The organism is Acinetobacter sp. (assembly GCF_041911495.1).
Classification (GTDB): domain Bacteria; phylum Pseudomonadota; class Gammaproteobacteria; order Pseudomonadales; family Moraxellaceae; genus Acinetobacter.
Genome location: NZ_JAYROT010000058.1, coordinates 1 through 55,663 on the forward strand (window position 1 = coordinate 1; position 55,663 = coordinate 55,663).

At 42.7% G+C, this 55,663-nt stretch carries 65 protein-coding genes and 6 pseudogenes (1 of these 71 cut by a window edge); 45 read left to right on the top strand and 26 right to left on the bottom strand.

Features of this window, described 5'->3' with window-relative positions; all coding sequences use genetic code 11:
• On the bottom strand, positions 1–1,107 hold a 1,107-nt coding region (locus ACE3PQ_RS07115), incomplete at its 3' end, for an FAD-binding oxidoreductase (protein ID WP_374296473.1).
• Positions 1,108–1,207: 100 nt separating this feature from the next.
• Between ACE3PQ_RS07115 and serA the strand changes: the two genes are divergently transcribed.
• Positions 1,208–2,437 carry a phosphoglycerate dehydrogenase gene (gene serA, locus ACE3PQ_RS07120; protein ID WP_374296475.1) on the top strand — a complete coding sequence of 410 codons (1,230 nt, stop codon included), beginning with the start codon at positions 1,208–1,210 and terminating at the stop codon, positions 2,435–2,437.
• A gap of 82 nt (positions 2,438–2,519) precedes the next feature.
• On the opposite strand, the gene ACE3PQ_RS07125 is transcribed toward serA, so the two are convergent.
• Positions 2,520–2,942, bottom strand: coding sequence for a hypothetical protein (locus ACE3PQ_RS07125; RefSeq protein WP_374296477.1), 423 nt, complete (start codon positions 2,940–2,942; stop codon positions 2,520–2,522).
• Positions 2,943–2,979: 37 nt separating this feature from the next.
• On the bottom strand, positions 2,980–3,240 hold the full coding sequence (locus ACE3PQ_RS07130) for a succinate dehydrogenase assembly factor 2 (protein ID WP_374296479.1): 261 nt from the start codon (positions 3,238–3,240) through the stop codon (positions 2,980–2,982).
• Between the two features lie 275 nt (positions 3,241–3,515).
• On the opposite strand from ACE3PQ_RS07130, the gene ACE3PQ_RS07135 reads away from it, so the two are divergent.
• The 4 genes and pseudogenes from ACE3PQ_RS07135 (at position 3,516) to ACE3PQ_RS07150 (ending at position 8,760) form a co-directional block, all read left to right on the top strand.
• Complete coding sequence (locus tag ACE3PQ_RS07135; protein ID WP_374296481.1) at positions 3,516–4,688, top strand: acyl-CoA dehydrogenase family protein; 1,173 nt, start codon at positions 3,516–3,518, stop codon at positions 4,686–4,688.
• A 621-nt stretch (positions 4,689–5,309) separates the two neighbouring features.
• The gene (locus ACE3PQ_RS07140) at positions 5,310–5,702 is read left to right on the top strand and encodes a hypothetical protein (RefSeq protein WP_374296482.1); all 393 of its coding nucleotides are present in this window, start codon (positions 5,310–5,312) and stop codon (positions 5,700–5,702) included.
• Positions 5,703–5,753: 51 nt separating this feature from the next.
• Positions 5,754–6,344 carry a rhombosortase gene (gene rrtA / locus ACE3PQ_RS07145; protein ID WP_374296484.1) on the top strand — a complete coding sequence of 197 codons (591 nt, stop codon included), beginning with the start codon at positions 5,754–5,756 and terminating at the stop codon, positions 6,342–6,344.
• A gap of 233 nt (positions 6,345–6,577) precedes the next feature.
• Positions 6,578–8,760 (top strand): annotated as a pseudogene (locus ACE3PQ_RS07150) (TRAP transporter large permease subunit).
• A 141-nt stretch (positions 8,761–8,901) separates the two neighbouring features.
• Here ACE3PQ_RS07150 and ACE3PQ_RS07155 read toward each other — a convergent pair.
• From ACE3PQ_RS07155 to ACE3PQ_RS07170, 4 genes are all read right to left on the bottom strand, one after another.
• Positions 8,902–9,780, bottom strand: a complete 879-nt coding sequence (locus tag ACE3PQ_RS07155) for a DMT family transporter (protein WP_374296486.1) — start codon at positions 9,778–9,780, stop codon at positions 8,902–8,904.
• A gap of 190 nt (positions 9,781–9,970) precedes the next feature.
• Positions 9,971–10,447 carry a hypothetical protein gene (locus tag ACE3PQ_RS07160; RefSeq protein WP_374296488.1) on the bottom strand — a complete coding sequence of 159 codons (477 nt, stop codon included), beginning with the start codon at positions 10,445–10,447 and terminating at the stop codon, positions 9,971–9,973.
• Between the two features lie 27 nt (positions 10,448–10,474).
• A complete protein-coding gene (locus ACE3PQ_RS07165; protein WP_374296490.1) occupies positions 10,475–10,681 on the bottom strand; it encodes a YheV family putative zinc ribbon protein in 207 nt (68 codons plus the stop codon).
• A 184-nt stretch (positions 10,682–10,865) separates the two neighbouring features.
• Entirely contained in the window at positions 10,866–12,890 is a 2,025-nt protein-coding gene (locus ACE3PQ_RS07170) for a M3 family metallopeptidase (RefSeq protein WP_374296492.1), read from the bottom strand.
• Between the two features lie 291 nt (positions 12,891–13,181).
• Here ACE3PQ_RS07170 and mscL point away from each other — a divergent pair, with 291 nt between their 5' ends.
• A complete protein-coding gene (mscL, locus tag ACE3PQ_RS07175; RefSeq protein ID WP_374296493.1) occupies positions 13,182–13,613 on the top strand; it encodes a large conductance mechanosensitive channel protein MscL in 432 nt (143 codons plus the stop codon).
• A 152-nt stretch (positions 13,614–13,765) separates the two neighbouring features.
• Complete coding sequence (locus tag ACE3PQ_RS07180; protein ID WP_374296495.1) at positions 13,766–14,101, top strand: gamma-glutamylcyclotransferase family protein; 336 nt, start codon at positions 13,766–13,768, stop codon at positions 14,099–14,101.
• A gap of 52 nt (positions 14,102–14,153) precedes the next feature.
• Here ACE3PQ_RS07180 and ACE3PQ_RS07185 read toward each other — a convergent pair whose 3' ends face one another.
• The 3 genes from ACE3PQ_RS07185 to ACE3PQ_RS07195 form a co-directional block, all read right to left on the bottom strand.
• Positions 14,154–14,444: a peptidylprolyl isomerase gene (locus tag ACE3PQ_RS07185; protein ID WP_374296497.1), complete on the bottom strand. Its 291-nt coding sequence runs from the start codon at positions 14,442–14,444 to the stop codon at positions 14,154–14,156.
• A complete protein-coding gene (gene mutM / locus ACE3PQ_RS07190; RefSeq protein ID WP_374296498.1) occupies positions 14,445–15,335 on the bottom strand; it encodes a bifunctional DNA-formamidopyrimidine glycosylase/DNA-(apurinic or apyrimidinic site) lyase in 891 nt (296 codons plus the stop codon). It abuts the gene before it with no gap.
• A 203-nt stretch (positions 15,336–15,538) separates the two neighbouring features.
• Positions 15,539–16,258: a DsbC family protein gene (locus tag ACE3PQ_RS07195; protein ID WP_374296500.1), complete on the bottom strand. Its 720-nt coding sequence runs from the start codon at positions 16,256–16,258 to the stop codon at positions 15,539–15,541.
• Positions 16,259–16,467: 209 nt separating this feature from the next.
• On the opposite strand from ACE3PQ_RS07195, the gene ACE3PQ_RS07200 reads away from it, so the two are divergent.
• Positions 16,468–17,358: a pirin family protein gene (locus ACE3PQ_RS07200; RefSeq protein ID WP_374296502.1), complete on the top strand. Its 891-nt coding sequence runs from the start codon at positions 16,468–16,470 to the stop codon at positions 17,356–17,358.
• 104 nt (positions 17,359–17,462) lie between these two features.
• Here the strand turns inward: ACE3PQ_RS07200 and ACE3PQ_RS07205 are convergent, their stop codons facing one another.
• Positions 17,463–17,792, bottom strand: a complete 330-nt coding sequence (locus ACE3PQ_RS07205; RefSeq protein WP_374296504.1) for a hypothetical protein — start codon at positions 17,790–17,792, stop codon at positions 17,463–17,465.
• A 301-nt stretch (positions 17,793–18,093) separates the two neighbouring features.
• Here ACE3PQ_RS07205 and ACE3PQ_RS07210 point away from each other — a divergent pair.
• Positions 18,094–18,627: pseudogene (locus ACE3PQ_RS07210) on the top strand (lipocalin family protein).
• A gap of 83 nt (positions 18,628–18,710) precedes the next feature.
• On the opposite strand, the gene ACE3PQ_RS07215 reads toward ACE3PQ_RS07210, so the two are convergent.
• On the bottom strand, positions 18,711–19,571 hold the full coding sequence (locus ACE3PQ_RS07215) for an MFS transporter (RefSeq protein WP_374296506.1): 861 nt from the start codon (positions 19,569–19,571) through the stop codon (positions 18,711–18,713).
• A gap of 128 nt (positions 19,572–19,699) precedes the next feature.
• Here ACE3PQ_RS07215 and ACE3PQ_RS07220 point away from each other — a divergent pair.
• Positions 19,700–20,005, top strand: a pseudogene (locus ACE3PQ_RS07220) (LysR substrate-binding domain-containing protein); the annotation flags it as partial.
• 36 nt (positions 20,006–20,041) lie between these two features.
• Here the strand turns inward: ACE3PQ_RS07220 and ACE3PQ_RS07225 are convergent.
• Positions 20,042–21,058 (bottom strand): CorA family divalent cation transporter, encoded by a 1,017-nt coding sequence (locus ACE3PQ_RS07225; protein ID WP_241570131.1) that lies wholly within the window; start codon positions 21,056–21,058, stop codon positions 20,042–20,044.
• Between the two features lie 184 nt (positions 21,059–21,242).
• On the opposite strand from ACE3PQ_RS07225, the gene ACE3PQ_RS07230 reads away from it, so the two are divergent.
• Together ACE3PQ_RS07230 and ACE3PQ_RS07235 are read left to right on the top strand one after the other, a co-directional pair.
• Positions 21,243–21,824: a TIGR00730 family Rossman fold protein gene (locus tag ACE3PQ_RS07230; protein WP_374296508.1), complete on the top strand. Its 582-nt coding sequence runs from the start codon at positions 21,243–21,245 to the stop codon at positions 21,822–21,824.
• Positions 21,825–21,913: 89 nt separating this feature from the next.
• Positions 21,914–22,501, top strand: a pseudogene (locus ACE3PQ_RS07235) (DUF6338 family protein).
• A gap of 167 nt (positions 22,502–22,668) precedes the next feature.
• On the opposite strand, the gene ACE3PQ_RS07240 reads toward ACE3PQ_RS07235, so the two are convergent.
• The 4 genes from ACE3PQ_RS07240 to recG all read right to left on the bottom strand — a co-directional run bounded on the left by ACE3PQ_RS07240 (position 22,669) and on the right by recG (position 26,022).
• Positions 22,669–22,962 carry a type II toxin-antitoxin system RelE/ParE family toxin gene (locus tag ACE3PQ_RS07240; protein ID WP_374296510.1) on the bottom strand — a complete coding sequence of 98 codons (294 nt, stop codon included), beginning with the start codon at positions 22,960–22,962 and terminating at the stop codon, positions 22,669–22,671.
• The gene (locus ACE3PQ_RS07245) at positions 22,952–23,197 is read right to left on the bottom strand and encodes a type II toxin-antitoxin system RelB/DinJ family antitoxin (protein WP_374296512.1); all 246 of its coding nucleotides are present in this window, start codon (positions 23,195–23,197) and stop codon (positions 22,952–22,954) included. Before ACE3PQ_RS07245 ends, ACE3PQ_RS07240 begins: the two co-directional genes overlap by 11 nt.
• A 94-nt stretch (positions 23,198–23,291) precedes the next feature.
• Positions 23,292–23,957, bottom strand: a complete 666-nt coding sequence (locus ACE3PQ_RS07250; protein ID WP_374296514.1) for a ComF family protein — start codon at positions 23,955–23,957, stop codon at positions 23,292–23,294.
• Entirely contained in the window at positions 23,944–26,022 is a 2,079-nt protein-coding gene (gene recG / locus ACE3PQ_RS07255; RefSeq protein WP_374296580.1) for an ATP-dependent DNA helicase RecG, read from the bottom strand. The genes ACE3PQ_RS07250 and recG overlap by 14 nt, the downstream gene beginning before the upstream one ends.
• A gap of 358 nt (positions 26,023–26,380) precedes the next feature.
• Here recG and ACE3PQ_RS07260 point away from each other — a divergent pair, with 358 nt between their 5' ends.
• The gene (locus tag ACE3PQ_RS07260; protein ID WP_374296516.1) at positions 26,381–27,328 is read left to right on the top strand and encodes a putative solute-binding protein; all 948 of its coding nucleotides are present in this window, start codon (positions 26,381–26,383) and stop codon (positions 27,326–27,328) included.
• 76 nt (positions 27,329–27,404) lie between these two features.
• Here the strand turns inward: ACE3PQ_RS07260 and plsB are convergent, their stop codons facing one another.
• Entirely contained in the window at positions 27,405–29,987 is a 2,583-nt protein-coding gene (plsB, locus tag ACE3PQ_RS07265) for a glycerol-3-phosphate 1-O-acyltransferase PlsB (protein ID WP_374296518.1), read from the bottom strand.
• A 443-nt stretch (positions 29,988–30,430) separates the two neighbouring features.
• Between plsB and ACE3PQ_RS07270 the strand changes: the two genes are divergently transcribed.
• Complete coding sequence (locus ACE3PQ_RS07270) at positions 30,431–31,312, top strand: acyl-CoA thioesterase (protein WP_374296520.1); 882 nt, start codon at positions 30,431–30,433, stop codon at positions 31,310–31,312.
• 159 nt (positions 31,313–31,471) lie between these two features.
• Positions 31,472–32,746, top strand: coding sequence for a dicarboxylate/amino acid:cation symporter (locus tag ACE3PQ_RS07275; protein ID WP_374296522.1), 1,275 nt, complete (start codon positions 31,472–31,474; stop codon positions 32,744–32,746).
• 57 nt (positions 32,747–32,803) lie between these two features.
• On the opposite strand, the gene ACE3PQ_RS07280 is transcribed toward ACE3PQ_RS07275, so the two are convergent.
• Together ACE3PQ_RS07280 and yihA are read right to left on the bottom strand one after the other, a co-directional pair.
• Positions 32,804–33,724: a metal-dependent hydrolase gene (locus ACE3PQ_RS07280; protein ID WP_374296582.1), complete on the bottom strand. Its 921-nt coding sequence runs from the start codon at positions 33,722–33,724 to the stop codon at positions 32,804–32,806.
• Between the two features lie 168 nt (positions 33,725–33,892).
• Complete coding sequence (yihA, locus tag ACE3PQ_RS07285) at positions 33,893–34,744, bottom strand: ribosome biogenesis GTP-binding protein YihA/YsxC (protein ID WP_374296524.1); 852 nt, start codon at positions 34,742–34,744, stop codon at positions 33,893–33,895.
• Positions 34,745–34,829: 85 nt separating this feature from the next.
• On the opposite strand from yihA, the pseudogene ACE3PQ_RS07290 reads away from it, so the two are divergent.
• Positions 34,830–34,976 (top strand): annotated as a pseudogene (locus ACE3PQ_RS07290) (L-asparaginase); the annotation flags it as partial.
• 173 nt (positions 34,977–35,149) lie between these two features.
• A complete protein-coding gene (locus ACE3PQ_RS07295; protein ID WP_374296526.1) occupies positions 35,150–35,716 on the top strand; it encodes a DUF4334 domain-containing protein in 567 nt (188 codons plus the stop codon).
• A gap of 19 nt (positions 35,717–35,735) precedes the next feature.
• Here the strand turns inward: ACE3PQ_RS07295 and ACE3PQ_RS07300 are convergent, their stop codons facing one another.
• From ACE3PQ_RS07300 to ACE3PQ_RS07325, 6 genes are all read right to left on the bottom strand, one after another.
• Complete coding sequence (locus ACE3PQ_RS07300; RefSeq protein WP_374296528.1) at positions 35,736–36,206, bottom strand: Rrf2 family transcriptional regulator; 471 nt, start codon at positions 36,204–36,206, stop codon at positions 35,736–35,738.
• Between the two features lie 83 nt (positions 36,207–36,289).
• Positions 36,290–37,504 carry an NO-inducible flavohemoprotein gene (gene hmpA, locus ACE3PQ_RS07305; protein WP_374296583.1) on the bottom strand — a complete coding sequence of 405 codons (1,215 nt, stop codon included), beginning with the start codon at positions 37,502–37,504 and terminating at the stop codon, positions 36,290–36,292.
• 202 nt (positions 37,505–37,706) lie between these two features.
• The gene (locus ACE3PQ_RS07310) at positions 37,707–39,290 is read right to left on the bottom strand and encodes a helicase HerA-like domain-containing protein (RefSeq protein ID WP_374296530.1); all 1,584 of its coding nucleotides are present in this window, start codon (positions 39,288–39,290) and stop codon (positions 37,707–37,709) included.
• 138 nt (positions 39,291–39,428) lie between these two features.
• Entirely contained in the window at positions 39,429–39,875 is a 447-nt protein-coding gene (locus tag ACE3PQ_RS07315) for an MOSC domain-containing protein (RefSeq protein WP_374296532.1), read from the bottom strand.
• An 83-nt stretch (positions 39,876–39,958) separates the two neighbouring features.
• On the bottom strand, positions 39,959–40,429 hold the full coding sequence (locus tag ACE3PQ_RS07320) for an AAC(3)-I family aminoglycoside N-acetyltransferase (RefSeq protein WP_374296533.1): 471 nt from the start codon (positions 40,427–40,429) through the stop codon (positions 39,959–39,961).
• A 38-nt stretch (positions 40,430–40,467) separates the two neighbouring features.
• Positions 40,468–41,712: a PLP-dependent transferase gene (locus ACE3PQ_RS07325; RefSeq protein WP_374296535.1), complete on the bottom strand. Its 1,245-nt coding sequence runs from the start codon at positions 41,710–41,712 to the stop codon at positions 40,468–40,470.
• Positions 41,713–41,824: 112 nt separating this feature from the next.
• Here ACE3PQ_RS07325 and ACE3PQ_RS07330 point away from each other — a divergent pair.
• The 28 genes and pseudogenes from ACE3PQ_RS07330 to ACE3PQ_RS07465 all read left to right on the top strand — a co-directional run.
• Positions 41,825–42,559, top strand: a pseudogene (locus tag ACE3PQ_RS07330) (type 1 glutamine amidotransferase); the annotation flags it as partial.
• Positions 42,560–42,985: 426 nt separating this feature from the next.
• Entirely contained in the window at positions 42,986–43,297 is a 312-nt protein-coding gene (gene rpsJ, locus ACE3PQ_RS07335) for a 30S ribosomal protein S10 (RefSeq protein WP_374296537.1), read from the top strand.
• Between the two features lie 67 nt (positions 43,298–43,364).
• Positions 43,365–44,003: a 50S ribosomal protein L3 gene (gene rplC, locus ACE3PQ_RS07340; protein WP_092616701.1), complete on the top strand. Its 639-nt coding sequence runs from the start codon at positions 43,365–43,367 to the stop codon at positions 44,001–44,003.
• 11 nt (positions 44,004–44,014) lie between these two features.
• On the top strand, positions 44,015–44,617 hold the full coding sequence (gene rplD, locus ACE3PQ_RS07345; protein ID WP_092616704.1) for a 50S ribosomal protein L4: 603 nt from the start codon (positions 44,015–44,017) through the stop codon (positions 44,615–44,617).
• Complete coding sequence (gene rplW, locus ACE3PQ_RS07350) at positions 44,614–44,946, top strand: 50S ribosomal protein L23 (protein WP_374296540.1); 333 nt, start codon at positions 44,614–44,616, stop codon at positions 44,944–44,946. Before rplD ends, rplW begins: the two co-directional genes overlap by 4 nt.
• A gap of 11 nt (positions 44,947–44,957) precedes the next feature.
• Positions 44,958–45,782: a 50S ribosomal protein L2 gene (gene rplB, locus ACE3PQ_RS07355; RefSeq protein ID WP_241570194.1), complete on the top strand. Its 825-nt coding sequence runs from the start codon at positions 44,958–44,960 to the stop codon at positions 45,780–45,782.
• A gap of 12 nt (positions 45,783–45,794) precedes the next feature.
• Positions 45,795–46,070 (top strand): 30S ribosomal protein S19, encoded by a 276-nt coding sequence (gene rpsS, locus ACE3PQ_RS07360; protein ID WP_004985338.1) that lies wholly within the window; start codon positions 45,795–45,797, stop codon positions 46,068–46,070.
• Between the two features lie 11 nt (positions 46,071–46,081).
• Positions 46,082–46,411: a 50S ribosomal protein L22 gene (rplV, locus tag ACE3PQ_RS07365; RefSeq protein ID WP_092616713.1), complete on the top strand. Its 330-nt coding sequence runs from the start codon at positions 46,082–46,084 to the stop codon at positions 46,409–46,411.
• 1 nt (position 46,412) lies between these two features.
• Positions 46,413–47,162, top strand: coding sequence for a 30S ribosomal protein S3 (gene rpsC, locus ACE3PQ_RS07370; RefSeq protein ID WP_374296543.1), 750 nt, complete (start codon positions 46,413–46,415; stop codon positions 47,160–47,162).
• 3 nt (positions 47,163–47,165) lie between these two features.
• On the top strand, positions 47,166–47,579 hold the full coding sequence (rplP, locus tag ACE3PQ_RS07375; protein WP_092616719.1) for a 50S ribosomal protein L16: 414 nt from the start codon (positions 47,166–47,168) through the stop codon (positions 47,577–47,579).
• Positions 47,579–47,776: a 50S ribosomal protein L29 gene (gene rpmC, locus ACE3PQ_RS07380; RefSeq protein WP_092616722.1), complete on the top strand. Its 198-nt coding sequence runs from the start codon at positions 47,579–47,581 to the stop codon at positions 47,774–47,776. Before rplP ends, rpmC begins: the two co-directional genes overlap by 1 nt.
• Complete coding sequence (gene rpsQ, locus ACE3PQ_RS07385) at positions 47,773–48,030, top strand: 30S ribosomal protein S17 (protein WP_374296545.1); 258 nt, start codon at positions 47,773–47,775, stop codon at positions 48,028–48,030. The genes rpmC and rpsQ overlap by 4 nt, the downstream gene beginning before the upstream one ends.
• Before the next feature lie 89 nt (positions 48,031–48,119).
• Positions 48,120–48,488: a 50S ribosomal protein L14 gene (gene rplN / locus ACE3PQ_RS07390; RefSeq protein ID WP_004725701.1), complete on the top strand. Its 369-nt coding sequence runs from the start codon at positions 48,120–48,122 to the stop codon at positions 48,486–48,488.
• 9 nt (positions 48,489–48,497) lie between these two features.
• On the top strand, positions 48,498–48,818 hold the full coding sequence (gene rplX / locus ACE3PQ_RS07395; RefSeq protein ID WP_241570196.1) for a 50S ribosomal protein L24: 321 nt from the start codon (positions 48,498–48,500) through the stop codon (positions 48,816–48,818).
• A gap of 15 nt (positions 48,819–48,833) precedes the next feature.
• Positions 48,834–49,370 (top strand): 50S ribosomal protein L5, encoded by a 537-nt coding sequence (gene rplE / locus ACE3PQ_RS07400; RefSeq protein ID WP_241570197.1) that lies wholly within the window; start codon positions 48,834–48,836, stop codon positions 49,368–49,370.
• Between the two features lie 9 nt (positions 49,371–49,379).
• Positions 49,380–49,685: a 30S ribosomal protein S14 gene (gene rpsN / locus ACE3PQ_RS07405; RefSeq protein WP_092616734.1), complete on the top strand. Its 306-nt coding sequence runs from the start codon at positions 49,380–49,382 to the stop codon at positions 49,683–49,685.
• A gap of 13 nt (positions 49,686–49,698) precedes the next feature.
• The gene (rpsH, locus tag ACE3PQ_RS07410) at positions 49,699–50,094 is read left to right on the top strand and encodes a 30S ribosomal protein S8 (RefSeq protein ID WP_241570198.1); all 396 of its coding nucleotides are present in this window, start codon (positions 49,699–49,701) and stop codon (positions 50,092–50,094) included.
• A 13-nt stretch (positions 50,095–50,107) separates the two neighbouring features.
• On the top strand, positions 50,108–50,641 hold the full coding sequence (gene rplF, locus ACE3PQ_RS07415; RefSeq protein ID WP_241570199.1) for a 50S ribosomal protein L6: 534 nt from the start codon (positions 50,108–50,110) through the stop codon (positions 50,639–50,641).
• A gap of 14 nt (positions 50,642–50,655) precedes the next feature.
• Positions 50,656–51,006, top strand: coding sequence for a 50S ribosomal protein L18 (rplR, locus tag ACE3PQ_RS07420; RefSeq protein ID WP_241570200.1), 351 nt, complete (start codon positions 50,656–50,658; stop codon positions 51,004–51,006).
• Between the two features lie 2 nt (positions 51,007–51,008).
• Entirely contained in the window at positions 51,009–51,506 is a 498-nt protein-coding gene (rpsE, locus tag ACE3PQ_RS07425; RefSeq protein WP_241570201.1) for a 30S ribosomal protein S5, read from the top strand.
• Positions 51,507–51,511: 5 nt separating this feature from the next.
• On the top strand, positions 51,512–51,688 hold the full coding sequence (gene rpmD / locus ACE3PQ_RS07430; protein WP_374296550.1) for a 50S ribosomal protein L30: 177 nt from the start codon (positions 51,512–51,514) through the stop codon (positions 51,686–51,688).
• Between the two features lie 3 nt (positions 51,689–51,691).
• Entirely contained in the window at positions 51,692–52,132 is a 441-nt protein-coding gene (rplO, locus tag ACE3PQ_RS07435; protein WP_374296552.1) for a 50S ribosomal protein L15, read from the top strand.
• A 12-nt stretch (positions 52,133–52,144) separates the two neighbouring features.
• On the top strand, positions 52,145–53,491 hold the full coding sequence (secY, locus tag ACE3PQ_RS07440; protein WP_241570245.1) for a preprotein translocase subunit SecY: 1,347 nt from the start codon (positions 52,145–52,147) through the stop codon (positions 53,489–53,491).
• Between the two features lie 22 nt (positions 53,492–53,513).
• Positions 53,514–53,630: a 50S ribosomal protein L36 gene (gene rpmJ, locus ACE3PQ_RS07445; RefSeq protein ID WP_039619814.1), complete on the top strand. Its 117-nt coding sequence runs from the start codon at positions 53,514–53,516 to the stop codon at positions 53,628–53,630.
• A gap of 108 nt (positions 53,631–53,738) precedes the next feature.
• A complete protein-coding gene (rpsM, locus tag ACE3PQ_RS07450; protein ID WP_241570203.1) occupies positions 53,739–54,095 on the top strand; it encodes a 30S ribosomal protein S13 in 357 nt (118 codons plus the stop codon).
• A 19-nt stretch (positions 54,096–54,114) separates the two neighbouring features.
• Positions 54,115–54,501, top strand: a complete 387-nt coding sequence (gene rpsK / locus ACE3PQ_RS07455) for a 30S ribosomal protein S11 (RefSeq protein ID WP_004641037.1) — start codon at positions 54,115–54,117, stop codon at positions 54,499–54,501.
• Positions 54,502–54,513: 12 nt separating this feature from the next.
• Positions 54,514–55,140 (top strand): 30S ribosomal protein S4, encoded by a 627-nt coding sequence (gene rpsD, locus ACE3PQ_RS07460; RefSeq protein ID WP_241570204.1) that lies wholly within the window; start codon positions 54,514–54,516, stop codon positions 55,138–55,140.
• A 16-nt stretch (positions 55,141–55,156) separates the two neighbouring features.
• Positions 55,157–55,663 carry the 5' portion of a DNA-directed RNA polymerase subunit alpha gene (locus ACE3PQ_RS07465; protein ID WP_374296556.1) on the top strand. The gene runs 501 nt beyond the window's last position, so only the first 507 of its 1,008 coding nucleotides appear in the window; the start codon lies at positions 55,157–55,159; its stop codon lies beyond the right edge, outside the window.

Genomic DNA, 55,663 nt, shown 5'->3' on the forward strand with positions numbered 1-55,663 from the left:
ATAATTCTCTGTCACGATTTGGTCGATCTCAGCAATAAATGCAGGCACATGGGTAATTAACACGGAAATGTCATTTTTATATGGCGTAAATGGTGCAATCGACTCGGAAATGTCTTCACGTAGTCGCCAAAGATTCTGGACTTGCTCAAGATTTTGGCTCATCACCCCATCAAGCACCCAACCTTGTTCCATGCAATGCTCGAACAATTCCATCGCTTTATCCATGATCGGCTCAAACGGTGCTTCAAACTCAAGTAACACGTAGAACGGACATTCACTGTCAAATGGACGTTGTACATGACCATGATCAAGGACTTTTTGCATGGCGACTTCACCGAAGAACTCGAATGCGGTCAGGTCAATATTACTTTGAAAGGCGTGTAATACAGGCATCACCGCATCGAAGTCTGGTACACCAAGCACCAAAACTTGTAAGTCTTGCGGTTGACGTTCCAGTTTGATTTCTGCTTCGGTGACGATGCCCAGTGTGCCCTCACCACCGATGAATAAATGCTGTAGCGCATAGCCTGTCGCATTTTTGATCATGCCTTTATTAATATGTAATACATCGCCTTTGCCCGTGACCACGGTCAAACCAAGCACCCAGTTACGCGTCATACCATATTTGATGACTTTGATCCCGCCGGCATTGGTGCCGATATTGCCACCGATCTGACTTGAGCCAGCTGAGGCAAAATCAACTGGATAATATAAACCTTGCGACTCGGCGTAGTCTTGCAATTGCTCAGTCACCATACCGGCTTGAATATGTACCATACGATCGGCAGGGTAGAAGTTCAGCACTTTATTCATGCGATCAAGGCTCACCACCATTTCGCCATTGGCTGCGACTGCACCCGCAGATAGGCCTGTGCGACCGCCAGATGGTGTGATGGCGATATTGAATTGATTGGCTATTTTAACCAAATCCGCCACTTCTTGTGTGGTGCTTGGAAACACGATCACACTTGGGTTTGGCTCAAAATGTTTGGTCCAGTCTTTACCCCACGTCATCAGTGCGTCGGTGTCAGTTTTGACACGTTGTTCACTGACAATGTTTTGAATAGCGGTAAGAAAATTAGGCGGTAAATTGACAGAAGCATTCATAGGGCTCAACCCAAATATCGATGAAAAAGACATGATTCAAAATCAGCGGTATATGATATCATACTGCGATTCAATTTTTGGCCTTTGTAGCGGAGTCGTGATGAGCCAACTTTCACTTCCAAAAGATAAAATTCGTTTCCTCTTGTTAGAAGGTGTGCATCAAAATGCCATCGATACTTTGAACGCAGCAGGTTATACCAATATCGATTATCGTAAAACTGCGCTTGAAGGTGATGAACTGAAAGAGGCGATCCAAGATGCGCATTTCGTTGGGATTCGTTCTCGTACCCAGTTGACTGAAGAAGTCATTGAGTCGGCGAATAAGTTGATTGCCATTGGTTGCTTCTGTATTGGTACCAACCAAGTAGACTTGAAAGCCGCTATGGCGCGTGGTATTCCAGTATTTAATGCACCGTATTCGAATACCCGTTCAGTTGCAGAATTGGTCTTGGCGCAAGCGATCTTACTACTTCGTCGTGTCCCTGAAAAAAATATGGTCTGTCACCGTGGGGGTTGGGACAAGTCAGCTGTGGGTTCTTTTGAAACCCGTGGTAAGACCTTGGGTATCGTTGGTTATGGTTCGATCGGCTCGCAACTTTCTGTGATCGCAGAAAGCTTGGGTATGCACGTGATTTATTATGATGTCGTGACGAAGCTGCCACTCGGTAATGCACGTCAAGTCGGTTCGATGGGTGAATTACTTTCTAATGCAGACGTGGTTTCATTACATGTGCCTGATGTACCGTCTACACGTTACTTCTTTACCAAAGAACAATTTGCGCAAATGAAAGAAGGCGCAATCTTTATGAATGCGGCTCGTGGTACATGTGTAGTGATCGAAGATTTGGCTGATGCCTTAAAATCAGGTCACTTGGCAGGTGCGGCAGTGGATGTATTCCCGAAAGAGCCGAAAGCCAATGGTGAAGAATTCCAATCTCCGCTACGTGGTCTAGACAATGTGATCTTGACACCACACGTCGGTGGTTCAACCATGGAAGCGCAGGCGAACATCGGTCTTGAAGTGGGTGAGAAATTCGTTGCGTATTCTGACAAAGGTATGACTTTATCGGCGGTGAACTTCCCCGAGATCGCATTGCCATTGACAGAAGGTCAACATCGCCTATTGCACATTCATAAGAATGTTCCAGGTGTCTTGTCAAAAATCAACACACTATTTGCTGAGCAAGGCATAAATATCGCAGGTCAATCTTTGATGACTAAAGGCGATGTCGGTTACTTGGTCATGGATGTAGACGCCTCTGCATCACAAGAAGCCTTGGATACTTTGCAAAATGTTGAAGGTACGATTCGAGTACGTGTTTTATTCTAAGTATCGTTAAAGCAATAATCCTACAAAATCTAAACCATCCTTCGGGATGGTTTTTTTGTGAGCTGAGCGTGGGTTGATGAAGTTAATTTAGTAGTTGCAATTGTTTGAGCTTTTTCCAATCATCGAGCGTCACTTGATCTTTGGCAATCCACAGATGAATCGCCTTTTCCTCATGACTCACAAATTGAAAAAGCAATAATGCGCCAAAGGATTGAATTGATTTTAATTCGGCTTGTTGTTGAAGATTCGATTTGGCAACTTGAGAATTTTTAAGTGAATTTCTTGCGAGTGTCCACGTGTTTTGATCTAAATGTGCCATTGCCGTGATGGGCGAGCGATTTCTAAAAAATAAAGATAAGAAACCTGCTACGACGGTCAATAAGAACGCCCAAATACTTGGCATGGTTTGTAAAGTAAGTACAAATAAAATAGCTAATAAACCAATGTGAATCAGTAATTTATAAAAACTGACTTTGAGCTGTACATATAGACTTGACGTATCCATAACTCAATATTTCAAAATGCTTGTGATGAAAAGACAGTTAGTTGCTGTGCACGAAACTTTTCATCTTCGCAATCAAATCAAGCAATGCTTTATTCTCAGGCTCAGACACTGCCATAAACCAATCAAGCAAATCTGGATCTTCTTGTTCAACCAATGCTTCAAATAAGGCTTGCTCATCAGTAGGTGCAGTTAAATACTGAGTTTTCACATATGGGTCAAAATAAATATCCAACTCTTTTAAGCCACGACGGGCACGGTAGATGACTTTTCGCTGTTCTAAAGTAGGTTCGACTGACATAAGGTATCCTCAATGAGTGAATCGGAATCAAACCGATTAAATTCGTGAAATTGTAAACTATTTTTCCATATTTCTCTGATTTTCCGTATTGGATTGACTCAATTTGCATGAATTGTGGTCTTGGCAAAATCTGCCAGTTCTTCTTTGGATTTGAGCATTGTGCGCATTGTTTGTACATTGGCTTTGCTTTTAACTAAATGGCGAATTGAATGGTGAAAATTTTCACCTTTTAAAGATTGAATGTTTTTAAATGATTTTGAATACAAGGATTTGTTATGTCTGAAGGTGCGATTCGTCCGATTGCCAATATGCTTCCCCGCAATTTATTTAATGCTGAACACGATGCCTTTCGTGACACGGTGCGTCGCTTCTATGAAAAAGAAGTGGTACCAAATATCGAAAAATACGAAACACAACAGCATGTCGATCGTGACTTGTGGAACAAGGCGGGCGAGCTCGGTTTGCTCTGTGCGACCATGCCTGAACAGTACGGTGGCTCAGGTGTAGATCGCTTGTACAGTATGATCTTGATCGAAGAACAAGCCTATGCGATGGACTCCAGCACAGGCTTCTCACTGCACTCTGATATTGTTGCCAATTACATTAATAACTTCGGCAATGAAGCACAAAAAAGCCACTGGCTAACGAAGATGGCATCAGGTGAAATCGTCACAGCGATTGCGATGACTGAGCCGGGAACTGGATCAGATTTGCAAGCAGTGCGGACTACCGCAGAGCTTGATGGCGATGACTATATTATTAATGGTTCAAAAATCTTTATCACCAATGGCTATCTTTGCGATATGGCGATCGTGGTCTGCAAAACAGGCAAAGAGGAAAAAGGCTCTGCGAATTTATCCTTGATCATCGTTGAAGCGGATCGTGCAGGCTTTAGCAAAGGCAAACCACTCAAAAAAGTTGGGATGAAAGGGCAAGATACTTGCGAGCTATTTTTTGATAATGTCCGAGTGCCAAAAGAAAACTTACTTGGTATGCAAGGCATGGGATTTATGATGTTGATGAAAGAACTTGCATGGGAGCGTATGTTAGTTGCGATCATCTGTCAGGCAGGTGCAGAAGCAGCGCTCGCACATACTATTCAATACACCAAAGAGCGCAAAGCCTTTGGGAAAGCGGTAGCAAGCTTCCAAAATACACGCTTTAAACTGGCAGAACTACGTACCGAGATAGACTTCTGCCGTGCCTATTTAGATCGTTGTATGGAGCTTCAACTCGAAGAAAAACTTGGCATTGATGCGGCGGCGGCGGCGAAGTATAAGATTTCGGATATGTTCTCCAAAGTCGTCGATGAATGTGTGCAACTGCATGGTGGCTATGGCTATATGCTTGAATACCCAATCGCTAGAGCGTATATCGACAACCGAGCCAATCGTATCTATGCAGGGACGAATGAGATTATGAAAGAGTTGATTTCAAGAACCCTCTAATCTGTTAAATCATTGGCGAGAAAAGCGGTGCGGTGTAATGTTCCTGATGTTTCGATAATTTATCAATTTGAGATATATTTCACAGTTTGATCCGATACGGGCAAATTGTTAGACAAAATGGCTTAGGTTGAAATTATTTTTGGATAGTATAAAAATTCATCAACTGAGATAGAGGTGAGTGAAATGATTATTCCAACTTATCTTTTCGTCCTGCTAGTCATTGTTCTTGCAATCGTCATTGGTCGTGCTGGCACTGTACTTCGTGAAATGTTAGATCATCAACATTCTTAAAAAAATAAGCATTCCAAGCTTTAAGTTGTACAAAAAACAAGTCTATTCTCCCATAGGCTTGTTTTTTTATGCCTAGAATAAAAAAATAATGCTGTAGAATATTTGATCTGAGCGGTAAATTGACTATACTGCCAAGTAACACTTGCAAAGCGGTCTTTTCAACAACAATAAGCTTTGCTATGGTGAGTGGTTAGGGACATCAAAAAAATATTGAGATAGAGGACGTCTATTTATGCCTAAGGTTCAGAAGTTGCGCCAGGGTGTGGTGATCCTGCTCGCATCCGTGAAGCGCTCCGTGCGTATGGTAATTCGATTGGTGAAGGTAAGGCAGTGAATCCTGACTATCGCCTTGTCAATACAATGGCAGGCTTGATGGTGCGCTCGGTTGCAGACCGTTATTGGACTGAGAATACTGGCGTGCGTATGGCAGATGGTGGCTTTAACACATTCTGGGATGAAACTCCTGATGATGGTTTAGTTGATCTTGGTGCGGACTTGTTTGATGCCCTAGACGCTGATCCAAATGTGCCAGCGGTTGAAGCTGAGCCAGAAGCTGTCGAAGAAACCGTAGAGGCAGAAGCAGTTGAAGAGCAAGCAACTGAATCTGAAGCGACAGAATTTGAAGCGACAGAGAGTCAAGCAGAAGAAGCTGTTGAAACTGAAACTGTGGAAGAAGCAGTCGAAGATGAGGCAGTAGAGTCTGATAGCCAACCTGCGGAATAACAGTCTGTACTCAAAAGCAGTAGGCTACTGAAAATCAAGTTAAGGTAGCGAATGAAATCAGAGCAAGGCAAATTGATGTTGATTGTACTCAGTGCAATGCTGAGTGCAATTATGCAATTTGCGCCTGATTTTTTTATTTATCTGCGTGAAGTGATGTTGTCACAGCCGTGGCGATTTATTACAGCGCATTGGGTGCATGTGGGATGGGTACATTATCTACTCAATCTGATCGCCTTTATCTGTTTTCCTTTTATTTTCCATAAAATTCGCACACGCCTACTGTTACTTTTTATTGTCATTTTACCATTGATGATCAGCTTGGGCTTTTATTGGTACTTTCCTCAGATCGAAGCCTATGCAGGGTTTTCAGGTGTGCTACATGGCTTGTATGCAATGGCTGCGCTTGTGTCTATGCAATTTCCACGTGAACGATTATTTGCAACACTTATCCTTGTAGGCTTGATCGCAAAATTGATTTGGGAAGCAACGGTTGGTGAAATCTCTGCCACGATGAAAATGATAGGTAGTCCGATCTTGATCGAAGCCCATCAGCTCGGCGCATTGATGAGCATCATACTGCTGTTGATGGTTTTGCTTTGGAATCGTATCTGTTCAAAATGGGCACTTCGTTTGGTCTATTAAAAGCGGATGGATATTCGCAGATTCGACGGTAAAGACTTGGCAAGAGTTGACTAAATTAACGCAAATAATTTGAAAATAGCTATTTTCAATTGCTTAGAAATACTGCAAATTACACAAAACTGGAAAGTGAGATGTCGGGATCGGCATCAAATGGATGTAATAACAACAAGCAGATGCAATAGTCGAGAAAATGAGCTTCTCTGACTGGCGTTTGTAATTAATGTGGGATACATATGCAAGATAGTAATCAACACCACGATGCACATAAGGTTGATCCAGGGAAGCCTAGAAATGGATATGAATGGTTATCGACCATTGCCATCTTTTCTTATTGCTACTTACCCTGATCATTGGTACTGGAGAGATGATTCACGGACAGCTATTACGTGTCGGTGAGTAAATCTACGGTGATCCTGATACTGGGATTCAATACTCCTTCCTTCGTGCTGAGCCTGAAAAACCGAGTTGTGAACGCAATATTGATATTGATGCTGCAGTTCAACAACAGATGGCAGCCAATCAAAGTGATGAATTTGCGGACTTCTTTGGGGTTGCCTCAGAGGAAGATGTACGTAATTCAATCATTGCAGGGCAAGCGTCCTGTGTAGAAAAGCATAATTTTTATGATCAGATCGTCACACATATAGACGAGCATCCGAGTGTTCGGACTTATCGTGCCTTTGAAACGACTTTCTTCGGTATCTTTAAGTTTGGTACGGAATACCGTGCGTTACTGCTCATGCTCATGGTGGCGATTGCTTCGATCATTACGACGTTTAACATTCATCATATCGGGCTTCGAGCGCCGAGTACCAAGATCGACTTTAAGGTCTATGGCGTGGCAATGGTGATTGCCAACCTATTCCTGACCAGTGCCTGTATTTTCCAATACAATTCGGCGATGAATGCAGGGGTCGAAGTTGCGACCAAGATGCAGATTATTTACTGGCTGTGGATTGGTTTATTCTCACTATTGACCTTGATCAGCTTGTATAAATTGGTGAAACCGCCTGTGCCAACCCAAGAGGGTGGAAGCATTGGGCTTGCGTTCTTAAGTGTGCCGTTATATGCCTACATGGCGATTTCTACAGGTGCAAACTTTACATTCCTGATGAATTATCCGATGGGTCAAGCGATCTATTTGGGACAACTCATTGAGTTCTCAAATATCTTCTTGAGCTTATCATTATTCATTTGGGTGGGTATGTTGCTCAAGCGAACTCGTGTCGTCGATTTATTCTTGAATATTCTACGTCCGTGGAACTTTGCGCCTGAAACATTAACATGGTTGATTCTATTGGCTGCGGCTCTACCGACAGCGTATACAGGTGCTTCAGGTATCTTCGTAATCGCTGCGGGTGCGATCATTTATCGTGAAGTGTGGAATGCGGGCGGTCGTCGTCAGTATGCGATTGCTGCTGCTGCGATGTCAGGTTCGATGGGTGTGGTACTTCGTCCATGCCTATTGATCGTGGTCATTGCATCTTTGAATAAAGAAGTCACAACTGACTTGCTCTACCATTATGGTGTGTACGTGTTCTTGTTGACCTCAACGTTATTCTTGATCATTTCATTGATTTTGGCGAAAGAGAAGTTCCGTATTGCATCACCTGCGGTCGCATTCCCAAACTCTGCCAAAGCATTGGTACCTGTATCACCGTATATCGTGATCGCAGTAGCAGTTTGGGCATTCTACAAGTTTGTACTTGATACCAACTTGAATGAATTCACAGCGCAAGTGATCATGCCGATTATTCTGTTGGCAATGGTATTGTTTGATTCACTGCGTAAAGCACCTGAACCACAACCTGCAACAGGTCATTGGGATGAGTCGCTACAAGATTACGAACATGCCAATGCACCAACACATGAGCCACGTGAACAGATTGGTTTCTTCAAGTCGGTGAGTTATGCGACCTTTGAAACCATTGGTCATATTGGCGCATTGATTATGCTGATGGCATTGTCTGTGAGTGTCGGTGGCTATCTTGAGCGTATCGAAGTGATGAGCATCATGCCAACTGACTTGAGCAGTATCGTGATGGCATTGACGATGCTTGCGATCTTGATGATCTTCGTCGGTATGGTCATGGATCCATTCGGTGCGGTGATCTTGATCTCTGCGACAGTTGCGCCAGTGGCTTACTCGTATGGTATTGAACCAGTTCACTTCTGGATGATTGCATTGATCAGCTTTGAGCTTGGTTATGTATCACCACCTGTTGCACTGAATCAGCTCCTCGCAAGGCAGTCTATCGGTGATGCTGAGGTTGCAGATGCCGATGCTGAGGTACGTCACTTGTCATTCTACTATCGCTTCGAGCGTTGGTTATTACCATTGATGGTAATGTTCCCTGCGATGTTGATCGTGACCTTTGTTCCATACTTACTCAAACTGTTTGGTTGGTATCAGTAAGTGTAGTAAGTGAGAGAAACTGACCATCAATAACTAAAAATAAGCATCTTCGGATGCTTATTTTTTTTGCGTGAAATTGCAGATACTTTATTGCAGATACTTTAGAAGTTGATAAGAGTGAACTTGTTGAGAAGGACGTTGTTAAGAGAATAGGCGCTGAACTTTACGCTGAATCTGTGGTGAACACATTAGTAACGCAATAAAGATTAAACTAAAACCGATCAGATTAAACATATCAGGATATTCTTGCCAAAGTATCGCTGCCCAAATCCCTGCAAAAATAATCGCTAAATAATTCGCAGGACCAATCTGACCCGCAGGTGCGAGCTTATAGGCATGTGACATGCACAGCTGACTTGTGGTTGCCAAAACGCCTGCACCAACAAGATAAATCATTTCCATGATATCGAATGCTCGCCAATGCCAAAACATGGGTACCGCAGAAATGATGGTGGCAATTAAGCAAAAATAAAACACGATACGCACGGGTGGCTCGGTACGGGTCAATGCACGAACCGTGACGAATGCCATCGCAGCACAGAAGCTAGCGGTGATGCCAATGGCAGACAAGGTATTGAATAAACCACTATCAGGCTTTGCCACAAAAATTACGCCGATCATGCCCAAGATAGAGGTGATGAGCATCCATGACGTAATACGTTCTTTTAAAAATAACCACGCCACTAACGGAATAAAAATTGGTGAAGAATAGGTAAATACCATCGCATTAGACAGTTTCATATGTGCAATGGCATAGAAAAAGCCATACATCGCAATCAGTCCGATCACTGCACGCCAGGTATGCATCCACAGCTTTTGCGTTTTTAGATTTTGAAAACCTGATCGAATGACCAATGGAAAAATAAAAATCAATCCGATCGCATTACGAAAAAATACGATCGCAGCATTATCAACCGTATGAGAAGCGAGGCGAATCAGTACGCCCATCGTCGCAAAAAGAAAGGCAGATATTGTTAAGAGAAAGAGCGCAGTACGGATATTGGAGGTGCTGTCATGCATAATAGAAAGTTGGCACAATAATCGCTATAGTCTGAGAACTTGATTCCTGCTACAGCGTTAACCTCGTTCGCAGTATTTTTGTACATCTTCGCTCAGTTGCCTTGTATCAGAAATCAATTTCTTCGACTATATTGTACAGAAATTCTTAAATGATGCGATGTTTCTTATGTTATGGATTAATAGCAGTGAATTATTGCGCTGAAGTTTGCGTATTTTCAGAATTTTGCAATTGTGCCTCAAGCTCTGCAAGTTGTTGCTCTTTCAGCTCAAGCAATTTGTCCGCATCTTGATGTTGTTGTTCAAGCAAATCTTTTTGTTCAGCCAGTTGCTTTTGGACTTCCTCAAGTTGCGCAATTTCGTCTTTTTGTAGCGCTTGATCTTCAGCAATCGGCTGTTCAACCAGCGACTCATCTACTAAGGCCGCAAATTCTTCACTATTTTCCTGCATTTGCTCAGTTTGAGTTGTGGATTGCTTGGCAATATCTGTCAGCTGTTCATCATTTAAGCTACGTTCTTCGAGTGGACGAACTGCTGACTCTTCTGTTGTTGTCGCACTTTTAGCAGGTTGATTGTCTTGCAAACCGATGTAGGCTGCGATCGCCAAAACAACGAGGCAAATTACACCGATAATGATCCATAATGTTTTATTTGATTGTTCACTCGACATGCGTGGAAACCTATTACGTTATTAAATTTATTGGCGTTGCCGTGGTTTAAATTGTATTACCCCAATATCGTCAGGCGCTTCAGGCTCGACATAGCTTTCTTCGCTAGGTCGTTGCTCTGTATAGTCGCATTCGACACATTCGATCCACTCATCATCATGGGTGGTGATCATGACGACACGATCCTGTGCCTGACATTTTGGGCATTTCGCCCCTGCGATAAAACGTCGTTTCATGAATACAACCTATGACTTTTACAATTGATTTTTCCCATGACGTGATGCGCAGCAAAGCACGGGTTTACAGTACGAAGCTTTGCGATCAATGGATCATTGCTAAGTGTAACGAATTCACTACACCTCGTCCAATCTTTCAAAAGATTAAAAGACATCGCCAAAATGCGACGCCCGCACAGTGGATTTAAGCGCTCGTCCAACCATTGTGTCGTAGCAGCGCGTCAATACTTGGCTCACGACCACGAAACTCGGTGAAAGCTTGCAGTGCTTCGACTTGCCCACCGACAGCAAGAATGGCTTTGCGGAAGGCTTGACCTGTTTCGACATTAAAAATCCCTTCTTGTTCAAAGCGGTCAAAGGCATCACTGGCAAGCACTTCAGCCCATTTGTAGGAATAATAACCCGCTGCATAACCGCCAGCAAAGATATGGCTAAAGCTATGTTGGAAACGGTTGTCACGTGGTGTGTTGAGTACAGCAACTTGCGCACGTACGTCATCTAAAATCTGCTGAATCTGTGCGGTTGTTGGTGCAGGACTTTGCGCATGAATATCTAAGTCAAATAAGGCAAATTCGACTTGTCTTAAAGTTTGCATCCCTGTTTGGAAGAAGCGTGCTGCAAATAATGCGTCCAAAAGTGACTTTTCCAGTGGTGCACCTGAGTCGATATGCGCACTGATCAAATCTAGACCTTGCTCTTCCCACGCCCAAAATTCCATAAACTGACTTGGCAGTTCCACCGCATCCCACGCCACAGCGTGCGTACCTGCCACGCCGATATGATCGGCTTCAGTCAAGATATGGTGCAAGCCGTGTCCAAACTCATGGAATAAGGTGGTGATTTCATCATGGGTAAGCTGTGCAGGTTGATCGCCAACAGGCGGTGCAAAGTTACACACCATAAACGCCACAGGCTTTTGATCAAGTTGCTGATCTCTGACTTTAGAACGGAAGCCACTCATCCACGCACCGCCACGTTTATTTTCACGTGCATAGAGGTCAAAGTAGAATCCGCCAATCACCTGACCTTGTTCTTCTACTTCGTAATATTTAGCATCCCGATGCCAAAGATCCGCTTGCTTCTCAACGATATTCACCGCATACAGTTTTTCAGCGATTTGGAATAAGCCATTGACCACTTTTTGAATTGGAAAATATGGTTTTAAGGCTTCTTGTGACAGATTAAAGTTTTGCTGTTTAATTTTCTCAGCATAATACGCCGTGTCCCATGCTTGCAAATCAGTAATGCCATCCTTTTCCGCAAAGGCTTGGATTTCCGCTAGTTCTTGCTTGGCAGGCGCTTTGGCTTTGTCTGCAAGATCAATTAGAAATTCACGGACTTTCTCTACGCTTGGTGCCATTTTTTTCGCCAAAGACAACTCGGCATAATTGGTAAATCCAAGTAACTGTGCTTGTGATTCACGCAGCGCCAAAATCTCTTGCATGATGGCGCTATTATCAAACTCGGGATGACCGCCAAGCTCCGAGGCACGAGTGGTATAGGCATGATAGATGGTCTTGCGTAACTCACGATCATCGGCATATGTCATGATGGCGAGATAGGCTGGAATGTCTAGCGTTGCAACCGCTTGATCTACGCCTTTTTGTTCACCGTATTGACGCAGTAGCGCTTGGCTACTGGCAGGAATGCCTTTGAGCTGTACATCATCTAAGGGCAAATGATATGCCTGCGTGGCATCGAGTACATGGTTAGAAAAGTCTGATGACAGCTGAGATAAACGCGCAACATTTTCCGCATAAATCGCTTTTTTCTCAGGTGGCAGTGCTACACCAGACAATTTGAAGTCTTTGATGGCATGTTGGATAGCACTTTGCAATGCAGGACGCAAGTTGGCAAATTCGGTTTGATCAGCGATGAATTGATAAGTTTGATACAGCGCTTCGTTTTGCCCTGCTTGGGTATAAAAGTTGCTAATTTCAGGCAAGAGCGATTGATAGACTTCACGGAGCTCAGGCGTGTTCATCACCGCATTAAGATGTGACAGCACACCAAACAGCTCACTGAATTGATTTTCAAATTCATCAAACTGTTCAACAGTATGTAAGCTGTGCTGAAAATCTTGCGGTGTTTGGACTTGTGCAAGCAGATTTAAACCACGCTGAATCAAATCGAGAATGTCTTGTTTTAATTGTTGAATATTGATTTGACTGAATTGTGGTAAAGGTAATGTCGCTGGCTGGGGTTGCATATTCACACTCTAAAATATTATCTTCATTGAATTTAATAAGTGCAAAAGCATGTAAAATCAAGCGATCTAGACAAAATAATTAAAATAAAACGCTATTAGCGTTTATATCGGCATTAGCCTTTAAAAGTAACCAAAAATATTTTGCAAAACATAAACAAATCGATATTTTTTTGTGTATTTAGGTTTATCTATCTTGGTGTTTATATGAAAAACAAGTAAATTGATCATAATTTCTCTTTGCTCGAGAAATATAAATAATGCTGAACAATTTGTAATCTGGAGATTTAGCACATGGGCATGGTACAAGAATTTAAGGAATTTGCCTTAAAAGGCAATATGATGGATTTGGCTGTCGGTGTGATCATCGGTGGCGCTTTCGGTAAAATTATTGATTCATTGGTCAAAGATGTGATTATGCCTTTGATTTCATGGATCTTGGGCGGTGAAGTAGATTTCACCAATATGTTCGTGATTTTGGGTGACAACCCAAACAATATTCAAACTTTAGAAGCTGCCAAAGAAGCAGGTTTGAATATCTTCCATTATGGTAACTTTATTACCATTTTCATCAACTTTATCTTGTTGGCATTTGTGGTGTTCTTATTGGTTAAAGCCATGAACAAAATGCGTCGTAAAGAAGAAGCTGCGCCTGAGCCAGCAGCAACACCTGAAGACATCGAGTTGCTTCGTGAAATTCGTGATCAATTGAAAAACCGACCATAAGTCGCATTTTTTTAAATCACTATTAGCTACAGAAAAACGGCATTCATTGCCGTTTTTTATGGTCATTTTTAAGCTAACTTGAGCTAAGTTTTTAATAGAAAGTTTATGGTTTTCAGTTTACCATGCCTGAAAATTTGGTCATATCGAGTGAAATGAATACGCTTTTTGTTTACGGTACATTGCGACCAAATCAACCGAATGAACATATCCTTGCACCGTTAAAAGGACGTTGGCAAAAGGGTTATGTACATGGTGTGGTTCATACACTGGATTGGGGACCTGATATTGGATTGCCTGCGATCGTTCCTGATCCTAAAGCAGATCAAGTTGAAGGTTTATTCTTTATACATGATCAGCTTGATGTGCATTTGCAGATGTTGGATGAGTTTGAAGGTTTGCAATACGAGCGCGTCGAAGTACAAGGCTTTGATGACAATGGACAGCCCATTGATGCGTGGGTATATATCATGAAAAATTTGCACGACTGATTTCTATATTAAGCACAATATTAATTGTCTATTCTGAAACTCAAAAAATAAATTAGCGAAAGCCATCTATTCGGAATTTAATTTCAAGCAGATGAAAGCCAAATTGGCTTTTGATTGGACCGTGCAGTTTGCGTTCTTCTGCGCTAAAAACCAATTTATCAATCACAGGAACGAGTTGTCCTTTCTTTACCTCGCCGAGCTCACCACCACGTTTCGCTGAGTTACAGATGGAGTGTTGTTTTGCGATCTTGGCAAAATCTGCACCTGCGAGGATTTTTTGCTTAAGCGCTTCGGCAAGAGCTTTGTCTTTGACCAAGATATGGCGAACGATCGCAGTCTTCATTTAACCACTCCTTTTGTTTTTTTTCGCACTCACTTGAGTCGCCTTTTTCTTCGATTTTGTTGCGGTTGTTTTTATCTTTACCTTTTTAAAAAGCTGACATTGCGGACAAAAGGCACTGGCACGTTGTCCGAGTTTGATATTTTCGATCGGGGTTTCACAGTTGACGCACATCTCCCCGACACGCCCATAAGCAAGTAAGGTCTGTTGGAAATAGCCATTCTCACCGCTGGCATTACTATAATCCCGAAGCGTTGAGCCACCAAGTTGGATGGCATGTGCTAAAACTTTTTTAATCTCTGCGACCAAAGCAGTTACCTGCGCTTGGCTTAAACTATAGGCAGGCTGAGCAGGGTGAATCGCTGTGTTAAACAGACATTCTGTGGCATAAATATTTCCCACACCGACCACAGTATGATTGTCCATCAAGGCGACTTTAATGGCGACTTGCTTGTTTTTTAATTTTTCAAATAAATAATCGGCGTTGAAATCATCGGATAAGGGTTCTGGTCCAAGTGAATCAAGTAATTTTTCTTGATGCGTTTGGTCGAGCCAAAGCAAGCAACCAAAGCGTCTAGGATCGTGGTAACGCAAGTGAATATCGCCAAAATCAAAAACCACATGATCGTGCTTTCGTAACGTAGTATTTGGCTCACACAGTCGAAAGCTACCTGACATGCCGAGATGCCAAAGCATCTGTTTTCCCTCAAAATCGGCGATGATGTACTTTGAGCGACGACTTAAATGATTGAGTGTTAAGCCAATGAGTTGTGAAAGATCAGCAGGCACAGCCCAACGCAACGAGGGTTGATAGACCGTGACATTGACTAAGCGTAATCCCAATAAGGGTTCAAGGCTAGCTTTGGTGGTTTCGACTTCTGGAAGTTCAGGCATTCTGAAAGCATATGGCTAAAAATTTTAAGTGTGTAAATCATATCACTATTTGTTTCATCCTTTATTCATATGTTTTCGTGCATACCACGATCAGAGCGTTTGTTATTGAGTATTCGTTAGTGTCGTTGTATTAAGTTTTCATATGTTACAGGTAATAAAAAACGGATGATGATCATCCGTTTTTATCACGCTAATTAGGATTTTTACTTTACGGTATCAAGTAACATTTCTAACTCTTGTGCAGTACGACTACCCGAAATACGTTGTCCATTATTGAGAAATAATGTTGGTGTACCTGTGATATTCAAGGTCGCTGCAAGGTCAATATTTTGTGCGATTGGGTTTTTGCAGTTCTCTACAGCACTCGGCGCTTGTTTGTGAAGCATGTAGTCTTCCCATGCTTCGTAGCGATTTTGAGAACACCATACCTTTTTTGCGATCGTTTCAGCATTTGGGTGTAATGCTTTTAAAGGCATGATAAATGTGTAAATCGTGACGTTATCCACAGTTGTCAACTCTTGCTCTAGTCGTTGGCAATACGGACAGTCTGGATCGCTAAACACATAGAGTTTACGCTCACCTTTGCCTTTGACATTTTTAACTGCATTTTCTAAAGGGAGCTGACTGATGTCGATTTGACTCAGCTCTTGTTGACGTTGTTCAGTCAAGTTGGTTTTGGTTTTGAAATCGACCAAATTTCCAACAAAGAAATAACGTGCATCTTCATCGGTATAGACCAGATTGCCTGCAACTTGAACCTCATAAATGTCATCGACAGGGCTTTTACCAACGACTTTGGCACTCAAGTTTGGATAATTGTTTTTTAAATTTTTCGTCAATGTATCAGCATCGGCAAAACTTGCACTACTGAAAGTTAGCGCCAACCCCATCAATGCGATCGTTGCGTTATGTAGGAGCTTCATATCATTACTCTTTCCGTGTTTTAGACATAATGCAGAAACATCGCAGAATATACAAGATTAGATGTGTTCAAAGGCATACCACGTTGAGAGCTCGTATTCAAAACTGAAATCTTTACTGTTGCAATAGAGGAACGATATGTTGATTTTATTGGCTATTTATTCGGCAAATCAGCTCCTATAATAGCTTCATAACGAATTGGAGATGAATCATGAGAAAAGTGATCGCAAATATTAACAACAACCAAATGCATTGGGTGGGCGATGGATTCCCAGTACGGAACTTGTTTTCCTATGATCGTTTAGGTCAAGCGATTAGCCCATTCTTACTTTTGGACTATGCTGCACCTTATCCATTCCAACCGACTACTGAGCAGCATGGCGTGGGTTCACATCCACACCGTGGCTTTGAAACAGTGACGATTGCATACAGTGGCGAGGTTTCTCACCGTGACTCAAGTGGCGGTGGTGGTACCATCAAAACAGGTGATGTGCAATGGATGACCGCGGCATCAGGTGTGGTGCATGAAGAGTTCCATTCCACAGATTTTGCTCGAGATGGCGGTATCTTTGAGATGGTTCAGCTTTGGGTGAATTTGCCAGCCAAAGACAAAATGACACCACCAAAATATCAAGGTATCACTGCGGATGAAATTCCAAATGTCACCCTTGATGATGAAGGTAGTAACTTGCGTGTGATCGCAGGGAGCTATCATGATCAAACAGGAAATGACCAAAAAGGCGTTGCTTCAACCTACTCACCTGTCAACATGTGGGATGGTGTGCTGAAAGCAGGTACCACACATCGCTTCTTTGTCCCTGTGACACATAATGCGATGTTGGTCATATTGAATGGTGAAGTGGTGGTCAATAGCGATCAAACTGTCAAAGCCAATAGTGTTGCAGTCTTGGCACGAGATGGTGAGGCAGACTTTGAAGTGGTGGTCAATCAAGATGCAAAATTCTTGATACTCACAGGGGAACCATTGAATGAGCCTATCGAAGGTTATGGTCCATTCGTGATGAATACTCAAGCTGAAATCAAACAAGCTTTTGTAGATTTCCAAAGTGGTAAATTTGGTGAGATTCCAACTGAGGCATAATGTCTGAGTGAGAAATGTAAAACACATGAAAAAACGAGGTCAAGTGCCTCGTTTTTTGGTATCTACAAAACTACAGTGAAAATTGACGGTTGTGAGTGAATACCTTAATCCACCAAAACCCAGCCACTTTCACCTTTTGCCACACGTAGATCGGCGGTATTAGTTTGTGCGCCTAAGAATGGCATCTCGACGGTGACATTGACACGACAGTTCAGATCTTTGCTTTTATCCACCTTATTACAATCCAACTTTTCAAAGCGAGTCACTTTCATGATCTCACCCTCTTGCTTCATGATTCGGGAGGCAAGATTATTGGTTTGATTGATCTGTTCTTGGTAGAGCGCATGTAGTTCTTCTTGACTTGGCTGAGGGCTACAGCCTGTTAAAACCAAGCTCGACATCAGGATAATGGCGATAGATAGGATATTCTTCATTGTGATGTTTTCTCGAGTTTTTGTCATTTTGTGGCGTCATTAAATACGAACGATTTTATTGTATGGTGACTTAGTGACTTTTTAAAGCTTACGTTACTGTTTAAAGCATAGTAAATGTTACATGAAAACATAAATTGTAAATTATTATTCGTTAAAACAATGAGATTCGACAACAATACGTCATGCAGATATTTGCTTTAATGAATCTATATTTTTCACATTCATTTTTATTGGAGTAAACACAATGCATAACAAAAAAGCATGGCTAACTTTTGCCACGATTACAGGTATGGCACTTTTAATGAGCTCGGCATATGCACAGAACAGTGAAATTGCGACACAAACTCATTCACAAGGAAAGCCTAAAGCGGTTGATGCGATTGACGTGCAAAAATATGCAGGCACGTGGTACGAGGTGGCACGATTGCCGATGTATTTTTAGCGCAACTGCGCCAGTGACGTGCAAGCCAAGTATAGTCTTAATTCTGATAAAACTATCAAAGTGCGCAATCAATGCATGAATAAAGAGGGTAAGCTAGATGTATCGGAGGGCGTTGCCTATCCACAAAATGATGGTAACAGCCAATTGAAAGTCAGCTTCTTACCAAAAGGGTTGCGTTGGGTGCCTTTTAGCAAGGGGGATTATTGGGTGCTTCGTGTCGATGAAGATTACCAAGTGGCATTGGTGGGCGGACCGTCGCATCGCTATCTGTGGTTATTGTCACGGACACCTGATGTGGATGAAGCGGTGATAGAAGATTATCTCAATACCGCCAAAGCACAAGGCTACGATTTATCGAAACTGATTCGGACGAAGCATAGCGCTGAGAAATAATTGATCTATGGATCAATGCTGATTAAAGCCTTTGATAAATAAAAACGCCTCAAAGTAGAGGCGTTATTTTCAATTTTATGAATTTAATTAGAAGTGCAAACTTGTGCTTCCGTTGTAGTATCAGATCGACGACGCATTTGCCAAAGAACCAACAACATCATAATACCTGCCAAAACAGCACCTGTGAGCGATACCGCCACATAGCCAAGTCCTAGGCTCAGCACCGCACCACCTGCGGCTGCACCCACCGCATTGCCCAAGTTAAATGCACCGATATTCACAGAAGATGCCAAGCCTTGCGCTTCATGTACCACTTCCATGACACGCATTTGTAATGGTGGCACCACGGCAAAGGTTGCTGCACCCCAGATCACCAGGGCTATACCTGCACCAATCGCTGTTATTGCCAAAATCGGGAAAACGAGCATCATCACCACACCCTGCCCAGAAATTACCGCAAAAGCATTACGCCAACCGAAATTTTGACTCAACCAAGTGGCAAGTGGTACGCCACCAATATTAGCAATGGTCAGTCCCATAAACATCATGGCGACCGCACTGGCTTGTTTCTCTTTCGGTACAAGGCTGGCTGCTACCACCGAACCTATGCCAAAGAATGCGCCGTGATTCAAACTGGTAATGATTCGTGCGCCCATCAGACTGACATAGTTTGGTGCGAATACTGCCAAGATATTGCTAATGGTGAAAATCGCCATCAGCAAGATCAAAGCCTTGCGTCGTGGCGCAGATGACAATAGTAGCGTCATAAATGGCGCACCAATCATCACACCCACAGCATAAGCGGTGATCAGCATACCCGCTTGTGGAATAGAAATATCCAAACCTGTGGCAATCTCAGGTAAGAAGCCCATCGGTGAAAATTCAGTAGTCCCAATGGCAAATGCACCGACCGCAAGTGCCAACAGAGGGAGAGATGATTTCATTCGCAATACTCAAAAAAATTGAGAAAAACCCAAGTGTTTTAAGATGATGCTATTCTCGCTAAAAAAGGCTTGTTGAAAAATTGGACTTTAGGCAAAATATTGTTGACTAAAAATCAATAATAGTTGTGCTCAATACATGGCCTCTGAAGTCACATGATGGATGGTTGACCGTGAATCCAAAATTAAAACTGTCAAATGGTGAAGCGATTAGGCAACTTGCATTGCTTGGTAATGGAATAACCTGTTTATCAGAATTTGTGGTATCAAAAGACTTGAGGCATGGGCGATTGGTCGCTTTATTTGAAGATGAAAATATCATCACTTACCAAACCATCCATGCGGTGTATTATCAGCAAGATCATTTGCCGAAACGGGTACGGATATTTATCGAGTTTTTGGCAGAGAAATTAAAAAATATCGAGATAACTAAGTAGCTTTACTTTTGGATATTACAACAAAAGATTGCAAACTTAAATCCACTTTTTCCAACGGAAATAAATAATCGGTCCAATAAAAAAGATCATGATCAAAATTGCCACGATAATAAAACTGGTCGTGCCATGCGCAAAAGGTAAGACATCGGTATTCATGCCGTAGATACTGGCGATGAGCATCGGTGGCGCAAGCATACTTGGCAAAATCGAGAATCGTTTGATGGTGTCACTTTGTTCAGTATTAATGAATCCTGAGGTGGTATCCATCAGGAAGCGCACTTTTTGAAATAAGAAAGCGTTGTGTTCTACGAGTGAGCGGACATCTTCGTTGAGCTCTCGAATATCCGCATCATAGATATGACTGCCGAGCGCACGAGGGCGTGATAAGAAAGTCAAAACACGACGTAAATCAATCAAACACAGTTGTGCTTTTCCGAGCATATCTTCTTGATGGGCAAGACGTGTAATCATGTCGTCAAGATCAAGAATCTGCTCACGATGATGATTGTTGAGCACTTCGGTGGCGTACTTTTCCAAGTCCTTGTGGATATCTTCCAAGATATCCGCAAGCTCATCGAGTTTGGCTTCAAGTAGTCCTAAAAGTATCCAAACAGGATCTTTAAAATCCATGTCGTAATCATTGCGACGAGCCCGAGCACGAAAAGCACGAAAAGCAACGAGCTTCTCACCACGCAAGGTAATCAAACGATCTTTGGTCAGAATGAAAGCAACGGTCTGAATAGTCGCCGCCAACATATTTTCAAATTCTTCACTTTCACCGTCGGCTTGGAAGTTCTTGTTTTTGGTGAGGAAATAGGTACTGATATGCAAAATTCCTTCGTCATCACGATAAAAACGTGCTGAAGAAGAAATGTCTTCTAAAGATTTGAGCGTTGGTAGGTTTTGCTTATATGCCTCAAGCACCCAATCTTGCTCTTCATGGGTCGGCGCAATCAGATCAATCCACACCAACTCAGGGTGTAGATCAAAACCACCATTGATGGTGTCATCTTCTAAACTACCGCGATCGGTGGCGTAAAACGCTTCAAGCATAGTCGTCCTCCTTGCGCTAGTTGGTTAGAGTGAGTTGATCTCTAAAAAAGATGAACCGTTTAAGTTAGCCTATTGTAGTCAAGCTATTGCAAAAATTGCACTACTTAAAATCACTTTTTGCAAAAAAGCGAGTATGGTTATACTAACCGCTTATGACCAATTAATGAATATCTGAGTTTTCCTTATGCAAGCAATCGCTATTTTTTGTGGTTCATCTTCTGGTAATGATGCGCATTATGTCGAGTCGGCGCAGTTCGTTGGTGAGTATCTCGCCAACCATCAACTCACCCTTATTTATGGTGGTGGCAAAGTTGGGCTGATGGGTGCTGTGGCAGATAGTGCGCTTGCGAGTGGTGGCAAAGTGATTGGTGTCATGCCCAAAGATTTGGTTGATCGTGAAATTGCCCATCACGGTTTGACCGAACTGTATGTGGTGGCAAATATGCATGAACGGAAGCAGAAAATGGCGGAGCTTGCCGATGGCTTCATTGCCTTGCCAGGTGGCGCAGGGACATTAGAAGAAATCGCTGAGCAATGGACATGGGCACAACTTGGTATCCATCAAAAGCCCTGTGCTTTTCTGAATGTGCTTGGTTATTACGATCCGTTGATCGCCATGGTGAATCAGATGGCGAATAAGCATTTCACCAAGCAGATGTATGCCGATATGTTGATCAATAGTGATTCGATCGAAACCATCGTTGAAGCCTTCCAAAACTATCAAGCACCGCATGCCAAGTGGACAAAAGGGGCGGTCGAGCCGTGATTTAAATAAAGAATTTGTGAAAAGTAAGTATCTCCTTAATAATCTTATTGTGGTATCTCGTGAATTCAAATTAAATTTTAAGGAAAATTATGGATATCCTAGACCAACATAAAATTTTAATATTTATTTTTTTCTGTATTCCAGGATTCGTTGCGTTAAAGACATATGATTTTTTCTATTCAGTCGGTAAAAAGGAGATTGGGAAAGAAATTATAGATGCACTTTTTTTTAGTTGCTTAAATTATGCAGTTGTTGGATTCCCTCTTATTTATTTTATTGATAAATATGTTTTAAATATTGGGTGCTTATTTTTCTTGGGAGTCCTCACATTACTTATTTGTCCTTGTTTCTTAGCATTTGTTTGGGTTTGTTTAGTTAACTGGGTATCTAAAAATTTTCAAGCAGGGAAATAACCACACAAATCACCTTTAGAATACTTTAATGTAGAGATTCGAAAAAATAAGCATGCTTGGGTGCAAGTGGAGCTCAACGATGGCACATTAATCGGTGGCGTATTCGGATTCTTGACAAGTTACCCTGAAGAGTTGGGAATTTTCTTAAAACAGTTTTGGGCTCTTGAATATGATGTGTTTAAACGCAACAATGATGAGAAAGATCTTGGGATTGTGATTTTGTCAAAAGATATAAAAACGATGGCATTTTCAGAAATTTCATAGGATTGGAGTAAACATGAGTAATCAGAAAAAAGTTCATGTGCCTTTGAGCACATCTGAGCTTAAAGGACACGTAGCACCATCTTGACCTATTCCCGAATTCACACCACCACCACCTCGCCCCACTAAGTCAAAGCCTTAAAAATAATTCTATGTGGATTTTCATTGTATTAAAGAGTTATACGCTTTTTAGCCTCATCATAGGCGGCACTATCAGCACGTTTGCCAACGGTGATGAGTAAAATCACCACTTCATCATCTATGACTTGATAGACCAATCTCACTCCAGCTTTAAGTAATTTGATCTTATAGCAACCTGCAAGATCACCTCGAAGTAGGTTCTTAGGAATATGTGGTTGTTCAATGACTTTGGCGAGCTTTTTCTTGAGTTGATCACGGATAGCGACAGGGAGATTATCCCATTCTCTCGTAAAATCCTTATGTCGTAATAGCTTATAAGTCATCTAAAGTGACTTCCTCAAACATCTCTTTTGAATCATTGATACGTTTGCGAACGATCGCCAAAAGCTCGGCATCATCCTCAGAAAGTAGCGTCTTTTGTACAGGGAGCTTCCCAGTGTTTGCAATATATTCAAGCATATTGGTGAAGAACTCCGTCGGTGCAATACCTTGCTCCTTTAGCACGGCATAAGATTTCTTCTTGAGTGCTTCATCCACTCTAAAGTTTACAGTTGCCATTTTTATACTTCCGAAGTTATTTGATATATCTATTGTAATGCAATTTGCATTACAGGTAAATTAATGTGCTATTTTATAATTGTTTCAATCAATTCTAATGCCTCGCATCGCACAAACAAGCCACCTGCACATTGCTACAGCCAAGCTCGGTGAGTAGATTTTTCACCGCAAGTACACTTGCACCAGTGGTGATCACATCATCCAAGATCAATACTGAGTTATAGCGTTTCTCCGACGTATTTAGCACCATCTGCGCTTCGGCATGTACCAGTCGTTCACTACGATCTGCGCCACGTTGGCTGATTCCAGACTCACGAGAGATTGGTCGCCAAATCGGCAGTTGCCATGTTGTACTTAAGGCTTGTGCCAACAGCTCGGATTGATTAAAACCTCGAAAGATCAGTTTTTCTATTGAGATTGGCATCGGCACGATGGCTTGTACCCGAGGTTTTGGCATCGTGAGTAAACATGCAACCAGTAAATCGACATATTGCAATTGTGCTTGATCTTTATACGCATGCAGGATGCGATTCATCGGAAAACGATATTCACATGCCACCCAGCAAGCAACTTCATGGCGCTCGATTACTTGTTGTTTCCACGGCAAGGTCTGCCAACATTGATGGCAGACACCATGTTGTTTCGCTCGTGAAGTCTGACACAGCAAACACGGTTGCAAATCAAAAGTCGGTAGACGAAACGTCGCTTTGGAAAAGGTATGTTGTAGCTTTTCAAACAAAGACAGATTAGATAAAGGCATAGCGTGGTGCCTCGGGTAGCCAGCGTTGCATCAGTGCATCGGCATGCTGTGGATGGGTCTGTAAAATCTGCTCAGCGGCCTGATGGGCACGAGCCAATAAATATTCATCACGTTGCAGATCAGCCACTCGAAAGCTCACGCTCCCCGTTTGTTTGGTCCCAAGTACATCACCCGGCCCACGCAGTTCTAGATCACGTTCGGCGATTTCAAAACCATCATTGGTCTGACGTAGGATATCTAAGCGAGCTTGACCATTTTGCGATAGTGGCGATTTATATAGCAACACACAGAAGCTCTGCTGTGAACCTCGTCCAACCCGCCCACGGAGCTGATGTAGTTGCGATAGTCCGAGCCGTTCTGCATTTTCAATCACCATGATGGAGGAATTTGGCACATCAACACCGACTTCGATCACCGTGGTAGCGATCAATAATTGTAAATCATGATTTTTGAATTGTTGCATGACCAATTGCTTTTGTTCAGGTTTGAGTTTGCCATGTGCCAAACCAATTTTTAGATCAGGGAATTTCTCGGACAACTCTTGAAAAATCGCTTCAGCAGCCTGCGCATCTAAAGTTTCAGATTGTTCAACGAGGGTGCAAACCCAGTAGGCTTGCTTGCCTTCCATGCAACTTTTATAGATGCGTTGCAGTACTTCTTCACGACGTTCGATTGGCATCGCAACAGTCTGGATCGGTGTGCGTCCAGGTGGCAGTTCATCAATGATTGAGGTATCCAAATCACCATAGGCACTCATCGCCAAAGTCCGTGGAATTGGGGTGGCAGTCATCACCATCTGATGCGGTGTCATGCCATCTGCGCCTTTGTCCCGTAAGGCAAGGCGTTGATCGACACCAAAACGATGTTGCTCATCAATGATGACTAAGCCCAAACGCTTAAATTCAACTTGCTCTTGGAACAGTGCATGTGTACCAATCACAATCTGCGCTTGTCCTTGTTTGATCTTCTCAAGGGCGATATTTTTCTGTTTTGTGCGCAGTTTTGATGCCAAAAAAACCACTTCTAAACCACCATTTCCAGTATCAAGTACGCTAAACCATTGATCAAAGTTGAGATAATGCTGTTCCGCCAAGATCTCGGTCGGTGCCATGATTGCCACTTGCCAACCTGATTCTAAGACATGACTGCTTGCCATCGCAGCGACTAATGTTTTTCCTGCACCCACATCGCCTTGCACCAAGCGCAGCATCGGTTTATGGGTTTGCAAGTCATTGAGAATTTCTTGGCTGACCCGTTGCTGTGCGTTGGTCGGTGTAAAGGGAAGCTGTGTCAAAAGTCTTTTGAGCAGATTTTTGCTCGGTGACATTTTTGGCGCTTGGATTTGTTGAATATAATGACGACGCTGTAAAAGACTAATTTGATGAGTGACCAATTCTTCAAAAATCAGCCGTTGCTGTGCAGGGTGGCGTGCTTCACGAAGCTGAGCAACATTTGAGCCCAAAGGCGGATGGTGAATAAAGTTTAAGGCTTGGATCAGGTCAAACTTCTTGGCAATCCCTTCAGGCATCAGTTCTTGCAGATCATGCGCATACTGCTTTAAACATTGATCAATGATCTGACGGAGTTTGGCTTGTTTTAGTCCATCGGTACTTGGGTAGATTGGCGTAAGTTGTGAGTTCGCCTGTAATTGTGCAGATTTAGAAATGATCTCAGGATGGTACATTTCCAAGCCACGTGCGCCAAGACGCACCTCACCAAAGACACGAACATACTCGCCGATTGCCAATTGTTCAGTTAATGCTTTATAAAAATGATAAAAGCGTAAAGTGACTTTGCCCACACCATCAGAAAGCAGTACCGCCATGGATCTTTTTTTGCCTGCAGGAAAATCGACCGATTTGACCTCGCCTTCGATCAGCACCGTGCGACCAACCTGTAAGGATTGCATATCGAGCAAAGTGCTACGATCTTCATAATCACGGGGCAGATGAAATAATGCATCGTGTGTGGTGAATAGGTTGAGCTTTTCCAGTTGCACAAGGTTGGCATCGGTGATTTTGGCAAGCTTGGAGAGCGGAATATTCATTGCTGATGAATGTTTTATCTATTGATTTGCACTCATGATATGCAAGCGATAGGGAAAGTGCAATGCAATGACTTAAATGCGCTATTTTTCACAGTGTTGTTTAAATTAGTGCAGTATTTCTATGAATTTGGTCAAAATTGTCAATTCCAAAAAATGATAAATCAGTTATGATCAGTTAAAAGATGATCAATATGTGTATGCATAATATATCGTGATGCGTAAACTTTATTATGTGTCACCATCCAATCAAATGTGATGCAGACAGGGTGAAGTCGTTTTTCGGTCATCACATATGAAAACAAGAATATTGGAACAGCAAACAAGTGAGGGAACACCATGCGAACTTTGAATTCGTTGATGCTGGGGACATTGTGTAGTGGCAGTTGTTAGTACTCAGGCGGCGTCAAAACAACTTTGTGTTTTTGATATTATGGGTAGTAACGGTGATATTATGGCAGTTGCAAAGGACTATGCGCTAGCTGCCAAGCCGTGGGGTGTAAATATTGAACCACAAGTATATACAAGCTTGGATGATGCAGTGTCGGACTTTGAGTCAAAAAAGTGTCAAGGTATTATTGCTGACAACTATGTGATGAAGAAATATAATAATTTTGCTGGGTCTATTGGTGCAGTTGGTGCCATCAATGATTATGATCTAGCTAAAAAAGTGCTGATTGCACTGGGTAGCCCAAAGCTCGCCTCAAAGATGAAAACGAAAGATCATGAAGTGGTCGGTATGGTGCCTTTTGGATTGGCTTATTTTTTCTCTAAAGATAAAACTATCAACTCACTTGAGAAAATGGCAGGTAAACGTATCGGTGTCTTAAAAGATGATCCATCGCAACAGCGTATGGCGAAACGTGTTGGTATTAAACCTGTGTTTATGACCTTTGATAATGCGATTGCAAAATATAAGAATGGTGACATGGATATTGTGCCTGCACCACTGATTATTTATAAGCCTTTTGAGGTGGATAAGTTGGTGGGGAATCAAGGCGGGGTTGCTGATTTTTCAATCGCATTAATGACCATCAGTGTGATCTTTCATCGTGGCGATTATCCTGCAGACTTTGGGCAAAAGAGCCGTAAATGGTTTGCAGGAAAACAATCTCAATTTATCAAGATGGTCGAGCGATGGGATGCAACCGTACCAAAGAATATTATGTACGAGATTCCTGAGATTGATCGAAAAAGTGGGAATTTATTACTTTCTCAACTTCGTAAAGAGTTTATTGCAGATAAAACCTATGATGGGACGATGATTACTTTGATTCGTCACCTGCGTTGTAATCAAGAGCCGAATTTCATCGAATGTAAGAAGTAAATATTCCTAAAAAAGGCGGTCAGATGACCGCCTTTGTTTTGTCTTTGCAATGAATTTACTTAGCTTTACCATAAATTTACTTGGCTTTGGGCTTCTTACGTAGACGTGAGGTTTTCTGCTGTGCAAGTGCTTCAAGTGCAACTTTCAGCTCTTCATCATTAAAAGTAGTAATGTGCTCTAGCATATGTAGCGTCGATTCATCGAGCACCAAGTGCGCATTTTGAGCAATATTGCTTAAACGCTCTTCATACTCAATCAAGCCTTCATTGATCTCAATATAGTTCAGCTGTGTCAGCACTTTTAAGAAACTTTGGAATAATGCTTTGTCAAAAAACTCAGGGGAGTTGAAGTCATAAAGCACCGATAATCGCTGTCCCAATAAATGACTCAGTTCTTCAACTTGCTTACCACTGATCTTGCCACTACCACGTTGGGTAATCAGCGCAATAGTCATAAAATAGCGTTCTAAGCTTTGCTTAACAGGTTTTGCCAAGATCAACAGTTGCTTGTGCTGTTCACTGTTCGGTGTTGGGCTATACAAGGTTTGCTCGTGATCAACAGTCATCAACTTGGCTGCAACCAAAGCGTCACTATACTGATCAATGATCGGCTCAATCTCTTTAAGCTCCCATTTTAAGAACAATTCAGCTTTTAAGAATGGGTAGAGTGCTTTGATCACGTTGATTAAATCAGCACGTTCTAGGCGTCCGTTATGCTCAACTAATGCAGCAATGAGTGATGGCAAGATATAGAGATGCAATACATTGTTGCGGAAGTAGGTGAGTAGAACCGCTTGATTATCCTCAATACCAATGATGTCGCCAAGCGCATGTTTAATGCGTTTGATGAGTTTCAACTTCAGACCGTAGGCAATCATCTCTTTGCCAGAAAGTGGTGTGACTTGACTTCGCTCGTCATATGGCAACTGTTGTGCAAGTTTTTGATAAATATCAAGCTGTGCAGCGCACGTGTCTTCATCTAGCGTGTGCTTTGACGTTGCCAGTAAAACCAAAGACAGCAAGTTCACAGGATTGATTACGGCAGCACGGTTGATATTCACCATAATATCGTGTGCTACTGTACTGATTGCACCTGAGACTTCACTTGGCAGGCTTTCGTTATTGCTTGTAACGATAGTGTTTTCCACTTGGTGTTGCTTTAACACATCATCAAGGAAAACGGGCTCACCAAAATTCACATGGACTTTACCGAAGATGCGTTCAATTTTTCGCAAAGTTTTAATAATGCCGAAGATGGATTCTGCTTCTTTGGGTTTACCCTGCATCTCGCCAATGTATGTGCCACCTTCCATGAGACGCTCATAGCCAATATAAGTTGGAATAAAGGCAATTGGCTTTGCGCGGTCACGCAGATGGCTATGCACCGTCATGGCAAGCATACCTGTCTTCGGTGGCAATAAGCGTCCAGTACGTGAACGACCACCTTCGATAAAATATTCAAGTGGTGTATTACGTGACAAGATGCTAAACAAATACTCTTTAAAGACCGCAGTATAAAGTGGCGCACCAGTAAAGCTACGGCGAATAAAGAATGCACCGCCACCACGTAATAATTGACCGACAAATGGCAAGTTGAGATTATCACCTGCAGCAATATACGGCACCATTAAACCACGTTGATAAATCACATAAGACAATAATAAATAGTCGATATGACTGCGATGACATGGTGTGTAGATGATTTCATATTTATCCGCAAGCTCACGCACGGTACTAAAGTTATGCACTTCTACGCCATCGTAGAGCTGTGTCCAAAGACGTGTTAATGTACTTTCAGCAAAACGAATCGCAGAATAAGAATAGTCTGAAACGATCTCATTTAAGTGACCAATCGCAAGACGTTCTGCTGCTTCAACGCTGATCTTTTTACGGATACTTTCTTGCACAATCGCATCTTGAATGTCAGGAGATTTGATCAAACTCTGCATCACATTGCGACGATCCGAAAGATCTGGACCAAGTACAGCTTCACGTTTGCTATCGAGATAGTCATTGATATGGCTGACGACAAAAGTTGCAGGAGAAAGATTTGGATGTTGCACTTTGGCATAGTCAACAAGCTGACGTAGCGAACGCCCTTCATGGAACTCAATATAAGTCTGGCGACCGTGAATACCGATATTTGCCAATTGTTTGATTTTACCCGGTGTACTCCACGAGTCGGTAAATAACAGTTTTAACCATGAATCTTCTTTGTCAGGCGCACGTCCCCACAAAATGGTGACAGGTACCAGTTCAATATCGAGTTCAGGATTTGCCTCGAGTGCTTCGATCAAACGAAGTAAACGTGGTGGGAAGTTGTGTGCAGGCGGATTAAGCAAATTATTTTCATTGCGGTGTTGCAAGAAAATGACCGATTTTTTCTCATGTAAATCGGCAAAATTCAAAGGATAAAGCGCACGATCCAAGCCCTGTCGCTTGGTTTCATTGTCGAGCAAAATCGCATTGCTTCGTGAATAATTCTGCAAAACATATAGCGTCAGTTTGTTGCGAGCTTCGCTATCTGTCTGTGGTTCAGCTTGCGCATCTGTCTTATTTTTTTGTTTTGGTAATTCGCCCAAAAGATGAGGCTTCACCGCAAAATTCAATAACTTACTTGAAAGTCGGCGAGATAGTTTTGTAAAACCAGACTGATCCACTCGAGGACTCCTGTGGTTGGTCAAATGCAAATATCGGCTATTTTGCAGAGATTGGCTTAAAAAAGAATGGTATTTTATGCCAACTTTGCACAGAAGTGTTTAATCACCTTACTTTGTTACAAGTTTCTCTTGAGCTAGGCATATCACTGAAAAGATTAGCATCAATCTATGGCAATGTAGTTCGGTATTTTGTGAAAGAAAGGTGCGTATTTGCATCTGCCAAATTATCCAAGTAGGGCAGTAAATGATGACTTCGCAGTTTTTCTTGATAGAAAAATGATTTTCATATGATATTTTTATCTTAATTTGATAAATATTTGCGAAATGCGAATTAAGTCATCGTGGCTATAGGTTGAATAAGTCAAATATGGCACAATGATGTTGACAACAGCTATTTCCTATTTTTATTTACTGCAACATAGACAAAGCAGAACAGGTGCGCTATGACTTCACTCACTAAAGAATTAATTGATCTTCTGACGCTGGAGCGAATCGAAGATGGGCTATATCGTGGGCAAAGTCGTAACCTTGTTGGCAAGCGTGTCTTTGGCGGACAGGTACTTGGTCAGGCACTGATGGCTGCATCTTATACCGTGGAGAATCGTCCTGCGCATTCGCTACATGCCTACTTCTTGTTTGGTGGTGATATCAATGCACCGATCGTCTATGAAGTCGATAAACTGCGTGATGGCAAAAGTTTTTCTAGTCGCTCAGTCAAAGCTATTCAGCACGGTCGAGTGATTTTTCAGGCGATGGTGTCTTTTGCAGAGCCTGAAGAGGGCTTGGAATATCAAATAGATGCGCCAGACTATCCAGCAGCAAAGGACATTCCTAATGAAGAACAGCTCAAAGGCTCGTTGATCAAATTTGTTCCTGAAAATTTGCGTGCTGCATTCCAACGTCGTCGTCATATTGAGATTGCACCGATCAATCCAAGTAATCCATTTGATCCACAACCAGAAGCACCATCTCAAGCGCATTACCTACGTACTTGGGACAAGATTGATGGTGAACATGACACGATCGCTTTGCATCAAGCAATTGCTGCATTTTGCTCAGATTTCACCTTATTAAGTACAGCATTGCGTCCACATGGTTTGTCTTGGATTTCACCAAGCTTACAGTCGGCAAGTATAGATCATGCGATGTATTTTCATAAGCCATTCCGAGTAGATGAGTGGTTGCTTTATGATATGGAAGCAACACAGACTGCAGCCTCTCGTGGATTAAACTTTGGACGCATGTGGCAAGATGGACAATTGGTCTGTAGTACTATTCAAGAAGGTTTAAATCGGCTCAGAGAAATAGACTTGGGTCGAGCTTGAAAGGGTAAAGGTATAAACTCTTAAAAATCAATTTAGCAACTCACGTTAAAAACCCACGTTAAAAACAAACTCGCTAAAAGAACACGACATCGTGTCGAGTTTTTTTCTGCCTTGTATTTTATGCTAATGTGTAGTCAATTGAAAAATAGATAATTCGCTATGTGGAAATCACTCAATACGCAGATTTTTATTGCCGCCATTTTGGGCTTGGCATTCGGTTGGCTCTTGTCGCTTGGTGATCCTACACATGTTGAAGTGACAACATGGCAGAGTAGCAGTTTATATATTCTTGGTTTGTTGAGTGGCGTTTTTATTGGCTTGCTCAAGATGCTATTGATTCCACTGATTTTTTGTTCCATCGTGGTTGGCGTGGCAAATCTTCAAGCCATTGGGCGTTTTGGTCGTGTTTGGAAAATCACATTATTATGTTTTATGACCACGACGACATTGGCATTAATTTTAGGTTTAGCTTGCGCACATATTTTTGATACAGGTAAAGGGTTAGACATTGCACTGTTCCAAGATCAGATGGCGAATTATCAAGCGCCAGATACGCTGAGCCCATCGGCATTCTTTAACAATTTTATCCAAAACACGTTGATCAATCCATTTAAAGCATTTAGCGATGGTAACGTGCTGTCCGTGGTGATTTTTGCTTTATTAATTGGTGCGGTGATCGTGGCAGGGCGTGGACAATTCGATACTGTGCAACGCTTTTTTCAGCAAGGCTTTGAGATGATGATGAAGTTGGTGCAATGGGTGATGTACATTGCGCCAATTGGTATTTTTGCATTACTAGCAAAGCTGGTGGCGACTTCTGATTTTGAAGTACTTGGTAGTTTGGCGAAGTTTGCCACTGTGGTGACAGGGACGACCATTTTTCATGGCTTGGTAGTATTACCGCTGTTGTTGTGGCTATTTGGTCGGATTTCGCCGTGGCGCTTTTTTAAAGTCGCTCGTCCTGCATTAGTCACGGCATTTGCGACCAGTTCAAGCTCGGCGACTATGCCTCTATCTATGCGTTGTGCACAGGAGCTAGGCGTGAGTCCGCAAGTTTCAGGTTTTGTGATTCCGCTTGGTGCACAGCTCAATATGGATGGTACGGCGTTATATGAAGCGGCGGCAGCATTGTTTATTGCTAATTTGATGGGACTTGAGCTCAGTATAACTCAGCAGATTATTGTCTGTTTGACCGCTATGCTTGCTTCACTAGGTGCACCAGGGATTCCAAGTGCAGGGATGGTGACCATGATCATGGTTTTGCAATCAGTGGGTTTGCCTGCAGAAGCGATAGCGATACTTTTACCAATTGATCGTTTGCTCGATACGGTGCGTACAGCGGTGAATGTACAGGGCGATATGATGGTAAGTGCAGTGGTGCAACGGCATGTTGGTGATGCAGATTTGATAGAGATAAAAACCGCAGTCCATTGATTACAGTGTTAATTCCTTGTGTTTTCTGAGCAACGTCTCTTTTAAGTTGATTGCAAGTTAAGCACTAAGTGCAGCATGCGTTCCTGTCAATTCAGCACGTTTTGCCGCAGGAGATTGGTCAAGATAGCGAATCGCATCGTCAGTATTCGCTTCATGTAAAGGATTATACCAAGGCATCAAATAATCAATCTGCTGTGCAACCAGCCAAATTGGATTTGGGATCAATTTGTTTTTACTGCGTTTTGCTGTTAAATACCATTCTAACCAAATCCACGGTTTGAGCAGATGTGGTTTTTTATGAGCAAAACGAGGGTCTTGCTTCATAATATTGGCTGCACCATCGACCCATAAACCGAGAACCCCGACGATCACAGCAATACTCAAATAATAGCGTGCAATATAGCCACCACCGAGATGACGGTATAGGTCAAATGCGACGGTACGATGTTCGACTTCTTCTGCGCCATGCCATTTGACCAAGTCCACCATTTCAGGATCAGCACCGAGCATTTCCCAGTAGTTATTTTCCAAAGCATATTTTCCGAGAACACAGGTCATGTGTTCAACTGTGGCGATGATACCAAGTCGAAATAAATCCCATTGTTTTTCAAGTGCTTTGGGTACGTCGATACCAAGTGGTTTATCTGCGAGTAATTTGTTAAATAGCAGATTCATCACTTCAAGATTGCGCTGAGGATCAATATGGCGCACGGTGAGATATTCACCATTTGCAGAGCTGTGCGCTTTGGCGTGCATGGCTTCCTGACGGATAAAGGCTTGCATATCTTGCTTGAGCTTTGGATCGTCGATTTGATTTAAGACTTTGTTGTATAAACGACAAAACCAAAACTCACCCGCTGGCAAAATCATATTGATTTCGTTGACAAAATAGCTTGCAAAAGGCTCATTCGGAATCCAATCCACAGGCGTTTCTTGCCAATCAAATTTCACCTTACGAGGTTTGATTTGATAAGCAATCGAAGAAAGGACTTTTTTTACGCTTAAAAATTGAAAGTAATGACATGATGATGAACCTTCCGATAGCTATGTATCATTGGTTTTATTTAAGCTCAACGATACTATTTACGCAAAGGAATTGAGGTCAAAGCATGTCATTTGGGGACGATTATATTGCTCAGGAAGTGGCTATTTCTCAGTATGATCGTTATCCACTTCACCTAAGATCGGAATGGCGTCAAGGTCAATACCTTCAAGCAGATCAAGCTCTTGAATACTCTCTGGTGTGCTGTCGTTTTCAGTGTCGCTATTTGATTCATCAGATTGTGCAAGTGTGAAATTTAAACGACCCGCCATCACCATAGCGAGTTCATCCAAACCTTGACGATCGAGTGATGAAAACAGTTGAATAGAAAATTTGAGTTTTAACTGATTCAGGTCTTTTTTGACTTCAAGCAAAGCTTTGTTTGCAGGGCCACGATTCAATTTGTCTGCTTTGGTGAGCAAGATGTGTACAAACAAGTTTCGTGCGTGCGCCCATTCCAGCATCATACGGTCAAAGTGTTGTAGCGGATGGCGAATATCCATCAGCAAGACTAAACCTTGCAAGCTCTCCCGATGAATCAGGTAGTTTTCCAGTTCTTTTTGCCAAACTTTCTTCATTTCTTCAGGGACAGCGGCGTAGCCATAACCCGGTAAATCGACTAGGCGTTGATCAGGATTACCCAGTGTAAAAAAGTTGATCATCTGCGTGCGACCCGGTCGTTTCGATGCACGAGCCAGTTGCTTTTGATTGGTCAGCGTATTGATTGCACTCGATTTTCCTGCATTAGATCGTCCTGCAAAAGCAATCTCATAGCCTGTATCTTCGACACATAAATCGAGCTTTGGCGCACTCATCAAAAACTCCGCCTGACGTAGCCAGTTCAACGCCTGAGATGAATAGGCACTGGTGGCATCATCAGTTTTTTTGGCATAGCTGATTTTATGCTTTGGTGCGAGTTTGGCTTTGGTGTCTTTGGACTTTTGATAGCGGTGCATTTCAATTCATTGTGTCGTTGATTAATAGGTATTATAAGTCAAGTCGACAAGATGTGAAGTTATTGATGCTGTTACCAATAAGAATTTGCGTAATGCAGAAAAGCCCGATGATGAATATGATTGGGTCGTTGCACCTGACTTTAATCCTCAAAAAGCACTTACCTTAACTGCGTTAGCACTGACTAAAACCAACTCAACGAAAGAACTACTGCGCATGTTTTGGCAGTATTGATTTAAATTTTTGACTAGAAGAAATAGCCTATTAGCAATGCTTTGTTTGTGGGTTTTGTTGTGTCGTAATGATTGATCAAAAAAACAATAAAAATTGATTCGAAAAATCATTGTGAATCAACGAATGCTCGTTAAAGTAATCAAACTAACACATGCTTATCATTGGAAATCATCATGTCGAACAATGAAGTCGAGATTCAAATAAAACATATGATTCAGCAGGGTTTTGCGGATAGTGATGAGTTGCTAGCAATTTTTGACCAAGCTGAACCAATATCGTGTGAATTTATGTTTGGTCAATGGCGTGGTGCAGAAATTAAAACTGGACATCCGATAGAAGGCTTGCTTGAGCTCTCAAAGTGGTATGGCAAGGTCTTTAAGAGTAGCGAGCAAGTTTATCCGTTGATTTTTTTGGATGAGCGCAAGGGAATATTGTTCGCAGGAGATCCCAAGCATGTGCCGTTGAACGAACATGTTGGCGTCTTTCAGAAAGTGGGCAAGCTGATGCCACTCGCAACCAAAGTGCTTAAAACTTATGAAAGTAAGGCACGTGCGAGAATGATCGAGTTTCGAGGGAAGTCTTCAGCAACGATGGTCTATGATGAAAAGCCAATTCATGATCACTTTCGAAAAATCAGTGAAAATATGGTGTTGGGTATTATGGATTTAAAAAGTATCACCCAGCCGTATTTCTTTATACTTGAGCGAGATGATCAGTCCGCTTATGTGCTTGATTTATAAAACGTAATGCCATGAAAATTCAGCGAATATCTATACTCGTAATCTCATTTGTATTTGTTTTTTCTAGGCTTGCATCTTTGGTTAGGCTATAGAGTACAGGTTGATGCAGTGCGTCACGAAGTTGAAAGCCATTGAGATGTTGGTAGAACTGCTCTAATGCTTGATCTAATAAGGGTTTTAGCCCACAGCTAAAGCGCAAAGCGCAAGCGGGTTCTAGGCAATTCACTGTTTTTTGGTCATGTTCTAAGGTTCTTACGATCTCACCAATCGGCAATTCGTAAGCTTTAGGTGCGAGTCGAATACCGCCCCCCTTACCACGAGTGCTGATAATCCAACCTTGTTTGACCATAAAGTGCGAGACTTTGACCAAGTGATTTTCGGAGATTTTGAGGGCTGTTGCTGCTTGCGCAATAGTGACCAGTTCTTCACTCGGTTTGAGTAAGAACATGAGCAGGCGCAGACCATAATCACTAAATTTATTCAGTTGCATAGACAGCAGAGCAGTTCAAAAAGGCAAAAGACGAGTATAGCATTGACTCGTCTTTTGTTTGCAGTTTTAAAACTTTCATAGTGTTATGCGCTGAGTTTTACACCACCAGTACCAAAGGCTTCGCTATGGATATTCTCGGCAGGAATTCCACGAGCTACGAGCGCTTTCTGTTGTTCAGCCATAAACGGCATTGGACCACAAAGATAATAATCTGCATCTTTAGGCAATTGATCATCAGAGAGTGCACTTAAATCTAAGCGACCTGCAATGTCATAGTCCTGACCAAGTTGATCATGTGTTTCAGGAAACTCATAAGCCACTAAATGAGTAAGCTGTGGAAATTTTGCATTCAATTCTTGCACATGTGACTTCATCGCATGCACTTTACCATTGCGACAAGCATGGTAGAAATATACGGATTCAGGCATATCTAAGCTTGCCAAATGATTGAGCATGGAAATCATCGGTGTAAGCCCAACTCCGCCACTGATCAACACATTTGGACGATCTTTATCAAATAAGAAGAAGTTACCAGTTGGTGCAGACACTTCGATTTCAGCGCCTTCCGCTAGACCATGCAGTGTATTCGATACCCAGCCACCTGCGAGATCGCCTTTTTCATCTTCACGTTTTACAGAGATACGTAAATAATCCTGCTGTGGATTATCAGATAATGTGTACTGACGTGGTTGCTTCAAGCCCAACTCTTCGACCAAAACACGTACCGAAATATATTGCCCTGCCTGATGTGTTGGTAGGTCGCCATCATCACTTGGCTTCAGATAAAAAGAGGTAATTTCACTGCTTTCTTGCACTTTTTTCGCAATCTTAAAGCTTCTCCAACCGAGCCAACTGCCTTTGGTTTGCTGATGTTGTTCATAAATGGCTTTTTCTGCATTGATAAACACATCGGCAAGCTGACCGTACGCAACACCCCAAGCTTCAATCAACGGATCGTCCATTGAAATACTCAAAACTTCACTAATGGAATGCAATAAATTCTCACCAACAATGGCATAATCAGGTGATTGAATATTCAGGCTGACATGTTTGTGCGCAATGAGTTCAATCACCGGGGCAAGGACAGACGGATCATCAATATTTTCAGCATAAGCCAGCACTGCACCTGCGAGGGCTTGCGCTTGTGCGCCACTGCGCTGATGTCCCATATTGAAGGTTTCTTTCAGCTCAGGATTGTTGGTGAGCATGCGATTGTAAAAATAGGAGGTGAGGGCTACGCCACTTTCACGTAGAACAGGAACTGTGGCTTTGACGAGGTCTTTTTGGCTTTCAGTAATCATGATCGTTGGCTCTTTTTTGGGTTGGTGGACTAAAAGATATATTTAAAATACATCTTTAAAGGTGTATTTGCAATATATCTTTTTGTGGCAACTATATTATTAACTTAAGTTTTTGTTTAAATTGATATTAAATATGAAAATGCCTTTGTGCGTTGTTATGCAAAGGCATTTTATGATCTGTCTTAATGATTGCTTCTAATTATTTCCGCCCAAAAATCGACCCGAGAATCCCGCGCATGATTTTTTGCCCAGTGCGTCCACCTAAGCTACGTGCTGCACTTTTTGCAAAAGTACCCACAGTGTCTTGAATCAACTTTTCACGTTGCTTCGCTGAGCGTTCCGCTTCTTTTTGCTGTTCTTTGGCGATGCGTTCTTGTTCACGGGCTTGTTGTTTCTCCAAAGCAGCTTGTTCTTTGGCTTGTTGCTTTGCCAATGCTTCCTGTGCTTTTGCATTCTCAGCGGCTTGGGCATCAGCGACTTTTTGTTGTTCTAGCTCCGCCACTTTTTTGTTTAAGAGTTCATAAGCACTTTCACGATCGACCATCTGCTCATAGACACCTGCAACGATGCTATCCGCTATAAATGCTTTGCGCTCTTCTGTGGTGATCGGGTTGAACGCCGAGTACGGAGGCATCACCCAACCACGCTCGACGATTTGCGGTGTACCTTGCGCATCAAGACAGCTAATCAGGGCTTCACCCACGCCAAGCTGAGTGATCGCATCAGCGACTTCAAATTCTGGATTGGCACGGAAAGTATCGGCAGCGGTTTTTACTGCTTTTTGATCTTTTGGTGTAAAGGCACGCAGTGCATGTTGTACACGATTACCCAGTTGACCCAACACACTTTCAGGAATATCTAGTGGACTTTGTGTCACGAAGTAAATCCCAACGCCTTTAGAACGAATCAAACGTACCACTTGTTCAATTTTCTCTTGGAGCGCAGGGCTGGCATTGTCAAATAGTAAATGCGCCTCATCAAAGAAGAAGGCTAATTTCGGTTTGTCCATATCACCGACTTCAGGCAATTGCTCGAACAGTTCGGACAACATCCACAGTAAGAATGTCGCATAGAGCTTTGGTGTATTCATCAACTTATCGGCAGCGAGCAAGTTGATATAGCCCATACCATTGGCATCAGTTTGGATAAAATCCATGATATTCAGACTTGGCTCACCGAAGAAGCCTTCACCACCTTGATCACCAAGTGCTAACAAATTGCGTTGAATTGCGCCAAGACTGGCAGGAGAGAGGTTGCCATATTCTGCTTTAAGCTCAGACGCATTTTCACTGACATAAGTCAGGATCGACTTTAAATCTTTAAAATCAATCAGCAACATACCTTGATCATCAGCCACACGGAACACTGCTGAGAGGACGCCTTCTTGGGTATCATTTAGATTGAGCATTTGCGCAAGGAGAAGTGGTCCAATCTCAGACACCGTGGTGCGAATAGGATGCCCTTGTTCGCCAAACAAATCCCAAAACGTGGTCGGACAACCTGCGAAAGGCACGCTGTCAATGCCAAGTAGTTGTAAGCGTTCTTCAAATTTCGGACTGGTTGAGCCTGCTTTGGCGATACTGGATACATCACCTTTTGCATCGGCAAGAAATACGGGTACGCCGATCCGAGAAAAATTCTCCGCTAGGACTTTTAAGGTTACGGTTTTCCCTGTACCTGTTGCGCCTGCGATCAAGCCATGACGGTTGGCAAATTTGGAAAGGAGATCAATATTTTGCGTGGTATCTGTTGTTTTTTTGGCGATGGTTAAGGCTTGGCTCATTGGTGATGCTCATAAAAAGGCGAATTGAGCAAAACATAACATATTCAAAAAGTTTGAAAAAGGCATTTCAATGTAGCCATTTTGATAAAGCCAAACCGTGAATTGGTTCTCGATTAAATAAAGTGTAATTGTTCTGTCTTAACGTGCACGTTTTTGCAGAGAAGATTTAAAACTTTGCACCAAATACTCATTATTTAGCCAATATTGCAGCTGTGGATCATTGCTGTCTTTGATGTGGTTAAAGGTGTGCCACAACGAGCTTAACGTCGCATTAGGTTGAGGGCGTTCGATTAACTGACATTCATCATCGAGTTTGAAATGCCCATTTTGCACAATGCGGTAGTACCAACCGATACAGCCCTCATCCAAAAGAAATTTGGCAATACCATGACTATTTAACTGCGCATCAATTTTCCAACATGGTTTACGAGGGCGAGTGACTTGCATTTTCACCGTGCCGATTTGATAAATATCACCAACACAGACATTCGACTCATTCATACTCACTTGATCAGCTTCGCCGATTTGAATGCGAGTGACTTTTCCACAGGTGATGGGTAAGTGGTTTGGTGTGACGTTGCTCATGTGTTGCTCCAGTGATGACATCTTTCTAAGCGGTTACTTGATTTCAGTTGATGTTTTCGACACCTTGGAAATTATGATCATTCTTATGTGTTGGATCGATGGACGGGTATATCGAAGTGCAATACATCTTCTCGAATACCAATTTTGCTGTAGAGTGCGATCGCTGGTTCATCTTCAAGCGCTTGATCAGACTGAACGAAAATTACATAAGCACCTCTTATCGCTGCAATTGTTTTTAAGTGATTGATCAATTTTGTGGCTATACCTCTACGACGATGTTGTTTTGATACAGCGAGGTCATAGATGTAGATTTCACTACGCTCCTGTTCAAGTTTATGTAACTCATAGGCTGCGAGTCCACCCACAACTTCATTATTATCAAGTGCGACCAGTGCAATGAATGCGTGACTACTTAGCAGTTTTTGTAGGTAGCTTGTGCTAGGGGTTTTTTGAGTATAGGTGTCCATATCATCGAAAACTTCACCAAAAAGTTTTAATAATGCATGCGTGAGGCTGATGTCATGTTGATTCAGTGCTTGAAAAGTTATACTCACGAAAATCTCCTTAGAAAATATATATAGGGGCAAGGTGTTTATCGAATAGCCTTTAAAGCTTGTTCAATATCCCTGATTAAATCATCTGCATGTTCGAGCCCAATGCAGAATCGCACCAACCAACCGTCTTGCAAATGTGGTGTTGGCAATTTGCGAATCGCTTTAAGATCATAATACATCACCAAACTGGTCGGTCCTCCCCAACTAAAGCCGAGGTGGAATAGCTGTAAGGCATTGCAAAATTGCTGAATCTGCTCAAGCTGATATTCTGCTTTAAAAATCACACTGACAATCCCTGCTCCTAAACCATTCTGACAAATCTCTTGCCAATGTTGATGTCCTGCATGAGATTCGATACTTGGGTGTAGTACTTGAGCAAATTCAGCACGAGATTGTAAAAATGGAATTAGTTTCAGCGTATTTTGATGGTGCTGTTGATAGCGCAGTGCCATGTGGCTGACACTTCGGCTGACTTGAGCGCAATCATCACCCGATACGGCAATGCCTTGTAAGGCGTGCATACGTAGTAATTCAAGATGTAACTTTTTATCGATGGTGCAAATACTGCCCATGAGCATATCGCCGCCGCCACTTGGGTATTTGGTTAAGGCATGCACGCTGATGTCGACCGCAAGCTTTTCATCGTTATTGTGTGAGTGATTTATCGCAAACGGCTGAAACGCTAAACCTGCGCCCCACGTATTATCCAGTGCTGTCATTACACCATGCGCTTTGGCTTTTATAATCAGTGTGGCTAAGTCAGGAAATTCTAAAGTAATCGAACCTGCAACCTCGATCCACAGCAATTTTGACTCTTCGCTAAATTGAATACTATCTACGTCGGTTGGACTATAGAATTTTAACACCACACCATATTTCTGCTGTAAGGAAACGAGATGATCATGGTTTGGGCTATAAATATTGTCAGGAATCCACACTTCATCGCCAGTATTTAACAGTGCGCTATTGACCAAATTGATCGCAGACAATCCACTTGGTGCAAGCAGACAATATTTTGCACCTTCAATGTGCGCAATTTGATCAGCGAGATTGTAGGTCGTCGGCGTGCCGTGCGTGCCATAACTATAATCATAATCGTCTGACCAGTGGCGATTGTTCAGTGCATCGGTATCTTTGAAAATAATAGTTGAAGCACGATAGATCGGCGTCTGTACCGTGTGAATATATTGTGGCGCTTGGCGAATGGGTTGGCTCAGCGCTGTTTGCAAGTGAAGTTGCTGAGTTGAAGTGTCTGAATTGGTATGTTTTGCGTGCTCTGACATTGTTAATAAATGATAACGAAATGTGAATAAATATCATTTTTTCATATTTTAACGAGGGCTTGGCTTTAATTTTGCAATTCAATTGTAAATCGTCAAACAATGGAATAACGACATGACAACGCAACTGCGAGTGCATTATTTTCAGCATATTGCTGGTGAAGGATTTGGGAGCTGTGAAAATTACTTAAAAAGTAAAAATGCCAAGATCAGCGCCACAGAGTTTTTTGCACTACCAATCGAATATAAGTTGGATATCGAGGCCTTGCCGAATATCGAGGATGTGGATTTGCTGATCATTATGGGTGGTACGATGAGCGTCAATGATGAAGCAACGTATCCGTGGCTTGTGATCGAGAAGCGTTGGTTGCGTCGTTATATCGCCAGTGGTAAGCCTGTGATTGGTCTTTGCTTGGGTGGGCAGTTGATCGCCAGTGCTTTGGGTGCAAGCGTGACTCAAAATCCACAGCGTGAAATCGGTTGGACGGCGATACAGGCGGTCAATCCGTATCCGATCGATTGTTTTGTGATGCCTGAGCTATGTGAAATCATGCAGTGGCATGGTGAAACTTTTGCCTTACCGCATGGCGCGAAACGCTTGGCAGAAAATACAGTGTGTAGCAATCAGGCTTTTCAAATTGGAAATAATGTCATTGGATTTCAATTTCACCCTGAGATCACACAATTGGCATTAAAAAATCTGATAGAAAATGAGCAAGAGGTCGAATTGTTCGTAGAGCAGGTTCCCGATGTGCGGTCGCAGTTGAAACAAGCGCTTGCAAAGCGTGCTTTAAATAAATTTCAAAGTGGTAATACCTTACTGAATCAAGCGATTGATTATGTATTGGCAAATAGTATGTCATTGCAAAATCAATTGAAACAAGGTTTATCGGCGGATTATTTAAAAGGGCAAACTGTGATCGCTTAAAGTAATTTGCTCTAAAAGAAAATTGGAATTGAGCAGCAGGTCAACTTATTAAAGCTAATCATAAAAATTAAGACTAGAAAATCCGAGATAGATTAAAAAATATTCGTTTGTTTGCCTTGCTTTGCAGGGGGGACATGGATATAATGAGCGACCTTCGAATTTCGAAGATGAGTTGATCTGGTTTAAATTATTGATTTATTTCTTTAATTTAAATGTTGATGGTCAATTTATCGTGACAGTCGTGGCATCGATCACGACCTTAGTGATATTCACTGCCCTTGACACTTACCCAAAAGGTGAGGTGCGTCATGGGTGATTCTTTATATTTTAAGCTTGGAGTTTACTGGTATGTCTAACCAGAGAATCCGTATCCGTCTTAAGTCTTTTGATCATCGTCTGATTGATCAATCTTCTCAAGAGATCGTGGAAACTGCTAAGCGTACGGGCGCACAAGTGTGTGGTCCGATTCCAATGCCTACACGCATTGAACGCTTTAACGTTTTGACTTCACCTCACGTGAACAAAGATGCACGTGATCAGTACGAAATCCGCACCTACAAACGTTTGATCGACATCATTCAGCCGACAGATAAAACTGTTGATGCATTGATGAAATTGGATCTTGCGGCTGGTGTAGACGTTCAGATCGCATTGGGATAAGGCTTTCGGATGATTAAATCGATTTATAGAAAGATTTAATCAGCTGTATTTTAAGAGGTTTACACACATGGCTATTGGTCTAGTCGGTCGCAAGTGCGGTATGACCCGCATCTTCACTGAAGCCGGCGTCTCTGTGCCAGTCACAGTGATCGAAGTCGATCCTAACCGTATTACACAAATCAAAACACTTGAAACTGATGGTTATCAGGCGATTCAAGTGACTACTGGTGAACGTCGCGAATCTCGCGTAACGAGCGCTCAGAAAGGTCACTTTGCAAAAGCTGGTGTAGCTGCTGGTCGTCTTGTGAAAGAGTTTCGTGTAACTGAAGCGGAACTTGAAGGTCGCGAAGTTGGTGGAACTATCGGTGTTGATCTGTTTGAAGTTGGTCAAGTAGTTGACGTAACAGGTCAGTCGAAAGGTAAAGGTTTCCAAGGTGGTGTTAAGCGTTGGAATTTCCGTACGCAAGATGCAACTCATGGTAACTCTGTATCTCACCGTGTTTTGGGTTCTACAGGTCAAAACCAAACACCTGGTCGCGTATTCAAAGGCAAGAAAATGGCTGGTCACTTAGGTGATGAACGCGTAACTGTGCAAGGTCTTGAAGTGGTATCTATTGATGCAGAACGTTCAGTTCTTGTTGTTAAAGGTGCTATTCCTGGTTCAACTGGCGGTGACGTTATCGTACGTCCTACCATCAAGGCTTGAGGGGAAATAAAGTGAATTTAAAAACTGTTTCCGGCTCTGCGGTTGAATTGTCTGAAGTTGCTTTCGGTCGTGAGTTTAACGAAGCGCTTGTACACCAAGTTGTCACAGCTTACTTAGCTGGTGGTCGTCAAGGTTCTCGTGCACAAAAATCACGTGCAGACGTATCTGGCGGTGGTAAAAAGCCATTCCGTCAAAAAGGTACTGGTCGTGCTCGTGCTGGTTCTATTCGTAGCCCGATCTGGGTAGGTGGTGGTAAAACTTTTGCTGCTCGCCCACAAGATTGGTCACAAAAAGTGAACCGTAAAATGTATCGTGGTGCGATGCAATGTATTTTGGCTGAACTTGTTCGCCAAGATCGTTTGGTATTGGTTGAAGATATTCAAGTATCTGCACCAAAAACCAAAGAGCTTATTTCTAAGTTGAATGACTTGAATGCAAGCCGTGCATTAATCGTAACTGATGCTGTTGATGAGAATCTTTACCTAGCTGCTCGCAACATTCCACACGTTGATGTGGTCGACGCAACTGCAATCGATCCAGTAAGCTTGATCGCATTTGATAAAGTTGTTATGTCTGTTGCTGCTGCGAAGAAAATTGAGGTAGAACTCGGATGAACAACGAACGTATCTATCAAGTCCTCCGTGGACCTGTATTCTCAGAAAAAGCACAAGTTTTAGGCGATACTGCTGGTGTTCAAGTGTTCAAAGTTGATATTAATGCAACTAAACTTGAAATCAAAAAAGCGGTTGAACAACTCTTTGGTGTTCAGGTTGTGAAAGTAAACACAACGATCACTAAAGGTAAAACTAAACGCTTTGGTAAAACATTAGGACGTCGTTCTGATGTGAAAAAAGCATACGTCACCCTGAAAGCTGGCCAAGATGTAGAAATGGCTGACTTGGGCGATACCACTGCTGACGCTACTAGCAACGCAGCGGAATAAGGACGAAAATAATGCCAATTCAAAAATGTAAGCCAACGTCTCCAGGGCGTCGCTTTGTGGAAAAAGTGGTGCATAACCACCTTCACAAAGGAAAGCCGTTTGCAGCGTTGACTGAAGCTAAAAAACGTACTGGTGGTCGTAACAACAACGGTCACATCACGACTCGTCACGTTGGTGGTGGTCATAAGCAACAGTACCGTATTGTAGACTTCAAACGTAATAAAGATAGCATTCCAGCGGTTGTTGAGCGTATCGAATACGATCCTAACCGTACAGCGCACATCGCATTGTTAAAATATGCTGATGGTGAGCGTCGCTATATCATTGCGCCGAAAGGTTTGCGTGCAGGTGATAAAGTTCAATCTGGTAACGATGCACCAATTCGTCCAGGTAACTGTTTGCCACTTCGCAATATGCCAATCGGTTCTACGATTCATAACATCGAGCTTAAAATCGGTAAGGGTGCACAGTTGATGCGTTCTGCTGGTACTTCAGCACAGTTGTTGGGTCGTGATGGTATTTACGCAATTATTCGTCTGCGTTCAGGTGAAATGCGTAAAGTGCATGTTGAGTGCCGTGCTGTGTTAGGTGAAGTATCTAACTCAGAAAGCAACCTTCGTTCATTGGGTAAAGCTGGTGCATCGCGCTGGCGTGGTGTTCGTCCTACCGTTCGTGGTATGGCGATGAACCCAGTTGACCATCCACATGGTGGTGGTGAAGGGCGTAACAAAGGTATTCAACCTGTAAGCCCGTGGGGTCAAAAAGCGAAAGGGTACAAGACTCGTACCAATAAGCGTACGACTAAGATGATTATTCGCGATCGTCGCGTCAAGTAAGGAATCTAACTAATGCCTCGTTCATTAAAAAAAGGTCCATTCGTCGACGCACACTTGTTTGCTAAGGTTGAAGCTGCAGTCGCTGCGAACAACCGCAAGCCGATCAAGACATGGTCACGTCGTTCGATGATCCTCCCAGATTTTGTTGGTTTAACAATCTCTGTTCATAATGGTCGTAACCACGTTCCAGTAATTATTACTGAGCACATGGTTGGACATAAACTTGGTGAATTCGCGCCAACCCGTACCTATCGTGGTCACGGTGTTGACAAGAAATCTAAACGTTAATAGGTGTCATGATGGAAGTAACTGCAAAATTACGCGGTGCCGCTATCTCGGCACAAAAAGCACGTTTAGTTGCTGATCTTATCCGTGGTAAGTCAGTTGCGCGCGCACTCGATATTTTGAGCTTCAGCAACAAAAAAGCTGCTGTGTTAGTCAAAAAAGCACTCGAATCTGCGATCGCCAATGCTGAACACAACAACAGCTTAGATGTTGATGATCTCAAAGTAACAACGATCTTCGTTGACGAAGGTATGAGCCTTAAACGCATCATGCCACGTGCAAAAGGTCGTGCGGATCGTATCACTAAGCGTACCTGTCACATCACTGTTAAGGTAGGAGTTTGATATGGGTCAGAAGGTTCATCCAATCGGTATCCGCCTAGGTGTTGTGAAGCGTCATAACGCCAACTGGTATGCGAGCCCGAAACAATACGCTGAATATTTGCTTAAAGATCTTCAAGTTCGTGAGTTTTTGAATAAAAAACTTAAGAGTGCGATGGTCAGCAAAATTCTTATCGAACGTCCAACAGGTGCTGCTAAGGTAACCATTAGCACTGCTCGTCCTGGTATCGTGATCGGTAAAAAAGGCGAAGACATTGAGAAATTACAACGCGAATTAACATCTATTATGGGTGTTCCTGCGCAAGTAAGCATTCATGAAATTGATCGCCCTGACTTAGACGCACGTTTGGTTGCTGAAGCGATCGCTTCACAACTCGAAAAGCGCGTAATGTTCCGTCGTGCTATGAAGCGTGCGGTACAAAACACTATGCGTGCTGGTGCGAAAGGTATCAAGGTAGAAGTTTCTGGTCGTTTAGGTGGTGCAGAGATTGCACGTACTGAATGGTATCGTGAAGGTCGTGTGCCTTTGCATACACTTCGTGCGGACATCGACTACTCTACTTTCCGTGCAGAAACAACTTACGGTACGATCGGTGTTAAAGTTTGGATTTTCCGTGGTGAAATCTTGGGTGGCATGAAGCAAGTCATGAACCCAGCACCTGCTGAAGAGCGTCCAGCTAAACGTGGTCGTGGTCGTGGTGAAGGTCAAGAACGTCGTGGTCGTCGTTCAGACCGTGCAGACAAGGGAGAATAATCCATGTTGCAACCTAAACGTACCAAATTCCGTAAAGTGCACAAAGGCCGTAACACTGGTCTAGCGCATCGTGGTAGTACAGTATCATTCGGTACGATCGCATTGAAAGCGACTGAGCGTGGTCAAATGACTGCGCGTCAGATCGAAGCAGCGCGTCGTACGATTAGCCGTCGTGTAAAACGTGGTGGTAAGATTTACATCCGTGTATTCCCAGATAAACCAATTACTGAAAAACCATTAGAAGTTCGTATGGGTAAAGGTAAAGGTTCTGTTGAATACTGGGTTTGCCAAATCAAGCCAGGTAAGATCCTGTACGAAATGGAAGGTGTGAACGATGAGTTGGCACGTGAAGCATTTACGCTTGCAGCTGCTAAGCTCCCGTTTAAAACCACTATCGTAACTCGGACGGTAATGTAATGAATACTAAAGATCTACGTGAAAAATCGGTAGAAGAGTTGAAAGCTTTGCTTGATGAGCAACAGCTAAACCAATTCCGTCTTCGCATGGCGAAAGCGACTGGTCAATTGGGCAAAACGCACGAAGTGCAAATTGCTCGTAAGGCGATCGCACGCATCAAGACACTCCTTACCGAAAAACAGGGGAACGGACAATGAGTGAGAATACAGTTCGCACTTTAACGGGTAAAGTTGTAAGCGACAAAATGGATAAGTCTATTGTTGTGCTTATCGAACGTCGTGTTCAACACCCGTTGTATGGCAAATCAATCCGCCGTTCAACTAAGTTACATGCTCATGATGAGAACAATACCGCTAAGTTAGGTGATCTTGTGACCATCAAAGAAAGCCGCCCAATTTCTAAAACTAAGTCTTGTACTTTAGTGGAAGTGGTTGAAGCAGCTGCTGAGTAATTCAACGTTCTTGTTGCATCATTGGTTAATTTCGAGTAGGATTTACGCCTTTCGAATGAGCCAGTGATGCTCGGTTTTGGAGTAGGGCAATGATTCAAACCGAAAGTATGCTCGACGTAGCAGATAACAGTGGTGCACGCCGCGTACAATGTATTAAAGTACTTGGTGGCTCGCATCGACGTTACGCTTCTGTTGGCGATATTATTAAAGTAACAGTAAAAGAAGCAATTCCACGTGGCCGTGTTAAAAAAGGCGACGTAATGAATGCTGTTGTTGTTCGTACCAAATTTGGTATTCGTCGTCCAGATGGTTCAGTGATCCGTTTTGATGACAATGCTGCGGTGATTTTGAACAATAACAAAGCACCGATTGCAACTCGTATTTTCGGACCAGTGACTCGTGAGCTTCGTACAGAGCAGTTCATGAAAATCATTTCATTGGCTCCAGAAGTTCTATAAGAGACAGTCATGGCTAAAATCAAAAAAGGCGATCAAGTGATCGTGATCGCTGGTAAAGAAAAAGGCAAACAGGGTACTGTTCTGTCTATTTCAGAAGATCGTGTTAAGGTCGAAGGCCTTAACTTGGTGAAGAAGCATCAAAAGCCAAACCGTGTAACAGGCGCTGAAGGCGGTATCGTTACTCAAGAGGCTTCGCTTCATATCTCTAATGTGGCAATTTTTAATGCTACAACCCAAAAGGCTGACCGTATTGGTTACCAAGTTGATGCAGAAGGCACGAAAACTCGTGTTTACAAGTCAAATGGTGAAGCAGTGGCGGCGGCGAAGTAATAGGTTGATAGGGCAATGGCCAGACTTAAAACTCGTTATAACGACGAACTTAAAGCTAAGCTTAAAGAAGAGCTAGGCATTAAGAATGTGATGGAGATTCCTCGCATCACAAAAATCACTCTAAACATGGGTGTTGGTGCAGCTGCAACTGATAAGAAGTTATTAGATGGTGCTGTAGCAGACATGACGTTAATTGCTGGTCAAAAACCAGTAGTGACGCTTGCACGTAAATCAATCGCAGGTTTTAAAATTCGTGATGGTTGGCCAATCGGATGTAAAGTTACATTGCGTGGCGACCAAATGTATGAATTCTTAGATCGCTTGATCTCTATTGCAATCCCTCGTATCCGTGACTTCCGTGGTTTCTCATCGAAATCATTTGATGGTCGTGGTAATTACTCAATGGGTTTGAAAGAGCAAATCGTTTTCCCTGAAATCGATTTCGATAAGATTGATCGTATTCGTGGTATGGATATTACCGTTACTACGACTGCTCGCACCGATGACGAAGGCCGTGCGCTTATGCGTGCATTCGGCTTCCCGTTCAAATAAGAGGTCGATATGGCTAAGAAAGGTATGATTAATCGCGAATTAAAACGTGAGAAAACAGTCGCTAAATACGCTGCAAAACGTGCTGAATTAAAAGCAATCATTGCAAACGTAAACGCGTCTGAAGAAGAGCGTTTTGAAGCGATGATGAAATTTCAAGCATTACCACGTAATGCATCTCCAGTGCGTCTGCGTAACCGTTGTGGTTTGACTGGTCGTCCACATGGTTATTTCCGCAAGTTCGGTCTAAGCCGTAACAAATTGCGTGATACCGTGATGCAGGGTGATGTCCCAGGCGTTGTTAAGGCAAGCTGGTAAGGAGCGACTATAAATGAGTATGCAAGATACCGTTGCCGACATGCTAACACGTGTTCGTAACGCACAAATGGCAAATAAAGCAACTGTTGCTATGCCAAGCTCTAAATTGAAGGTTTCAATTGCAAACGTTCTAGAGCAAGAAGGTTATGTTTCTGGCGTTGAAGTATCTGAAGAAGGTGCTAAAGCGACATTGACGATTACCTTAAAATATTTTGAAGGCAAACCAGTTATCGAAAGCATTAAGCGTGTAAGCCGTCCAGGTCTACGCCAATATCGCAATAAAGATAGCTTGCCGAGCGTTAAGCAAGGTTTGGGTGTTGCAATTGTTTCTACAAGCAAAGGTGTCATGACTGACCGTGCGGCTCGTGCTGCTGGTGTTGGTGGTGAAGTCCTTGCTTTTGTATCTTAATAGGTGATTCCTCATGTCTCGTGTGGCTAAAGCCCCAGTAACTGTACCAAATGGTGTAACAGTTACTCAGAACGGCCGGCAGGTCGAAGTGAAAGGCAGCAAAGGTACGTTGTCTCTCAACCTGCATGCGCTGGTCGAGCTAAAACAGGAAGAAGGTCAACTTCAAATTGCTCCTAAGCAAGAGTCGAAAGACGCTTGGATGCAAGCTGGTACTGCTCGCGCTGTATTAAACAACCTTGTGAAGGGTGTAAGTGACGGTTTTGAACGTAAATTACAACTAATCGGTGTTGGTTATAAAGCTGCGGTGAAAGGTAATGTAGTTAACCTTAGCCTTGGTTTTTCTCATCCAATCGATTACAACTTGCCTGAAGGTGTGACAGCTGAAACACCTACTGCGACTGAAATTATTTTGAAGTCTGCAAATAAGCAATTATTAGGTCAAGTTGCTTCTGAAATCCGTGGCTATCGTCCGCCAGAGCCTTATAAAGGTAAAGGTGTGCGTTATTCTGACGAAGTTGTACTTCGTAAAGAAGCTAAGAAGAAATAAGGCGCGAGGTTCTTATGAACGAAAAGAAACAATCCCGCTTGCGTCGTGCAAAAAGCACACGCTTGCACATTCGTGCATTGGGTGCGACTCGTTTGTGTGTAAACCGCACACCGCGTCACATTTATGCGCAAGTTATCTCTGCAGATGGTGGTAAAGTATTGGCGCAAGCTTCTACTTTAGATGCAACTTTGCGTAGTGGTACTACGGGTAACGTTGATGCTGCAACTAAAGTTGGTGCATTGATCGCTGAGCGTGCGAAAGCTGCTGGCGTAACAAAAGTTGCATTTGACCGTTCTGGTTTTAAATTTCATGGTCGTATCAAAGCCTTGGCTGATGCTGCTCGTGAAAACGGCTTGGAGTTCTAATCATGGCTAAAGTTGAACAAAACGAAGGTCTTGTTGAAAAGCTGGTTGCCGTTGATCGTGTAGCCAAAGTGGTTAAAGGTGGTCGTATCTTCTCTTTCACAGCATTAACTGTTGTAGGTGATGGTAACGGTCGCGTAGGTTTTGGTCGTGGTAAAGCACGTGAAGTTCCAGCTGCTATTCAAAAAGCACTTGAAGCTGCTCGTCGCAACATGATTACAGTTGACCTAAAAGGCACAACTTTACAACATCCTGTGAATGCGCGTCATGGTGCAAGCCGTGTGTACATGCAACCTGCATCTGAAGGTACTGGCGTAATTGCTGGTGGCGCAATGCGTGCTGTTTTAGAAGCAGCGGGTGTACATAACGTACTTGCGAAATGTTATGGCTCTACAAATGCCGCTAACGTAGTAAACGCAACTTTTAATGGTTTGCGTGACATGACTTCTCCTGAGAAAGTCGCTGCGAAACGTGGTAAATCAGTAGAAGAAATTCAAGGGTAATAATCATGAAAACGATTAAAGTTACCCAGACTAAATCATCAGCGCATCGTTTGAAAAATCACAAACTTTGCCTACAAGGTTTAGGTCTGCGTCGCATTGGTCATACTGTAGAAGTTGTTGATACTCCTTCTAACCGTGGCATGGTCAATAAAGTTTACTATATGGTCAGTGTAGAGGAATAAGCCATGACTCTGCGTTTGAATGAACTTGCACCTGCAGAAGGTGCAAAGCGCGAAAACCTTCGTGTTGGTCGTGGTATCGGCTCTGGTGTCGGTAAAACGGGTGGTCGTGGTGTGAAAGGTCAAAAATCACGTAAAAGTGGTGGCGTTCGCCCAGGTTTCGAAGGTGGTCAAACAGCGTTGTATCGTCGTTTGCCAAAATTTGGTTTTACTAGCCAAATCGCATTAAAAACAGCTGAAGTACGTTTGTCTGAGCTTGCTAAAGTTGAAGGTGATATCGTTTCACTAGACACTTTGAAAGCTGCGAACGTAGTACGTAAAGATATGTTGCGTGCTCGTATTGTACTTTCTGGTGATGTTGCTCGTGCATTCACTATTCAAGGTGTTGCATTGACTAAAGGTGCGAAGGCTGCAATTGAAGCAGCTGGCGGTAAAGTCGAGGAGTAATCGTCGGTGTCTATGTCTCCTAGTTCTTCTGGTCACGTACATTTGCAAAAAGGGCAACCTTTTTATGTGAAGTATCGTGAAATTATTAACCGATTGATGTTCCTTGTTGGAGCATTATTGGTGTTTCGACTAGGAGCGCATATACCTGTACCTGGTATTAATAATGCTGCACTAGAGAATTTATTTAATGCAAACCAAGGAACTATCCTTGGTATGTTTAATATGTTCTCTGGTGGTGCGTTAGAGCGTATGTCGATTCTTGCGCTTGGGATCATGCCGTATATTTCGGCATCGATCATTGTGCAGCTCATGTCTTCTGTCGTGCCTTCATTAGAAGCATTAAAGAAAGAAGGTGAGCAAGGTAAACGTAAAATCCAACAATATACTCGTCAGGGTACATTATTACTTGCACTGGTTCAGTCAGTCGGTATGTGTGCTGGTTTGATTAGTCAAGGGATTACGTTATCTACAGGCTTAGCATTTTATGTTCCTGCTGTGACCTCTTTGGTTGCAGGTACCATGTTTTTGATGTGGTTGGGTGAGCAAATTACTGAGCGTGGTGTAGGTAATGGTATCTCGATGATTATCTTTGCAGGTATTGTTGCAGGTTTACCAACATTGGTGATGCAAACTTTCTCATCTGTTGAAAGCGGACAGAGTAGTTTGATTGCGATATTAGTGTTTGCGGTATTGTCTTTGATCGTTTTGGCGGCCATTGTCTTTATCGAAAAAGCACAACGTCGTGTCCCAGTGAACTATGCACAAAAGCAGCAAGGTCGTCGTGTCTTTACTGCACAGCAAACACATTTGCCATTAAAGATTAATATGGCGGGTGTGATTCCTGCGATCTTTGCAAGCTCGCTGCTATTGTTCCCTGCAAGTTTGGGTCAATGGGTGGGAAGTAATGATCCAGATGCTGGTATTATTAAACGTGCTTTACAAGATTTGGCATTAGTTTTGTCACCTGGACAGCCGTTATACTTAATTCTGTTCGGTGCTTTAATTATCTTCTTCTGTTACTTCTATACCGCTTTGGTATTTAGTCCTAAAGAAGTTGCTGAGAATCTAAAACGTAGTGGTGCATATGTACCAGGTATTCGCCCAGGTGAACAGACGTCACGGTATTTAGATCATATTCTTAATCGTTTGACCTTCATTGGTGCGATCTATATGACCATCATCTGTTTGATGCCGATGGTGCTACAAAGCTCTTTCGGTGTGCCATTTTATTTGGGTGGTACATCGTTGCTGATTGTTGTGGTTGTCGTGATGGATTTCATGGCACAGCTACAAGCTCATTTAACATCGCATCAATATGATAATCAAACATTGATGAAAAAATCGACCGCTCAACCATAAGTTGGAGCAATAGAGGTTTATCATGAAAGTTCAAGCTTCAGTGAAAAAAATTTGTGGTAACTGTAAAGTTATCCGTCGTAATGGGGTGATTCGCGTAATTTGTAGCGCAGAGCCTCGTCATAAACAACGTCAAGGTTAATCTTAATCTTAGACCTGTTGATTTATTAGGTTTTTTGGGTTAATATCCGCCCCTCAAGATTTTTGTGGGGCGGCTCATTATCACGAGTGCCTTGTTGGAGAAAAGTCAATGGCTCGTATTGCCGGTGTAAACATTCCGGATAACAAGCATGCTGTTATCTCTCTTACGTATATCTTTGGTGTTGGTCTTCACACTGCTAAGAATATCTTGGCTGCTGTGGGTATCGCTCAAACAACGAAGATTCGTGAATTGGATGACGCTCAGCTAGATGCGATTCGCTCGGAAATTGCTAAGGTTCCTACCGAAGGTGATTTACGTCGTGAAATTTCCATGAACATTAAACGTTTAATGGATTTAGGTTGCTACCGCGGCCTTCGTCATCGTCGCAGCTTGCCTGTCCGTGGTCAACGCACCAAAACTAACGCACGTACCCGTAAAGGTCCGCGCAAACCGATTAAAAAGTAAGATTTTTGGAAGCTAAAAGATGGCTAAAGATACTCGCACACGCAAGAAGGTCTCTCGTACCGTCTCTGAAGGTGTTGCACACATTCACGCGTCTTTTAATAACACCATTGTAACGATTACCGATCGTCAAGGTAATGCATTGGCTTGGGCTACCTCTGGTGGACAAGGCTTCCGTGGATCACGTAAATCAACTCCGTTTGCTGCTCAGGTAGCGGCTGAAGTTGCTGGCAAAGCAGCTTTGGACTACGGTTTGAAAAACTTGGACGTCCTTGTAAAAGGTCCTGGTCCAGGTCGTGAATCTGCGGTTCGTGCATTAGGTGCAGTGGGTTATAAGATTAACAGCATTACCGATGTGACCCCAATTCCTCACAACGGTTGCCGTCCACCTAAAAAACGTCGCGTGTAAGGAGAAACATTCATGGCTCGTTATATTGGTCCTAAATGCAAACTCTCTCGCCGCGAAGGGACAGACCTGCAACTTAAATCTGGCGTTAAGCCTTTTGACGTCAAAACTAAAAAACATGCTAAAGCGCCTGGTCAACATGGCGGGGCTCGTGGCAGTAAGCAATCTGAGTATTCACTACAATTACGTGAAAAACAAAAAGTACGTCGTATGTACGGTGTTTTAGAGCGTCAATTTAGTAATTACTATAAAGAAGCTGCTCGTGTAAAAGGTGCAACTGGTGAAAACTTGTTGAAACTCCTTGAAAGCCGTTTAGATAACGTTGTTTATCGTATGGGCTTTGGTTCTACTCGTGCAGAAGCTCGTCAGTTAGTTTCTCACCGTAGCATTACTTTGAATGGTCGCCGTGTAAATATTGCATCAATTCAAGTGAAAGCAGGTGATGTGATTGCTGTGCATGAAGGCGCTAAACAACAGTTGCGTATTAAAAACGCAATTGAATTAGCGACTCAACGTGGTATTCCAGAGTGGGTTGATGTAGATCACTCTAAATTGGAAGGCACGTTTAAATCTGCACCAGATCGCGCTGATCTATCTGCTGAAATTAATGAAAGCTTGATTGTAGAATTGTATTCTAAATAATCCTTGAGGTGGCAATATGACGCGTACTGCAAACGAGTTCCTTACTCCGCAAGCGATCAAAGTCGATGCGGTTACAGGAACCTCGGCAAAAGTAATTCTTGAGCCTTTAGAGCGTGGTTTCGGTCACACTCTTGGTAATGCTTTGCGTCGCATTCTATTGTCTTCTCTACCTGGCGCTGCTGTGGTAGAGGTGGAAATAGAAGGTGTCGAGCATGAGTACAGTACCTTAGAAGGCTTGCAGCAGGATATCGTCGAGCTCTTGCTGAATCTAAAAGGGTTGTCAATTAAACTGTTCGATCAGAGCGAAGCATATTTAACATTAGACAAACAAGGCGCTGGAGAAGTCACTGCAGCTGATCTTCGTTTGCCACATAATGTTGAAGTTGCAAATCCTGAACATGTATTGGGTACTTTGAGTGCTAATGGTCATTTAAAAATGCGACTAAAAGTTGCTCAAGGTCGTGGTTATGAGCCATCTGATGCGCGTTTCCCTGAAGGTGAAACTCGTCCAGTGGGTCGTTTA

Bases quoted from the DNA above. Each gene is read 5' to 3' on its own strand.
- serA (WP_374296475.1), top strand. From the start codon at position 1,208: ATGAGCCAACTTTCACTTCCAAAAGATAAAATTCGTTTCCTCTTGTTA.
- ACE3PQ_RS07125 (WP_374296477.1), bottom strand. From the start codon at position 2,942: ATGGATACGTCAAGTCTATATGTACAGCTCAAAGTCAGTTTTTATAAA.
- ACE3PQ_RS07130 (WP_374296479.1), bottom strand. From the start codon at position 3,240: ATGTCAGTCGAACCTACTTTAGAACAGCGAAAAGTCATCTACCGTGCC.
- ACE3PQ_RS07135 (WP_374296481.1), top strand. From the start codon at position 3,516: ATGTCTGAAGGTGCGATTCGTCCGATTGCCAATATGCTTCCCCGCAAT.
- rrtA (WP_374296484.1), top strand. From the start codon at position 5,754: ATGAAATCAGAGCAAGGCAAATTGATGTTGATTGTACTCAGTGCAATG.
- ACE3PQ_RS07155 (WP_374296486.1), bottom strand. From the start codon at position 9,780: ATGCATGACAGCACCTCCAATATCCGTACTGCGCTCTTTCTCTTAACA.
- ACE3PQ_RS07160 (WP_374296488.1), bottom strand. From the start codon at position 10,447: ATGTCGAGTGAACAATCAAATAAAACATTATGGATCATTATCGGTGTA.
- ACE3PQ_RS07165 (WP_374296490.1), bottom strand. From the start codon at position 10,681: ATGAAACGACGTTTTATCGCAGGGGCGAAATGCCCAAAATGTCAGGCA.
- ACE3PQ_RS07170 (WP_374296492.1), bottom strand. From the start codon at position 12,890: ATGCAACCCCAGCCAGCGACATTACCTTTACCACAATTCAGTCAAATC.
- mscL (WP_374296493.1), top strand. From the start codon at position 13,182: ATGGGCATGGTACAAGAATTTAAGGAATTTGCCTTAAAAGGCAATATG.
- ACE3PQ_RS07180 (WP_374296495.1), top strand. From the start codon at position 13,766: ATGAATACGCTTTTTGTTTACGGTACATTGCGACCAAATCAACCGAAT.
- ACE3PQ_RS07185 (WP_374296497.1), bottom strand. From the start codon at position 14,444: ATGAAGACTGCGATCGTTCGCCATATCTTGGTCAAAGACAAAGCTCTT.
- mutM (WP_374296498.1), bottom strand. From the start codon at position 15,335: ATGCCTGAACTTCCAGAAGTCGAAACCACCAAAGCTAGCCTTGAACCC.
- ACE3PQ_RS07195 (WP_374296500.1), bottom strand. From the start codon at position 16,258: ATGAAGCTCCTACATAACGCAACGATCGCATTGATGGGGTTGGCGCTA.
- ACE3PQ_RS07200 (WP_374296502.1), top strand. From the start codon at position 16,468: ATGAGAAAAGTGATCGCAAATATTAACAACAACCAAATGCATTGGGTG.
- ACE3PQ_RS07205 (WP_374296504.1), bottom strand. From the start codon at position 17,792: ATGAAGAATATCCTATCTATCGCCATTATCCTGATGTCGAGCTTGGTT.
- ACE3PQ_RS07215 (WP_374296506.1), bottom strand. From the start codon at position 19,571: ATGAAATCATCTCTCCCTCTGTTGGCACTTGCGGTCGGTGCATTTGCC.
- ACE3PQ_RS07225 (WP_241570131.1), bottom strand. From the start codon at position 21,058: ATGCTTGAAGCGTTTTACGCCACCGATCGCGGTAGTTTAGAAGATGAC.
- ACE3PQ_RS07230 (WP_374296508.1), top strand. From the start codon at position 21,243: ATGCAAGCAATCGCTATTTTTTGTGGTTCATCTTCTGGTAATGATGCG.
- ACE3PQ_RS07240 (WP_374296510.1), bottom strand. From the start codon at position 22,962: ATGACTTATAAGCTATTACGACATAAGGATTTTACGAGAGAATGGGAT.
- ACE3PQ_RS07245 (WP_374296512.1), bottom strand. From the start codon at position 23,197: ATGGCAACTGTAAACTTTAGAGTGGATGAAGCACTCAAGAAGAAATCT.
- ACE3PQ_RS07250 (WP_374296514.1), bottom strand. From the start codon at position 23,957: ATGCCTTTATCTAATCTGTCTTTGTTTGAAAAGCTACAACATACCTTT.
- ACE3PQ_RS07270 (WP_374296520.1), top strand. From the start codon at position 30,431: ATGACTTCACTCACTAAAGAATTAATTGATCTTCTGACGCTGGAGCGA.
- ACE3PQ_RS07275 (WP_374296522.1), top strand. From the start codon at position 31,472: ATGTGGAAATCACTCAATACGCAGATTTTTATTGCCGCCATTTTGGGC.
- yihA (WP_374296524.1), bottom strand. From the start codon at position 34,744: ATGCACCGCTATCAAAAGTCCAAAGACACCAAAGCCAAACTCGCACCA.
- ACE3PQ_RS07295 (WP_374296526.1), top strand. From the start codon at position 35,150: ATGTCGAACAATGAAGTCGAGATTCAAATAAAACATATGATTCAGCAG.
- ACE3PQ_RS07300 (WP_374296528.1), bottom strand. From the start codon at position 36,206: ATGCAACTGAATAAATTTAGTGATTATGGTCTGCGCCTGCTCATGTTC.
- ACE3PQ_RS07310 (WP_374296530.1), bottom strand. From the start codon at position 39,290: ATGAGCCAAGCCTTAACCATCGCCAAAAAAACAACAGATACCACGCAA.
- ACE3PQ_RS07315 (WP_374296532.1), bottom strand. From the start codon at position 39,875: ATGAGCAACGTCACACCAAACCACTTACCCATCACCTGTGGAAAAGTC.
- ACE3PQ_RS07325 (WP_374296535.1), bottom strand. From the start codon at position 41,712: ATGTCAGAGCACGCAAAACATACCAATTCAGACACTTCAACTCAGCAA.
- rpsJ (WP_374296537.1), top strand. From the start codon at position 42,986: ATGTCTAACCAGAGAATCCGTATCCGTCTTAAGTCTTTTGATCATCGT.
- rplC (WP_092616701.1), top strand. From the start codon at position 43,365: ATGGCTATTGGTCTAGTCGGTCGCAAGTGCGGTATGACCCGCATCTTC.
- rplW (WP_374296540.1), top strand. From the start codon at position 44,614: ATGAACAACGAACGTATCTATCAAGTCCTCCGTGGACCTGTATTCTCA.
- rplB (WP_241570194.1), top strand. From the start codon at position 44,958: ATGCCAATTCAAAAATGTAAGCCAACGTCTCCAGGGCGTCGCTTTGTG.
- rpsS (WP_004985338.1), top strand. From the start codon at position 45,795: ATGCCTCGTTCATTAAAAAAAGGTCCATTCGTCGACGCACACTTGTTT.
- rplV (WP_092616713.1), top strand. From the start codon at position 46,082: ATGGAAGTAACTGCAAAATTACGCGGTGCCGCTATCTCGGCACAAAAA.
- rpsC (WP_374296543.1), top strand. From the start codon at position 46,413: ATGGGTCAGAAGGTTCATCCAATCGGTATCCGCCTAGGTGTTGTGAAG.
- rplP (WP_092616719.1), top strand. From the start codon at position 47,166: ATGTTGCAACCTAAACGTACCAAATTCCGTAAAGTGCACAAAGGCCGT.
- rpmC (WP_092616722.1), top strand. From the start codon at position 47,579: ATGAATACTAAAGATCTACGTGAAAAATCGGTAGAAGAGTTGAAAGCT.
- rpsQ (WP_374296545.1), top strand. From the start codon at position 47,773: ATGAGTGAGAATACAGTTCGCACTTTAACGGGTAAAGTTGTAAGCGAC.
- rplN (WP_004725701.1), top strand. From the start codon at position 48,120: ATGATTCAAACCGAAAGTATGCTCGACGTAGCAGATAACAGTGGTGCA.
- rplX (WP_241570196.1), top strand. From the start codon at position 48,498: ATGGCTAAAATCAAAAAAGGCGATCAAGTGATCGTGATCGCTGGTAAA.
- rplE (WP_241570197.1), top strand. From the start codon at position 48,834: ATGGCCAGACTTAAAACTCGTTATAACGACGAACTTAAAGCTAAGCTT.
- rpsN (WP_092616734.1), top strand. From the start codon at position 49,380: ATGGCTAAGAAAGGTATGATTAATCGCGAATTAAAACGTGAGAAAACA.
- rpsH (WP_241570198.1), top strand. From the start codon at position 49,699: ATGAGTATGCAAGATACCGTTGCCGACATGCTAACACGTGTTCGTAAC.
- rplF (WP_241570199.1), top strand. From the start codon at position 50,108: ATGTCTCGTGTGGCTAAAGCCCCAGTAACTGTACCAAATGGTGTAACA.
- rplR (WP_241570200.1), top strand. From the start codon at position 50,656: ATGAACGAAAAGAAACAATCCCGCTTGCGTCGTGCAAAAAGCACACGC.
- rpsE (WP_241570201.1), top strand. From the start codon at position 51,009: ATGGCTAAAGTTGAACAAAACGAAGGTCTTGTTGAAAAGCTGGTTGCC.
- rpmD (WP_374296550.1), top strand. From the start codon at position 51,512: ATGAAAACGATTAAAGTTACCCAGACTAAATCATCAGCGCATCGTTTG.
- rplO (WP_374296552.1), top strand. From the start codon at position 51,692: ATGACTCTGCGTTTGAATGAACTTGCACCTGCAGAAGGTGCAAAGCGC.
- secY (WP_241570245.1), top strand. From the start codon at position 52,145: ATGTCTCCTAGTTCTTCTGGTCACGTACATTTGCAAAAAGGGCAACCT.
- rpmJ (WP_039619814.1), top strand. From the start codon at position 53,514: ATGAAAGTTCAAGCTTCAGTGAAAAAAATTTGTGGTAACTGTAAAGTT.
- rpsM (WP_241570203.1), top strand. From the start codon at position 53,739: ATGGCTCGTATTGCCGGTGTAAACATTCCGGATAACAAGCATGCTGTT.
- rpsK (WP_004641037.1), top strand. From the start codon at position 54,115: ATGGCTAAAGATACTCGCACACGCAAGAAGGTCTCTCGTACCGTCTCT.
- rpsD (WP_241570204.1), top strand. From the start codon at position 54,514: ATGGCTCGTTATATTGGTCCTAAATGCAAACTCTCTCGCCGCGAAGGG.